The following is a 57,671-nucleotide window of genomic DNA, read 5'->3' on the forward strand; positions in this document are numbered from 1 at the left end:
CCCTAAAGAATATAGAGCTGAAGCCGCTTAGCTGGTTTTTATTATTTTCACTGTCTACTTGACAGGGTGCAGTTCATGTATCCTTGCCTTTTTCATGGTTTAATCTTGCTAACAATTAGGGGTTAAGGTCTTGCATTATAAGTTTCGTGCGTTGAATGATAAAAGTGTATGTATTCCGTAAATCTTTTTATTTTACTGAAAAATATGTATAGCAGGCGGTTGTACAAGCGGATTGAAAACGAACGAATAAGATATGAAAGGCATGTCATGTAAATAGGAAAGGTGATCGTTAAAAATGAGTAAAGCAATAAGTCCTTTTTTCTTTAATTCGTTTCCTAAGAGCGGGACACATCTAATGTTTCAAATATTAACAGGAATTCATCCCATCACATTTGATCAAAAATTACATCTATATGAAGGTATCTCAGCACAATTAGCAGGACATCAGCGCGAGTTAGAGAAACTAAAAGAAAATGAATTTTTGTCAGGACATATTTATTTTTCCCCATCATGGGTGAAGCTTCTTCAAGATCTCGATATGAAACAAATTTTCCTCTATCGCGATTTGCGTGATGTGGTGGTTTCTTATAACTACTATATTGAGAAAGTAAATGCTCCACTTCATCAATATTATCAAAAAAAGCAAATGTCTAAAAAAGAACGATTGTTATCAATCATAAGAGGGATTCCTGAGGCAGGTCATCTGGGTATTCATGATTGGTTCTCGGAATTTAAAGGGTGGTTAACTGCACCTAACGTGCTTTCTGTTAAATTTGAAGATCTAATAAGAAGTGAAGATTCTCTAGACCAATCGGTTCATAAAGTCGTACAGTTTATTACGGAAGGGGAACTTGAAAACCTCGATATCGTTATCAAACGTGCGAAAGAAAACATTTCTACTCAGGATTCAGCTACTTTTAGAAAAGGTAAGATTGGCAACTGGAAAGAAGAGTTCGACGATGAAATTATTACAGCTTTTAAAGAGACTGCTGGACAATTGCTTATCGAGTTAGGATATGAAAAGGATTTACTTTGGTAAAGAAGTATTCCTGCTATAACTTGAAAAAATCGCAACGTAATTTGCTGCGGTTTTTTCTTATCATTTAAATGGAAGAACTTATTTAAGTTAAGAAACAGTTTTAAATACAAAATTTTTTCTTCCATCTTTTTTAAAAGTGGTACAATAGTACAAAAGTAGGTAAAAATTTCAAAAGGGAGTGAACACTATGGGTTTAGTCTTGGAAAAGGATTATATTGAATACTTTACTAATAACAGAGAAGAGTTCCAAGAATCTTTATTAGCTGAAGCCCGAAATGTTCGTGGGAAAATCGAAGAAATATTGGTGGTAGGTAATATTGATTTATTGTCTAATGCTCATAAACTTGTGATGTATACCATCCAAGGTAAAGACCGTGAATTAGAAGAATTCGCAAAATTTGAAGGTGTATCGTGGGCATCCCATAGTCTCACGCTTGCATTTAAACTAGAATGGGTTCAAGCCATTCGAAGAACGGTTTGGAAATTTCTCCAAGAATTTAATAAATTAAATCATATTGACTTAGAGGCTGAGAGTTTTTTTAATACGGAAAGACAAATTAATGACCGCATTGATAAATTTTTAAATGAGCTATTCTTAAGTTATTCAGAGTACAAAGATAAGCTGATCGAGTCTCAGAAAACACTCGTTGAAAATCTTTCTGTTCCAATTATTCCGATCACATCGAAGGTTTGTGTACTTCCACTAATTGGAAATATCGATACATATCGAACAGACACGATTGAAGAGAAAGTTCTTTTGGAAATCAGCAGACTTCGCATTGGAACGTTAATTATCGATTTATCTGGTATTGCCCAAATAGAGACAGATGCGATCGAACGGATCATGAAAGTTATGGAAGGTGCGAACATGATGGGTTGTGAGTGTGTGATTACTGGTCTGCGTCCAGAAGTTGTACGTAAGATAACAAATATCGGATTATCTTTCGAGAGCAAGGCTCAGACAAAAGCTACACTTCAGCAAGCTTTAGAAGATTATTTAAGATAGAGAATTATTAGATATATATAGTTGCAAAGAGTGTACATTACTTTATTAGTGTACACCCTTTTTTTGTATCATCTATTTTGCTAGCGGGGCTAGCTCTTTTCGAAAATGAATGTCAGCAGCATCAGGAGTAGGTAATCCTTCCCAGCGAAACAGTTCTTGGTAGCCGTGACGTTCATAGAAGCCTGGCGCTTGAAAGGTGAAAGAAGTAGTGAAGACATGTGTGCAACCTCGTGTCAGAGCTTCATGTTCAAAATCTTGGAGTAGTTGAGAACCTAGTCCGTCTTTTCTAGCATCTTCACGAACCCATGTCATTGCAATACCAGCGGCTACGCCCCAAGTCCAATCACTCATACCGGCTGCGAGTTCGCGATGTTTATCTAAAATTTGCACCGTCAATTCTCGAGCAGCAGGAGTGCCAATCGTCGCTGCATTGTTCACTTTGTCCAATTCATCAGAAAGCCGCTGATCTAATTCGACATTTCCTTCACCAACTAACACCTCGTAATGATCTTTCATTTGTTTCCTCAACTCCTCGATTCGTTTAATAAAAATGAACGTTTATGTATGTAAACAGTATATCAAATGGATAAATCAAACAGTTGATCAAATAAGTTTTGTGAAAAAGGAGATTGGGTAAGACAGTTTAATCATACTGTTAGCCATATTTCATGCTCATTTTAAGTAAAATGAGCGATCAGCAGTAGTCAGTTTCAAATCTTAGGTGGTGCAACTTCGTTTATCGGTGGAAATTCAGTAAACATAGGTGGTAAACAAATCTTTACAGGTGGAAAACACTTAATTATCGGCGAACGTGTAAGAAATATAAAAACACGTACCGTGAATACACATATCAACTCCAAAAACAATAGCAAAACCCCCGATCACGATGGTCGGGGGTTCATATAAAAAGAGTAATTATTCTTTGAAATTACTTCTTTTTGCTTTTTTTCTTAGATTTTTTGTGCTTTTTATTGCAATCACATTTAGTTGGAGAACCAGGATCGATCACTTCTTTGATTACTTTCTCCTCATACACGTCACGGCGAACATATTTAACGTGTTCACGCTTTACACGAATGATCGGATGAACGAATGTGACTTCTTTCTCTGTGTATGAATCCTCAATGATATATACAGGATCACAACAGATTACTTTTTTCTTCTTTTTCTTACAATGCTTGTCTTTACCCAAGATAGCACCTCCTACATTTCATACTTTAGTAGATGCAGTTGCAGGGTAAAATGATCTAGACAAGTCACTATTTTTATAAATTATAAGGAAAAGTCCTAAGTTTAAACATCCCAAAAATCACTTAGTTTTGCGGTGTCTTCTTTCTTTTTTACGATACTTAATACAATCCTCATTGTCGTTCCATCAGGTTTATAGGAAGGATCACCTAGCAGTTTCTGTACTTGGTAGGAAGGAAACTTACTGGCTTCTTGCAGCCATTGTGGATCTAAATTGTGTTTTTGAATCCACGTATTTAATTTTGTGTTCATCATTTTCCCTCCGATAGAATCTTTCTGTTAATAATATACCATTCCTTTAATTAAACTTATACATATTTTATACATAATTTAAACGATTGATGTTTAACTCTGTCTAAAAAGGTTTTAAACGTATTGAGTTGAATTTCTAATAAGGTATTTACCGAGTATGGAGGACAAGTAACGATGAAAAATATTTATATCAAACTTCTAGATGAAAGTGATCTGCAAGCATTATTTGATATTGAAACAAGAAACAAGGCGTTTTTTCAGCAATATACACCTGACAGAGATTCGGATTTTTATTCTTTAGATGGTCAAGCAAGAAGATTGAAAGAGATAGAAGAGCGAAAAGAAAACGGGTTAGGTTATTCTTTTGGTATTTATCTTCATGACACACATGAATTAATCGGACAGATTTGTCTGTTCAAGATAGAAAGAGGACCTGCACAAAAAGGGATGGTTGGTTATTCTCTTGATAAATTCCATAACGGCAAAGGGTATATGTCGGAAGCTCTTCCACTTATTATAGAGTTTGCGTTCAATGAGCTTAAACTTCATCGAATTGAAGCAGAAGTAATGCCACATAATATCGGATCTATCAAATTATTAATAAAAGCTGGATTTCATAAAGAAGGAATTTTAAAGAAAAATGTGAAAATCAATGGCAGGTGGGAAGATCACCAGATTCTTGCCATTCTTAATGAAGAGGATATAGATATTTAAAATGTAAGAGCAGGCTGTAATCGTCGTTCGTTATAGCCTGCATCATACTTCTTAATAAGATGCTTGAGAATCGTTACGTTTATTCTTTTCAATTTCACCGTTTTCGGCCATCTTTAACTTGTTTACATATGCAGCGAGCGCTAGTTCATATCTTACTCGTTTACTTGCATCCACAAAATGAGCTTCTTTAACGATCCCTGAGAGAGAATACCGGTGACCTTTATAATCGACGTTTAATTCGGTAATTTGATTAAATGTAAACCTTTCCACAGGCTTACCATCCAGATCTGTTAAGAGGTACTCACTATATTTCTCGTTACACGTTCTTGCTACTTCCTCCATAACGTGAAACGCCTCATCTGGGTTTTGTCTGTAGTTAAGGATAAGACTTTCGTTCACCCGCCGCATCCCACGGTTTCCGTTTTGAAGCTCGTTGATACTTCCATAAGAAACAGTGTATAGATAACCGTCGTATTGACGAATTTTAAGGTGACGCACACTTATTTCCTCGATTTTCCCCTGTTTGTTACCGTTGATAATTACATAATCACCGAGGTTGATCTGCCGTTCAAACAAGTAGGCAAGTCCCATAATATAATCTCGAATGATATGTTGGAAAATCAATGCGAGAGCACCGGCTACAACAACTGAACCTGTAACAAGTCTCGGTAAATTGAAGAAATGGCTTAATACGTAAATGAAGAAGAACACCAATCCAAGAACCTTGAGAACTTGATCTGTAAAATGCATCAACGTCTCTTCACGGTTTTCATCTAGAAAACTTGTTTTATCAAAGAAAAGCTGAACAGATCTTCTAATAAAATACGCTGTGACTACGATTATTAAAGCTACGATTAAAATTTTTACAGGTAATTTGTTAAACAACTCTAAGTTAAACATTCTTTCAACTCCCACTCTTACTATACCAATAGAATGCGGATTATAAGCAAAATTATTTTCCCTTGCCCAATGGATTTTATTAGATAATGAGAGAAAGGTCAATAACGCGATTTCCGTAATCATTAGTGATTTCTGATGAGGTGAGGGGAGAATTACAGAATTATGAATCAAAATTAGTTCAAATAAAAAAACGGTTTCAATGAATGAAACCATTTATGTTTTTCTATGAACGGACTTCTCCATGGAAAGTTATGGTTGAAACCATAATTAAGCAGGTATTAAAACAAACTGTTCAGTTTCTTGAATCGCGATTAATTGATACGTATGGCTTTTTAATTCTTTTCTAATTTCAATCGGAATTGTAAGTCTTCCTTTGACACCGATTATTGGAGTGAACCGTCTTGCATCCGCCTTATCAATGATAATTCTTCCGTCTTCTACATCAACGCCTACTTTTTCTCCAATTTGAAACTGAAATTCTTCTCGCCATACAACAGGGAGGTGAAAATATCCTTTCTTGTTGTCGTAAAATTTATTTAGTACAACTGACATCGTGTCACCCCTTAAAAAAATTCCAAATTATGTATACTTATACTTAATTGTTTATTTTTATAAATGTTACCATAATATCTCTATAATGTTCAATATTAATTGATTTTGAAGAAAGTGTGTTAGTAAGGGGAAGAGGAGCATGGTGGCTTATAAAAAGAAAAAAAGTGGATGATTGAAAATTCATCCACTTACTTAAATTACGACTCTATTTCTGGGTAGTAGAGTACCGTTGTATAGGATTAACAAGATTTCCTTGTATCGGTTCATAATAAATTTATATTAACGCTTGAAACTGACGTTACGTCATTTTGTATACTAATAGATAACGACTTACATTAAAAGGATGATGAGATGAAACGTGAAGATGTGATTATCTATGGATGTGTCATTATAGGAGCTGGTGTTGGTTTAATAATAGATCAAGCGTTTGCTGGTGTTCTCATTGGATTAGGAACGGGTTACTTGCTGAACACTTTTATAAAAAAATAATCCTTTAACAATAGATCTTGAAAGGTGTGTTTATCAATTGCTGCACATTCATAAGGTAAGTGAGTTGACAGGTGTTACAGTCAGAACCCTGCGTCACTACGATCAGATAGGCTTATTACAATCAACATCCAAGACGGAAGGTGGACACAGTCTATATAGCAATGGGGATTTAAAGAAGCTACAACAGATTCAATTCATGAAAAAGATTGGATTTCGTTTGAACGAAATAAAGAACATGCTGAATTCGAGTGACTGGGATTGGTCAGATAGTCTAAGAAATCAACTTTCTTATGTAAAACAAGAGCAAGAAAACTTAAACAAAATGGAGAGTGCTCTACGGGAATTAATACATGGAATGGCAATTGAAGATGAGAATAATGAGATTGCCATTCAAAAGGTCATGCAATTAGCCAATAGCAATAAAGTGCTTCAGCAGAAATATAGAAGAACATTGTTTAAAGAAAGAGAATTAAAGCTGTGGAAAAAGGTCCCAAATATGACTAGCGACCATCCAGATACTTTGGAATGGATTGCTCTTATTGGACAGTTGAAGCGGTTTATTAATGAGGATCCAGGTTGTTCGAATGTTCAAAATATCATTAGAAGAATGGATGAAAAAAGAGCAGAAACATTTGGTGGTGAAACAGAGTTTCTAGATAAGCTGTGGGACGTTCGTATGTCTGAAAAAAAATCAGAACAATTAGGATTATATCCCATTGACCAAGATGTACTGGAATATATGAATGCTGCTTATAAAATCTTTATAGGGAAAAAGGGGTAAGCTCATTCTGAAAGAGGGGGAATTCAGTGACTGTAGATCTACTTCTTATAATTGGAGGATTAGCTGTATTGGATATGCTAAGTCCTGCGACAATAGGGGTTACAGTTTATCTCCTGTTAAACGAGAAAGAGAAACAAACCTCTCGTATTTTCTTCTACCTTATAACCGTTGCTGGTTTTTATTTTATAGTGGGTGTTTCTCTTATGTTAGGAATATCAACTTTGCTTGAAAGCGTATCTAACATTTTTCAAAATAAAACCATAAGCTGGATCATCTTTATCATTGGGACGATTTTGTTTATTGCTAGTTTCTATGTTCCTGCAAATAAAAATGTTGATTTGCCTTATATAAAGTCTAAACGATTGACTTCAATCATAATCCTTGGATTGTCAACTTCTCTTATTGAAGTAGGAACCGCTTTTCCTTACTTTGCTGCGATCGGTATTTTATCTACTAGTGATCTTACAAGCATGGAATGGGTTAGTATTTTAGCTGGATACAATTTTATCATGGTCTTGCCACCGCTCTTGTTGTATTTCATTTATCTTTTATTGGGTAGATGGATGGATAAACCTTTAATAAATCTGCGTGAAAGGATGGTTAAGAATTCTGGTTTAGCTCTTTCATGGATCATGTGTATCGTTGGAATCATACTGATTTTTAATAGTTTGGATTATTTATAAGCAGTTAAAGATATCTGGATGTATAAACTCTTGTGTGCAAAATGCTATTAGGGGAGTGTGTCCTACAAATGATAAAAGCTGCTATGTTTGATTTAGATGGTACGCTATTAGATCGGGATGAGTCTGTGAAACTATTTATTGATGAGCAATATAACAGATTTGCAGAGCTAAAGGATTATGTAACGAAGGAGATGTATGTTAAACGATTTATAGAATTAGATAACCGAGGATATGTTTGGAAGGATAAAGTATATCAGCAAATCGTTTATGAATTTTCATTACCTGAACCTGCGTGGGAAGATCTTCTATCTGATTACATGAATGAATTTAAGAACTACTGCGTTCCTTTTCCTCGTCTTATAGAAATGTTAGAGAATTTAAAAAATAATAACTTCAAGCTTGGAATCATTTCAAACGGATTTGGACAATTTCAGAGCGATAATATTAAAGCTTTAGGTATTAAAGAATACTTCGATGTGATATTGATTTCTGAATGGGAAGGAATAAAGAAACCAGATCCTCGAATTTTCAATATAGCATTAGAGCAACTACAAGTATCTCCTAATGAGGCTATTTTTGTAGGTGATCATCCTGAGAATGATGTAAAACCAGCTCAAGATGTTGGAATGAAAGGGATCTGGAAGAGAGATGCTTATGGGGAAGATGTTGAAGCAGATTATATAGTGGATGATTTGTTGGAGGTTCCTTTAGTTATTCAGGAATGTAATCGATTAGGTGAATACCACATTTCATCAGGAAAATAGAACTATAGATAGAATTATTAGCCCTTCGTATACTTAAGAAAAGGAGGAGTCATCACATGTCTGATAACTGGAATTTTTATATCGATGAATTGGATGGAAATCTTGCTTCATTTGTTGTTGATTTGGATGTAACGGAAGAAATTAATATTAAAAAATACAATTGGTTATTTACAGTGAAACTTACTATTAAGTCGCCTACTGAGTTAGGTTTCCCTGAAGAAATAGAAGATGAATTACTTGGTGAGTTAGAATACGACGTGATGGAAAAATTGTATGTTGAAGATATCATTCAAGTTGGACGATTAACTACGAACGGAACACGAGAATTCTTCTATTATGCTAAAAAAGAAAAACAGATCAAAATTATTGATAAACAGGCACTCGCTATTTTTGATAATAATAAATACGAAACGGAAATCTCAAGTATAGAAGAAGAGGAACCGTGGTCATTTTATTACGATTTCCTTTATCCAAATGAATATCATCTTCAACAGATGAATAACCGTGATTTAGTGGAATTGCTTGAACAAGAAAATGACGACTTAGAACACCCCCGTGAGATTCAGCATTGGATTGAGTTTCAAACATTAAAAGATTTAAAAGCATTTGAACAAGACATTATTAAAGAAGGATTCAAAACGCAGGATTTCGAACAGGAAAAGAATGAAGAAGGAACATTTTCTATCACAATCATTAGAGAAGACGGTGTAGATTACGAGATGATTGATGCTGTTACATACCTGATAATTGAAACAGCTCAGAAATATCATGGCGAATATGACGGGTGGGAGTCTCCTGTTGTTCTTAAAAAGTAAGATCTCAAATTATCATAATTGAGGAGCAATCTGATGACAGAATTAGTTAGCGGATACCAATGCACATGTTGTGGCACATATCATGATGAACTTCCTTTGAATTATGGAATAGAAGCACCTGTCTATTATGAAGAGGCAACAAGAAAAGAGAGAAAAAAGCATTTCGAACTTACTGATGACTTTTGTGTAATGGACGGTGAACATTTCTTCATAAGAGGTTGTATTGAAATTCCCATTATTGGATCTAATGAACTCTTTGTATGGGGTGTATGGGTATCACTTAGTAAAGAAAACTTCGAACGGACTTTAGAGCAATGGGATGACCCAAATAGTGAACAACTGAATCCGATGTTTGGGTGGTTATCTACGCATCTTCCCATGTATCCTGAAACGGTAAATTTAAAAACGAATGTACATACCCGCTCACAAAATTTGCGACCTTTTATTAAGCTCGAGCCTACAGATCATCCATTATCTATTGAGCAAGCACAAGGGATTACAATGGATCGTGTTAAAGAAATTGCTCAATTTTTTTGCGAACTTGAAAAATAAGTGTATAGAGAAGTTTATGAAAGAGATCTGATAAATTTATTCATCGGGTCTCTTTTTTGTAATTGGAACTCGTCTTTTTCTATAAAATGGGCTCATTCGTGGACTTGCTACATACTTCCATTATAATAATGCTAACAAGCTTCTTTTTAGGAGGAACAACGATGAGTGCTGAAAAAATTCTAATTGTTGAAGATGAGAAAAAGATAGCCAGGGTTATTCAACTAGAACTTGAACATGAAGGATATGAAACGGAAACTGCTACAACGGGCATGGAAGGATTAGAAAAATTCAAATCAGGAAACTGGGATCTTATTCTGCTCGATGTTATGCTGCCTGAATTAAGCGGGCTAGAGGTGTTAAGACGAATCAGAGCGACAGGTAGTCATATTCCAATCATTTTATTAACGGCCAGAGATGCCTTGCCAGATAAAGTGAGCGGGCTTGATCTTGGCGCAAACGATTATGTGACTAAACCGTTTGAAATTGAAGAATTGTTGGCTAGAATCCGGGCATTTCTTCGCATGAATCAACACTACACCGAAGACCATGAAAGTGAAAAATTTGAGCTCGGTGAACTAACCGTTGATTTAAAAACAAGAGAAGTTAAACGTGACTCTACCTTAATTGAGTTAACACCGAGGGAATTTGATCTTCTTGTTTTCATGATGCGAAACAAAAACCAGGTATTGAACCGTGATCAAATATTATCAAAGGTATGGGGTTACGATTATTATGGCGATACCAATGTTGTGGATGTCTACATACGTTATCTGCGTAAAAAGATAGATTCCACTTTTTCGCTCCCCTATATTCATACGATTCGTGGAGTAGGCTACACGATGAAGGAGTAACCCATGAACATAAAAAATCGGATAACTTTGTTTTCAACGGTATGGCTATTAATTATTTTACTTGTCACGAATAGTGGCATTTACCTATTGTTTCAAAAGAATCTACATGATAATGCTCTTGAAGGTACAGAGATAAGGATGGAAAGTTTAACGGAAGCCGTTAAAACATCTACTGAGACAAAAATGAACATGACACAGCTATTGCGTGCCTACCTTCCAGCAGATTCAATGATTCGTATTATTACTGGTGATAACCGTGTAGCAGCTACTTCGTCGAGAATTACAGATGATGATAAGCTCCAGGATATCAAACCGATCTATAGATCTAATCAATACAGTGATGTTAAGAAATTAGACGGAATGGTTTACACGGTTTCTCAACACCCGGTCATTTGGATGGACGGGGAGGTTGTTTCTTTACAGTTGATCGAAAAAGAATCTTCTATTCAAAACACTTTGCAGATTTTAAGAATCGTCTTAATCATAGCAACATTACTCATTTTAATTCCTTCTTACATAGGAGGGCGATTCTTAAGCCGGTTGATCTTAGTACCGATCAGCAACTTAACGCGAACGATGGAAGAAAACCAGAAACGTGGGACGTATAAGCGGATCACGATCAATAAGAAATCGAATGATGAACTGAATAAGATGGCAAGAACGTTTAACCATATGATGGACCTGCTTGAAAACAACTACAAAAAGCAAGAGCAGTTCGTATCTGATGCTTCACATGAATTGAGAACGCCGCTTACTGTAATCGAAAGCTATGCGAAAATGCTGAAGCGGTGGGGAGGAAGTCGTCCTGAAATTTTAGAAGAAGCTGTAGAAGCGATCCACTCAGAATCTATTCGGATGAAAGAGTTAACCCAACAAATGCTTATTCTTGCAAGGGATGAGTCGCAAGTGGATCTGCAATTAGAACAATCCGATTTGGTTGAAATGGCTAAAAATGCGGCAAAGAATATGAACAAGGCGTACGACCGTGACATTCATGTTCATTCCAACTTAGACGAAATTCATGGTGAGTGTGATTCATTAAAAATTAAGCAAGTTCTAATCATCCTTTTAGATAACGCCATTAAGTATAGTTCGGGAGCTATTAATGTGGAGATAACCAAACAAGGTAACTCTGTCAGGTTCTCCGTAACAGACTATGGAATCGGCATTCCAAAGGAAAATCTAGAAAAAGTCTATGATCGATTCTTTCGTGTAGACCAAGCTAGGAGTCGTGATACAGGCGGAGCGGGGTTAGGCTTGTCCATCGCTAAACAAATCATTTCTGCTCACCAAGGGAACCTTCATCTGCAGAGTGAAGAAGGAAAAGGAACAACCGTTACAATGGAGATTCCTTTAAAACAGAGTTAATTCTCATCATTTTCTCATCTGATTCTTATGGAGCTTTCATTCTTACATGAGAAAATTCATGTAAAGGGGGAATACGTATGAACAAAAAAACAGCTGTGATTTTTGGAATAATAATCGTTATTCTCCTTCTTGTCTTCGGAACAAGAGAGTGGGTGAACGGTAACCAAGGCAGTACACTAGAAAAAGAGAAAATGAACAGAATCATAAGCGCAAAATATCCAGGAGAGATTCTATCTACAGAATTAACGAATAGAGAAGATAACCGTCAATACAAAACAGTGTTGAAAAGTGAACAAGGTGTATATGTGATCTGGTCTGATGCGGTTTCTGGAGAAATTCTCGACATGAATCGAACAGATGATGAAGTATCTCAAGGAAAAAGTATTACAAAGGATGAGGCGGAAAAAATTGCTGCAGAACACGGCGATGTGAAGTCTCTTGAATTTAATGAAGAAAACAAAGTCTATCTTGTTCGTGTCCAGAATGAAGGCAAAATATATCGTTTAGAAATTAACGGGACCACTGGGGATCTCAAGAGTAAAAACGAGGTTGAATCTGGAGATGAACCGGCTCAGCCAAACACAAAAATATCAGAAGAAGAAGCCAAACAAATCGCCCTCAAAGAAGTAAAAGGATCCATCACAGATATTGAGTTAGATGATGAAGACGGTGTGATCGTTTATGAAGTTGAGATTGTAACGAAAACGAAAGAAGCACAAGTAATTATAAATGCGTTTTCGGGCGAGGTAAACTCCATAACGATGGAAACAAAAGATAGTGACTAAGAATGCTCTAATCTAGAGCGTTCTTATTTTTTTAGAAGGCATTTAGGAAGTAGTTGATTTACGTTCCCAGGTGCTCGCTTTCCGCGAGGCAGGCCGTGAGCCACATTCGTACGTTTCCGTATAAGTGTCTCACCTGCCCGCCTGTCCTGCAGGAGTCTCCCACCTTCCACTCCAATCAACTGACAATGAAGACAAAAATTTTAAAGCTACAATTTATTAGGAAACGGGTTTGAGAAAAAACACCACTTATTCTCATCGTTTTCTAATGTTCTCTTCTCTTTGTTCTCATTTTATCTGTCTATTATAAGGATATAGTTAAAAACAAGGAGGAAACAACAAATGAAAAAACTAACAAAAATCTTTGCAGGTACAGTATTAGTCGGTGGTATTGGAGTAGGAACATATACTTATGTAGAAAACACACCTAGCGCGTTTGCAGCTAAGAATGTAATTTCAGAAAAACAAGCAAAAGACATTGCATTGGAAAAAACAAAAGGCGGAACGGTTACTGAGATGGAACTTGATCGCGATGGTCTTAAAGATAAGTATGAGATCGAGGTTCATAACGGAGACAAGGAATACGATCTTGATATAACAGCAGAAACAGGTAAAATCTCTAAAATTGAAGAAGGTTTGAAAGATCAAGATGACAACGACAATGACAACGACGATGATGGAGATGACGATATAAATAGTGATGACGGCAATGAAAGCCCGGATCGCGATGATCAAATAGATCCTGCAAAAATTAAGATCACCTCTGAACAAGCGCAGTCCATTGCACTGAAGAAAGTATCAGGAACAGTAAAAGAAATGAATATTGATGATGATTATGTTTACGAGTTTGAGATTCAAAAAGACGGTAAGGATATTGATGTCAACGTGGATGCTGTAACAGGGGAAGCTGTCGTTGATAAGAATGACAACAATTAATCACCATAGCAAACGAGGCTGCCTAGTTAAGGCGCCTCGTTTTTTAAGTTTGCGAGCACATCATTAGCTGTTTTTCTGTTCATTTTTTTTATTGGATTTTCAAGTAGAATAGTTATTTAGAACACAATGAACTATGAGTGGAAAAACAAGATAAACCCTTCGAATATCTAACTTTGTTAAGTTTTAAATGATATTAAATAAGGTAAAAATCTTAAAAATAATATATAATCTTGTAAGTATAGAGTTGTTCATAGTAGTGCAAGTATTTTCTCAAAGAGTATCTTGTTACTAAAATGGTCATTCTATGGATATTACATATTATTTTTATGAGATGTGAAAGGAGATTCATGGATGGATTCAATTTGGTTAGAGTACGGCTGGGCATTATTGATATTAATTGGACTTGAAGGTTTGTTATCTGCTGACAATGCCCTTGTACTAGCGGTTATCGCAAAACATTTACCTGAGGATCAGAAGAAACGTGCGATTAGTTATGGGATTCTTATGGCGTTCGTTTTCCGATTTGGTGCACTTTTTGCCATTTCCTTCATCGCGAACGTATGGCAGATACAGGCGATCGGTGCAGCTTATCTTTTATACCTAGGATTAAAGCATGTTATTCAAGCTAAATTCGGTAAAGAGAATGAGAAAATCCAAGAAGACGTAGAAGAAGAAGCAAAAGGAAAAGGATTTTGGCCGACAGTTGGTAAGATTGCTATCGCTGACTTAGCGTTTGCGATTGATTCGATTCTAGCTGCAGTTGCTCTTGCTCTAGGTCTTCCAGATTCACCACTTGGTGATTTTGGAGGTATGGATGGTGGACAATTCATCGTCGTTGTTCTTGGAGGAGTTGCGGGTCTGATCTTGATCAAGTTTGCAGCAACTTGGTTTGTTCAGTTGCTAGATCAGCGACCTGCTTTAGAAACAACAGCTTATGCCATCGTTGCTTGGGTAGGTGTGAAGCTTGCGGTTATTACACTTGCTCATAATGATATTGGCGTATTAGATCACGATTTTCCACATAGTACGGTTTGGACAATTATTTTCTATGGCGTGTTAGTCGGTATTGCGTTAATCGGATGGTTTGCACCGGCTAAATCGAAGAAAACTGAAACGTCTTTATAAGATAAACAAAATGGAGTCAGCGGAGAATGATATGCTGACTTTTTTTGTTTTCTTTTTTACTTTAATTACATTGAAGATTTATTCCTATTTTTTAAATTGGTATACAAATGATAAATGGTAAGTATGAAACAAATAATTAAGCCAAATCCAAGTCCGAGAAACCCCTGCATCCTTACCCATCCAATTGTAAAAGACATGAATACCCAAAGGTACCAAAAGCTCCCCAATAGAATGAAAATTGGTCCAGCGAATACCTGCAATCTTTTGTGTAATTTGAAAGCTAAAATGGATGCACTAATCATTAGAAAAGTGAAAATGGGTTGAAAATGTAGTTCAAATCGAGATTGCGCATCTTCTGGTGTCTCATATGGTTGATTTAATTCTATAAACGTAAAAACAATGGTTATTAGTAATAGGATTGCATAGCTCCACATAGCTCCTCTATTTACTGAATACATGTAAAAACTCCTCTCAAATATATGTTTAATCACTAATTCCATTATATGTTAATTTTATCTATAGAAGTTAAAAAAAGTTACTTATAATAATTTTGTGCATTGACATTGATGCTTAAGTCAAGAAGGATTAACGTGATTGAATATGGAAATATTGCTCTTAATCAAAAATTCATTGTCTGCTAATAGTAAAAAATATGTACCTATAAAGGGTGTGGCAGTGGCCATTCGTTGCACTATATGGGTAGAGAAGGTGCTAAAGAATTATGGGGACTAGATCTATGCACGAAGCAGATTGAGACAGCCAGAAACGTTTTACACGATCAACAAGCAGAGGTTACATTAATTGAATCTCCTATGGAGGAGAACCCAGGAATACCAAGCAGTTATTTTGATATTGTTTATTCGATCTATGCTTTGGGTTGGACAACAAATTTAAGTCTTACGTTCTCAAATATATATAGCTATCTCAAACCAGGCGGCGTTTTTATTTTCAGCTGGGAACATCCTCTTCATGATCGGTTGAAATACGAACAAGAACAGTCTACGTTCATATTTAACAAGTCTTATGTGAATGAAGGTCCGGAATATAATGAAGGTTGGCAGAATTTAGCCGTCATTCATCATAGAAAATTAAGCACTTACATAAATGCTTTAATCGAAGCAGGTTTTATGATTGAAAAAGTTATAGATGATGTTTGCTTACCAGATGAACAATCGGAGAATCCCGCGAGATGGTATTCCACTCAAAAAGCAAACCTTGTCCCAGCTACTTTTATAATAAAAGCATCAAAAAGCTAAAAACCGTTACACGAGAGTTCACCAATGAAACCTCTAACTTTAACTACCGTGTCAGTAAAGAGATTTATGTTAAACTTGCCTTATTCTTAAGATTACTAATAAAAGGAACCCGGGAGATGAGACTATGAAACCACGAGTTACGGTCATTACATTAGGCGTTGAAAACTTAGAGAGATCGCTCCAGTTTTATCGGGATGGTTTAGGTCTCCCGACTAAAGGAATTATAGGTAAAGAGTTTGAGCACGGAGCTGTTGCTTTCTTTGATTTGCAACAGGGATTAAAGCTTGCCATTTGGAACCGCAAAGATTTGGCACATGAGGCTAAAGTATCCCAGGAAACTCCGAATCCTACTGAATTTACTCTCGGTCATAATGTAGGAAGTAAAGCAGAGGTTGATAAGATCATGAAAGAAGCGGAACTTGCAGGAGCCTTCATAACAGATCCAGCACACGAAACGTTTTGGGGTGGGTATTCTGGTCACTTTCAAGATCCAGATGGACACTTGTGGGAAGTCGTTTGGAACCCTGATTGGGAAATTTCAGATTAAAAAGTAAATGTTTAAAGATGAAATAAAATGAATGTGACATCTTGGAAAGGAGAACACATATGACCAGTTTTGTAGATAGCCCCGACGGCGTTTTTCCATCAGTTTGTTCTTTAGATTGTCCAGACCAATGTGGGTTGCTCCTCCATAAAGAAAACGGAAAAATTGTAAAAGTGGAAGGTGATCCCGATCATCCGGTCACGAAGGGATTTATTTGTAATAAAGTTCGAAATATGACTGAACGTCTATATGATGAAAAGCGTTTAAAAAATCCGTTGAAACGTGTTGGAGCGAAAGGTGAAGGGCACTTTGAACAAATAAGCTGGGATGAAGCGATTGATACGATTACGACTCGTTGGAAAGAATTAATTCAAAACGACGGTACAGAAAGTATTCTACCTTATAGCTTTTATGGAAATATGGGTAATCTTGCAGCTGAAGGAATGGACCGTCGTTTTTTTCATAGACTAGGAGCTTCTGAGCTGGATCGAAGCATCTGTAACTCAGCAGGTGCAGCGGGCTACAAATATACGATGGGTGGCAGCTATGGTATTGATCCTGAAGATACGATTCATTCCAAACTGCTCATTTTCTGGGGTATTAACGCCGTTAGTACGAATATGCATCAAGTATCACTTGCACAACAAGCACGTAAACAAAATGGAGCGAAGATCGTCGTCATTGACGTCCATAAAAATCAGACTGCAAGATTTGCAGATTGGTTCATCCCGATCTTACCGGGAACAGATACGGCTCTTGCATTAGGATTGATGCATATTCTATTTGCTGAGAACCTGGTGGATCATTTATTTTTGGAACAGTACACCGTTGGATCTGAACAGCTCCGTGAACATGTTGAACAATATGACCCGATTACAGTTTCAAGCATTACGGGAATACCCGTGGAGGATATCTTAAAGCTTGCTCGGATGTATGGCCAAACCTCTCCTGCGTTTCTTCGCATTGGAAACGGACCGCAACATCATGATAATGGCGGTATGTTTGTGAGAACGGTATCTTGTTTGCCAGCATTAACAGGACAATGGCTTGTAAAAGGTGGAGGGGCGATCAAAGGGAATTCGGCTTATCTTGCGTTCAACACTGCTAACTTACAACGGCCGGATCTGCAGCAAAATAAGAACACACGTATGATAAACATGAATTTGCTTGGAGAGACATTGCTCACATTAGATCCTCCTATCAAATCTCTTTTTGTATATGGAACGAATCCAGCTGTTGTAGCACCTGCAGGGAATAAGGTTCGTAAAGGATTAGAGCGAGAAGACCTATTTACGGTCGTTCATGATTTATTTTTAACAGAGACGGCAATGTATGCAGATATTGTATTACCAGCTACATCTTCTTTTGAGAACACAGATTTTTATACGTCGTACTGGCACCATTATATTCAGCTTCAACAGCCTGTGATCGAATCTTACGGAGAATCGAAGTCTAATGTAGAGGTGTTTCGATTACTTGCTAAAGGCATGAATTTTCCAGAGACGGCATTTGATGATACAGAAGAAGAACTAATTGATCAAGCACTAGATACTCCAACAAATCCATATATTCATGAGATTAATTTTGACGTATTGATTAAAAAACAATATGTAAAGGCAGAGGTGGAATTTCCAACTAGGCTCCCAACACCGAGCGGGAAAATAGAATTGTATTCTGAGAAGATGAAACAAGACGGCTATCCAGCACTGCCGACATACATCCCTTTGATTAATGATTCTGACCATCCTCTTAGGTTTATCGCAGCACCGAACCATAACTTTCTTAACTCAACGTTTGCAAATCAAAACAAACATATAGGACTTGAAAAAGAACCGGTAATTGTTTTGAATCAGTTTGACGCTGACCTGGCAGGAGTGAAGGATGGCGAAAAGGTACGGGTGTGGAATGAGCAAGGAGAATGTGTACTAAAAGCGAGCGTTGGTGAGAATGTTCTACGTGGTGTAGCCGTTACTCAAGGGCTATGGAGTGCAGATGATGATACAAAACATCTCGTCAATTCTCTTACACCCGATCGCATAGCAGATATGGGTGGGGGCGCAACCTTCTTTTCTGGAAGAGTTAGCGTAGATAAGATTTAATTCTCAAATAAATAGATTTAAAGAAGCTCTCCTTCAACTATAAGGAGAGCTTTCATTTTTATTCATGGTAGTTGTATACAACATATTCTTCAACCTTACCGTCGAGATACCAAGCTGTAAAAATCGTACTAAATGAATAGCCGACTAAGTCAGTATTCCCAAATAAATAATACATTTTTATAAAAGTTGGGAAATAAACAAAAATACACCTATGGTTATAAGGTCTAAATGACTATCATTTTCCCAAGTTCATTAGCTGGTTTTATAGGTATAATTAACTACAAAAGAACAAATTATATAGTTCTTTTTTATTATGATGATGGTATTGAAATTGAAAGGGTTGAAGATGTTGAAGCAAACGTTACTTCCGGATAAACTTCTATCACAATGGCATCCTACAAAGAATCAAGGCATAGATCCAGGTGAGACGAGTTTTGGCAGCTATGAATACATATGGTGGATCTGTTCAAAAGGTCATGAATGGGGAGCGACTATTCGTGAACGATATAAAAAGAATTTGGAGTGCTCGGATTGTGTAAGAGAAGAAAGAGCACTGAAAAGGTCGTATCAGTTCGAAGAAATTTCGAAAGAAACTTTAAAAGACGCAGATCCTGAGCTATGTCAGCAGTGGCATCCGACTCTGAACAAAAATCTTACCAGTGCGGATGTTGACAGCAAGGAAGATTGGCCACGTAGGTGGTGGATTTGTAAAAGAGGACATGAGTGGGAAGAAACCGTGATTGATCGAGTACATAATCCTAAAAGTGTATGTGTGTATTGTTCAGACAAAAAGGCGTATGAAAAGAACTGTTTGGCGACGATTTACCCCGAACTTGTAGAAGAATGGTCTACAGTAAACAATGGGAAAAGTCCACATGATGTCGTGTATAACTCTAACGAGGAAGTGGCTTGGGTATGCGAAAAAGGACATGTTTGGCGAGAGAGAATTCGTAAAAGGATTAAAAATAAGTCGCGATGTCCAGAGTGTGTGAAAATCGAGCAATCACTATTCAGTATGTATCCTGAGATTGCAGCAGAATGGCATCCAGATCGTAATGGTACAATGTTTGGCGTTCAAAAAACAGCCAAAGATGTATCTGTAACATCCTACAATAATGTTTGGTGGCGCTGTAAGAATTGTGGTGAAGAATACACGGCAAGGGTGAAAGATCGTGTGAAGGGAGTAGGGTGTAATTCGTGTTCTTCTTAATGATTAAAAAATTTTAACAATTGTGAGTAGCTGTCCTACATATCAAAAAATAAAAAAGCAATATAGAATATCAACACCATGCTTCTTGTCACTTGAGTGTTACAGATAACGAATAGGTACAGCGTTTTACTATCAAGGTATCTTCATATAAACTGATAAGTAATGAAACTCTGTAAATTTTATCTGTGCTAAGGAGATATGATATGGAAATCTTTTCGCAATACCTAGCTGGAATTGATAACCCCGATCACAGACACCGAATGGAGGAGGTTTTGGAGTGGGTCTCTCAAAAATTTCCTACATTGGAACCGCAATTCAAGTGGAACACACCGATGTATACCGATCATGGCACATTTATCATCGGTATCTCAATGGCAAAGCAACACATGAGTATTGCTCCTGAAGAAATTACCATGGTGCGGTTTGCCGAGAGTATCAAAGAGTCAGGTTATAGCTCAACTAAGGGCTTGTTTCGAATTCGCTGGAAAGATGAAGTGGATTATGAGCTGCTTGAGAATATAATAGCGTTTAATATAAAGGACAAAGCAGAATACACGAAATTTTGGCGTGAGTAACGAACGAAAGCATGATGTCAGAGTCATGCTTTTTTTATTTTCAGAAATCGCTTTGGAGTTTATTTTTATCCGTTGCAAACCAGAAGAATACTTCAACGTTTCAATTGATTACATGACTAATGATTATACTGGCTCGGTGCTACCCCATCCATTTTTAAACATCCTATTAAAATACGATTGGTCACAGTACCCAAGATATTCAGCGATCTTAGGGATGCTACATTTGATTTAGGAGCGGCAAATTATAGATGGCATCCACTTCAAGAGAACCCGGATGCCTATGCCTCCTCACACAATCATTGGATCTCTGCGCTTCAAGGTAGAGCGGAACTGCTGCAACCGCTGAGATTGCTCTTCAAACGATGTTAATCTACTTATCAGATTCATTAAAGCGAGAAGTAACGGCTGATAAAGTCATTAAAATGTCTAAATCAACTAGCCTTAAGCCTATACCTAAAACTGAAAATGCCGGTGACAACAGATCAAGATGTGCTGGATGCATATTTTGAACTACAAGACCTTGTTGGCGTTCGTTCAGCGTTCGATAACTTGGATAACGCTATTGTTGAACCGGTAAAAGCTGTACCTGGTTACGTTCAGTTTCGGTGGGAAGCTCCAACGGGGGTAAGTATTTCAGCAACCAAACGCAAATATTCATAGTCTTCTAGAAGCTTCAATTAAAGGTGAAATCAAATTAGAAGATTATCTTTCACAGATTAATAACCTAGCAAATACAAAGTATCAAGAAGCTAAGAAGGCGATTGAATAAGGAAGAATACTTTTATTTTTGCTTTGATGCATTTCATGTAGCAGGGAAATGCATCTTTTTTGTTGAAATTAAGCTGTTCATAAAGTAATTAAATGATGATCAACGGAAAGGTGGTTAATTTTATGGAAACAAGTAATAAAGTAATCATCACGGTGGAAACAACCGTAAACAAACCGATTAAAGAAGTTTGGAAATGTTGGACGGAACCACAGCATATTACAGGATGGAGTTTTGCTTCTGATGAGTGGAATGCTCCAAAAGCAGAGAACGATTTAATAGATGGCGGAAGGTTTCTTACTAGGATGGAAGCGAAAGATGGCAGCTTTGGATTTGATTTTAGCGGAACGTATTAAAACAAATGAATACATTGCTTATACGTTAGATGATGGAAGAAAAGTAACGATTACGTTCGTCAGCTTAGAAAATGAAACGAGAATCGTTGAAACATTTGAAGCAGAAGAATCGAATCCGGTTGAAATGCAAGAAGCGGGTTGGCAAGCGTTCATGGATAATTTTAAAAGGTACTGTGAATCTCAAAACTAATACTGTTTTAAAAGAGAGTACATTTCTTTAAATAGAAATGTGCTTTTTTGTTTGCCTATATTTTAAGGTATAACTAGTTGCGAAACTTAAGAAAGTCTTAAGATTTTTGCTAACTAAATGTAAAGGATTGCTGTGTAGAATAAAGATAATTTCAAATATATGCCATGCTATAATGCAGAAGGGAGTGTGAGGACATGAATCATTTTAATGTGCTAGTTGTAGACGATGAAAAAGAAATTCGTGATGCGATAGAGATCTATTTAAAGAACGAAGGAATAACCGTTGTTCAGGCTAGAGATGGAATTGAAGCAATAGAGAAATTAGATGAACACTCTATACATCTTATTGTAATGGACATTATGATGCCAAAGTTAGATGGAATCTCGACCACCTTTAAAATTCGAGAACAAAAAAACATACCGATTATTATCTTAAGTGCAAAGAGTGAAGATACAGATAAAGTACTAGGACTGCAGATCGGTGCGGATGATTATGTGACAAAGCCGTTCAATCCTTTGGAGTTAATCGCTCGTGTTAAATCACAGCTAAGGCGTTACGTGACTCTAGGTACATATGAGGGGAAGACAAATCTAATCAATTTGAACGGTCTGACACTTGATAAGGAAGCAAAGGAAGTCGCCATAAACGGAGACTCTGTAAAATTAACGCCTATAGAATACAAGATTGTGGAGTTGCTAATGTCTTACCCTGGAAGAGTTTTTTCCATCAATGACATATATGAGCGAGTTTGGAAAGAACCAAGTTACAATGCTGAAAACACTGTGGCCGTTCATATCCGAAAGATTAGAGAAAAGATTGAGATCGATCCGAAAAATCCTAGATATTTAAAGGTGGTATGGGGAATTGGATACAAAATGGAAAAATAGAACCAAGTGGGTTGTTTGGATCATGCTGTTGACCTTTGGGTTAAGTGGAATAATTTCGATACTAGAAAATGGTCATTGGTATTTTAAAAAGGATTATTTTCATACTGAGGAATTTAACTCAGAGTTTGAGGGATTTATCAACTATATTAATACTTCTGAAATTAACTATTTATCTAAAGATGAGCTTAAAAACAATATTAAAGTCTCAAAAGAAGAAATCGAAGAGCATCGTACGCGCTATGGAAGTTTGTCAGAGCAGATAGCCGATATCAAAAGCCAGTATGAATACCAGATTGACGAAGCGAAGGCTGCTAAGAACGACGATGTTGTTAAGCTTTATGAAGAACAAAGAGATTCAAAAGTTAAAGATATCATGGAGAATTTTAAAAGCGATGAGCATATCAAAGCTAAGATCGTGAAGGAAAAAGAAAAAGAAGTAGAGGCACTTGTTAAAGAAAGACAAAATTACATTTCTGATTATGATCCGAACATTTTGGGTTTCAACTACTACCTGGTAGATATGAACTCTAAAGAGGTATATACAAATCTTTCTTCAGCAGAAGGTCCTGAAGATCTTAAGAATAAAACAAATTTGTTCACAAGAGAGTATTCATCATCATCTGAAAACGGCAACTTACGTATTAGTGGACCAAATCCTTTCATAGAATATCATTACGAATATTTTCCTCAAAAGTCAAAAACACTTCAGGGAATAATTACTCTTCCTGAACAAGGAAGTTGGTTGCAAAAACAAGTAGATGATTTTGAGAAGAGACAAACGGTGTTTTATATTATTTCAATCTGCAGTATTGTGATTCTATTCATTGTGTTTTTATGGGGAAGAAGACTTCATCCACTACAGATGATATCTTCTTCAGACAAAGTAAAGATCTATCGTAAAGTACCTATTGATATTCGGTTGGGATTCTTATTGATCAGCTTGTTTTTTGCAATCATGGCAATTGTTATGAACGCACAAAACTACGATAATTTGGTATTCTCATTCATGTATAATGATGGTCTATTCGAATTTCTGATCACAGTGCTTATGGTGAGTATTACTCTTATCCAAACCACTTGGATCTACCGTGATGTGAGAAACAGACAGTTATATCGAGATGCGTTTATCTCTAAGTCAGCCCAATGGTTTTACCGGTTAGTTTCTGATGCATTCTACAATAGAAGTGTTGGCATACAAATCATGCTGCTTCTTATCGTTATTTTCTTATCAGGTTTCGGTGCTGCAGTCGTATTCTTTCATCCAATGGCTTTCGTCGTTTATTTCATTCTGTTTTTATTCTTTACTGTACCGGTATTAATCTACCTTTTAAAAAGAATTGGGTACTTTAATAGAATTATTCAGCATACGAATGAACTTGCATCGGGACAGATGGAGCAAGACCTTCCTAATAAAGGTAAATCAGCACTAGCCATGTTAGCTGGAAACCTGAACATATTAAAACATGGTGTGAAAACGTCAAAGCGTGCTGAAGCAAAAAGTGAGAGGCTTAAAACGGAGCTGATCACCAATGTTAGTCATGATTTACGAACTCCTTTGACATCGATTATTACGTATACAGAACTCTTAAAGTCACAAGAGGTAACAAAAGAGGACCAGAATGCTTATTTAGAAATTATAGATCGCAAGTCGAAGCGTCTAAAGGTTCTGATTGACGATCTGTTCGAAGTATCTAAGATGGCAAGCGGGAATCTGGAGCTGATTAAACATGATGTCGATATCGTCCAGTTGCTTCAACAAGCCATGGCTGAATACAATGAAACCATCAAAGAATCGTCACTTACTTTCAGGCTAGCAACGCCTAATGTTCCGGTCCATGCTCATGTGGACGGACAAAAGATGTGGCGCGTCTTTGATAACCTGATCGGCAATGCATTAAAGTATTCTATGGAGAATACTAGAGTATATGTGTCCGTAACAGAGGAAAATCGAAAGGTCATCGTTTCTTTTAAAAATGTCTCGAAGTATGAACTAGGCGGAAACTTTGAAGAACTATTTGAACGGTTTAAACGCGGAGATACATCACGTCATACTGATGGTTCAGGCCTTGGTCTCGCCATCGCAAAATCCATTGTAGATCTTCATGAGGGCAGCATGGACATCGATGTTGACGGTGATCTGTTTAAAGCTACAATTGAACTGGACGCGGTGAAATGATGAAGATAAACAAGAAATTCTTAATTGGTATGACCATTGTGTTGTTTAGTATTTTCGGTTTTGCGGATAACGCGGGTAGTCCTAAATTGAAAGAATCGGTTAAAGTTACTGAGATACTTCAAACAAGTGAATAGGTTGTGTGGAGCACTTCTTCTATTGGGAGAAGTGCTTTTTATTTTGTTTGTTCGCATATTGGTGTGAGGGTATTTTAGAGGTATGTTGTTGTCAGAATATGTCGACTCGCCGATATATGTTAAAAACTCGCTGGATTATGGCTATTACTCGCCGGATTATATCCGAAATTTCTAGAATTATTTCCAAAACTTCTAGAATTAATTGCAATCATACCCCGTGTGGTATGGATTAAGAATTCGATATTCACCTCATTTTGGCCCAAAACGGGGAGATTCAGCTATGCAACTAGGGGTTGCGCCTCATAGCAACTAAAGTTATCTTTACTTTTTGACCATAAATTCACAATAATGAGCTTATACATACAAAAAGGTGGCTACAATAGATGGTTTTTGGTGAGAAATTAAAAAGTGTTAGAAAGACGAGAGGCTGGTCTCAGGAAGAATTGGCTGAAAAACTTTTTGTTAGCAGACAATCTGTTTCTAAATGGGAGAACGGACAAAATTATCCGAGCATCGAAGTAATCATTAAGCTAAGTGATCTGTTTGAAGTAACGATTGACGAATTACTCAGAACAGATGAAGACTTAAAAGAAAAAGTAATAAAAGATAGCAAACAACTTGCTCATCCTAAATTAAAGTTTTTGTTTGATGTTGTGTTCTTACTCGGAGTGACCTTGTTAATCATTAAACTAGGATTTCTAGGGCTTAATAAATTTGCAAATTTAGACTCTTCATTGCCTGGAGGAAAGTTTCTGTGGAACTTTGGACCTTTACTATTCATGGTTGGTGGAGGAATTGGAGCGGGAATCGTTAAAGAAAGATATAAGGTGGAATAAACATTAGAAAGTAGGATTAGGAAAAATGAATCCACATATCCAACCTAAAATGGAAAAAAAGAGAGCAGTCTCCTTGGATGTAGCAAGAGGAATTATGCTTTTATTGATCGTGTTGGCTCATGCACCTTTATTTTTATATGAATCGAATCCAGGAGTCATGAGTCGTCCAGAAAGTCTGAGTACTCTTGAGAGAATTTTTAATTCAATGGGTGAGCTTTTTATTGATAATCGTGCACGGCCATTATTTGCTGTGTTATTTGGTTACGGGATGGTCATGATGTTCGAAAGTCAGTTATCGAAGGGGAATTCGCCAAACGTAGCAAGGAAGACGATTAAAAGACGCTCGTTACATTTAATTTTGTTCGGAATCGTATTAGCTGTAGTTGTAGGTGGTCAAGATATTTTGATGGCTTATGGAATTGCAGGTCTACTCGTTAGTAAGTTACTTTTGCTTAATAACAAGGTCTTAATAAAGGTTACTGTTTCTTTGACCATAGTCTATATGATTTTTATACCAGTCATTTGGGGCTTGTTCCTAAAGGAAATTGGTGGTTACGGATTCGGCACTGAATTTTCTTCAGATCAGTCGTATAGTCAGTTGTTTATGGAAACCATGATCTATTTTCCGACTATCCCAGTCTTTATACATTTCCTTTTCCCAATCCTTCCTTCTGTACTTTTAGGAATATGGATGGGAAGAAAGAGACTTCTAACAGAGTCACATAAATACATGCGTGAATTAAAAATCCTTGCAACTGCGGGTATTGCCATTTCGTTAGTAGGATCGATTCCATTAGTATTATTAGGTGAAGTATGGGAACCTAGTTTATTTACAGCAGGAAACATTTACGGAGTTCAAATTCTTACAGGTATTGCTGGTGGTATTGGATATGCAGCCTTTTTTGGACTGATTGGGTGTCTCATCAAAAAGCCAGGTCCTATTGCAAGATCACTCATTGCTCTAGGAAAACGCTCCCTAACATTTTATATCTTGAATGAAATGATATTAGTGATTTTACTTTCACCTGTAGCTTTTGGTTTAGGAGGAGAGTTGAGTATCATTAGTGTGACAGGGATTGCCTTCTTAATATGGGTAACTGGTATATTCATGGCATCTCTATTGGAAAAATTTAAGCTGAATGGACCATTTGAAACTCTTATCCGCTACCTGGTTTATAGATAATGACTAGATATTATGATGAATAAACCAAAACCAACGCCGGCCAGATTGATTCTGGTCGGCGTTATGTAAACAGGTTTTTACTGATCTATTTCAAACATATAACGATTTGTCTGCACACTAACTCCGAGTACGATTCCCATTAACATCATATTGGACAAAAGAGAGCTTCCTCCATAGCTTAAGAACGGAAGTGTGACCCCTGTTACCGGTAATAAACCAATATTCATGCCCACATTCTGAAAGATCTGGAACGAAAGAAGTCCGATAATCCCTGAACACATATATCCGCCGAATGAGTAGTTTGATTTCACACCTAGTATCACAATTTTATAGATTAATAAGAAGAATAGACTCACTACGATGGATGTACCGAGAAAGCCTGTGTCTTCACCAATAATGGAAAAGATAAAGTCAGTGTGAGCCTCAGGTACATACATGATCCCCTCCATCCATCCCTTACCAGAATACCAACCTGAACCGATCGCAGTAATGGCTTGTTTCGTTTGATAACCTTGGTCTGTGTATTCAAACGGATTTAACCAGCCGTTTATCCTACTTCGTTGGTGAGGAAGAAGTAAGATGAGCAGTTTCGTCTGAAAAAAGTTATTAAATTTAAAATAGATGACGATTAATGCTGTCAAGACGATAGATGGCAGTGAGATTACAGCCAAAATGATCTTCCAGCTTACTCCTGATATAAATATGATGGACAGAATGATGGAAAGGTAGAGCATGATCATTCCTGAATCTGGCTATATGGCCACAAAGATAATAGGAGCTAAACTAGCTATTCCCATTTTGTAGATGAGATAGAGATCCGATCGTATCGTTCGCTGAATATATTGGTAATTGTGAGATTCAACGATATTACTAAGTACTAAGATCAAAGCGATCTTCATAAATTCGGAAGGCTGAAACGAGCCAAGGAAAGGTAATTGATACCATGCTTTAGATCCGTTGATGGGCTTTGCGATACTCTCTGGCGCAAAAATGAGCATCACAATAAAAAATAAAACAAAACCATAAAAATACCAAGACATTCTTTTCAGCTGCTCAAAATCCAGGCGCGCAATGGCAAGCATTAAAATGGTACTTAAGGTGTACCAGAAAATCTGTTTAGGAACAAAATTACCGTTATATTGGCCAGACTGTTGGCCGCTAAATATGAACATGAAACTAATAATTGCTAGTAAGAAGAGTATAAATAGAATTCCATAATCCAATTTATCTATAAATGTTTTACTATTTGGAGTCTCCATGTACCGCACTTCTTCCTGTTTTCATTATTTTACCAAAAATAATGATACCACATTTTGGATGGATTCATACAAGTTTAATCCATTACGATATGTTGACTTCAAAAAATAGTGTGATAAGATTACCTTACGACCGTTCGGAAGGTGGCTTGTAAATGACATATGATCAACTAAAACAAACAGCACTCATCCAGTTTGCCCAACTAGGGTTTGAGGGTGCTTCTTTGTCTGTAATCGCAAATGAGGTAGGGATAAAAAAGCAATCGATCTATACTCACTTTAAGAGTAAAGATGATCTCTATATACAAACGTTCCATGATGCAACGGACTATGAAATCGATTTTGTTAAACAATTTATTGAAGATCAGGGATCTCTTAAATTAAGAGAAGTTTTGTCCAAATTTTTAACGGAGTATTTAGAGCGATTTGAGAAAAACAATAATATGAAATTTTTTATGCGAACGTCTTTTTATCCGCCAGTGAAGCATGAAGAAGTTATTAAAATGGGAAGCAACAAATTTGTCGATCGTTTGGAGAGTTTGTTTACAGCACTTTTTGAACAGAATTCGGACCTGTTGAAAGCGAATATTACTCCCGAAACAGCGGCTCTTGCGTTTTTAACCATGTTAGATGGACTTCTCGTTGAGTTGATCTATGGAATTCCAGAACGTCTGCAAAAAAGATCAAAACAATCGTGGTCCGTGTTCTGGCGGGGTATTAGTAATGAAAGTGGTGAATTGTAATGAATCGTTCATGGGGTTATGTACTTTTAGGTTCAGTGTTTGAAGTGTGTTGGGTAATCGGTTTAAAGCATTCTTATAATTTCTTGACGTGGACGGGAACAACTGTAGCCATCATCTTTTCCTTTGCGCTTCTTATTTTAGCTACGAAACAACTTCCTGTTGGTACGGTTTATGCCGTATTTACTGGATTAGGAGCAAGTGGGACAGTTTTGATGGAAATGCTTGTTTTTGGAGAGCCTTTTAAAATGTTAAAAATTATACTCATTCTTGTTCTTCTTGCTGGAGTTATGGGACTTAAATTAGTAACCGGAAAATCAAAATCAGAAGGAGGGGTTCAATAATGGGCTGGATCTTTCTGGTGTTTGCCGGTCTTTTTGAAGTAGTAGGAGTAACAGGAATGAACCTTGTTGCAAAGAAAAGGAATAGTGTTTCATTCCTCGTCCTAGTTATAGGGTTTAGCAGCAGTTTTCTTTTGTTGAGTCTCGCCATGCAATCTTTGCCTATGGGGACTGCGTATGCGATCTGGACGGGAATCGGTACAGTGGGCTCAGGACTAGTCGGAATCTTATTTTATGGTGAATCAAAAAATGGACTAAGAATTCTGTTCATGGCAATGGTACTCAGTGCCGCAGTTGGACTTAAACTCATTAGTTAAGGAAGGATTTCTATGTTGTTAAGTAGAATGTAACTCGCTATACATTTTAAGTAGAAGAGGGATCTCCTTGGGAATTCATGATACGTTTCGATTTGGTTCTCATGCCATGATATTTAATGCAGAGAATAAGCCTTGTTTCGTGAGTGTAGAGAAGAGCTTGGGATTGATGTGATTGAACCTGATTTAACAGGGTTGTATTATCACAGTTCAATTAACACTCACGCAGCAATATTCCGATGCAGGATCTCAGAAGATGCTGAAATTGTTCTAAGCTCAGAACACTCTGACTTTAAATGGGTCGATATAGCAGAATTGAGTGAGAGTCAGCGAATTCGAGCTCAGGATGCTTTGAATTTTCAGGGGCAAGTTTTTAGTAGAGCTTTTTAATCAATTGATTTACGTGAAAAGCGTGCATTTCTTCCTAGGTGGAGAAGTGCTTTTTTTTATTGTGATTTATAGATAGTAATACCTATAAAATTGGTCTTATTCACAAGGATATGGCAAGAAGTTGTCGAAAATCATGTTAGTCAGGTAAATTTAGGAAGTAGGGAACAGAATGTTAGAGTCTATACAAAGCATGTGCTTACACGTGGTCTTCATACTTTTTACCATCCTTATTTATCAAGTATTTTTTAATGAAAGAGATGATGAACGAAAACGAATTACTTCGAAGTTCTTTCTGGTCATGCTGATCATTTTAATTTTCACGATGAGCCAGCCCGTCGTTTATTCTGAAATCTATAAGTACGACTTTAAATCGGTTGCTATTATTTTGTCTTTCTTATACGGTGGAAAAAGGGTAGGTTTTTCGAGTCTTTTAGCACTTCTTATGGTGGGTTACTTCACTGATCAGAATTTAGTTGTTTTGCTAGGAAATTACATGGTGCTCTGCTTATTGTTATTGCCCATTACAAAGCTCTTTCATCGCTACGGTATCAAAGGCAAGGTTACTGTTATCAGCTTGTTCTATTCTTTGATCCCAATAACAAGAGGAATCTCACTACTAATAAAAGGGGACGAGCAGGAACTCTTTTTCGAGTTAAGTTCTTCGCTTATCGTATTGGCAACGTTAATTGCAGTTGTGCACTTAATTGAGAATATGAAAGAGCAGATGGAAATGAGACAAGAGCTCGTTCGTACGGAAAAAATGAATGTCGTCAGTCAGCTTGCTGCTTCAGTTGCTCACGAAATTCGAAACCCCATGACTTCCGTACGAGGGTTTATGCAACTCATGCAAAAAGAAGATTTAACGAAGGAACAGCAGATGTACATAAGTATCTCGATTGAAGAATTGGATCGGGCACAGGAAATTATCAATCAGTATTTGGCGTTAGCTAAACCGCAAACAGATCAATATGAAACCATCGATCTCACATCAACTATTCAACAATCAATAGATGTGATGCACTCTTATGCCATTTTGAACAGTATACATATTGCACAACACGTAGAATCCTCTCTTGAAATCGAAGGACTTAAATTGGAGATTCAGCAAGTCTTGATCAACATCATCAAGAATGCTATTGAAGCAATTAAGTCGAAAGGTGAAATCAGGATATTGGCCTATAAAGATATAAACGATTTCGTTTGTATCGAAATTAAAGATAACGGTGTTGGCATGTCTAAAGAACAATTAAAAAAACTAGGCAGTCCATATTATTCTACTAAAGAAAAAGGAACAGGACTTGGTTTAACCGTATGCCACCAAATTGTAAAACAGATGGGTGGACGCATTACAATTACTAGCGAGTTAACAAAAGGAACAATATTTACGATTAAATTGCCTTCTAAGTGATGTTGCGCAGTAAAGTTTTTGAATGAATAGAAGAGGAGAGAAGAGTTATTTTTCAAAGAAAATTAGTAGCGGCTTCTTTATCAGGTAAGATTTATGCCATCATTTTAGGGTTCTCTATACCTAATCCCTTTGGAGATGAATCATTCAATTCAGTTCTAAGTTATGTATTTGCTTGTATTGGAATAATCCCTGTTTATATGATGTATAGTTTTCCTGCGATATTAATCTATGGTGTTTTAACTTCTGTAATTAGTGATAAAGTTGGTGAATTTATTTCAATTAAATCTGAAAATAAAAACGCAGAACTCATTATTTCTGGCTCATTGCATATGGTTTTCGGTTTAATCTTGCTTTTGTTTAGTCTAGGGGCCGCTGTCTTGTACTTTATTACTGATAGGATATTGAAAAGAAGAAATAAAAAAATTAAGTGGTATGATGCGCTAATAAGTCTATCCATACCTTGCCTCACATGGATCGTCACTATGGGAACAGTTTGGATTAAGGAATTGTGAATAAAGGGATAACGGTTACCCAACAGAGGTGTGTAGATGAAAGTGAAAATTGTAAAGTACAAGGAAACTGATACAGAGGAGATTATCAATCTGTTTTATGAATCTGTACATACCGTAAATGCCAAAGATTATTCATTACTAGAGTTGGATGCTTGGGTTTCCTATTATGAATTACAATCTATGGTGGAATCGTGGAAGGAATCCTTGAGTCAAAACATAACTTTTGTAGCTAAGAATAAGGATGAAATTGTTGGCTTTTGTGATTTAACTAATAGTGGACATTTAGATAGACTGTATGTTCATAAGCATTACCAGCGACAAGGTATAGCTTCGGCATTAGCTAATTTGATTGAATCTGAAGCAAGGAAACTAGATGTATTGAGTATTGATACTGATGCAAGTATTACGGCTAAACCTTTCTTTGAACAGCGAGGCTACCGAGTAGTTTGTCCTCAAAGTGTAGTCCGCCATGGTGTTACCTTGATTAATTTTAAAATGACTAAAAATCTAAAGTGATTAGACAATTCTAGGACCATGAAATAAAATAAGATGCTCTCTATTCCAGCAACACCAAAAAAAACGATCAGAGAACCTCTGATCGTTTTTTGTGTTAACAGCTTGTCTTATAATTTTTGAGAAAGGGAGAACGTTCTGCCATGCTCAGCTTGCTCAACTGAATTTGTGGATAGTCCAACAAATACAGCAGTTAGTGCTAGTGAAGTGATGATAATACCTGCAGCGAATTTTTTCATTTTAGTGCCTCCTTTTTTTGTAAAGCGCGTTTTGCTTCGTAAGACTCTTTAAAATAGTAACTAGCTTTATTGTGGTTCTCTTTGTTGAAGAAGACCTGTGCAAGTTCTCCAGCATAATCTTCTACGAAACCAAAGAGTTCGTGTTGTTTAAAATAGTCATTTCCTTCTTTAACAATACGTTCAAGCTCGTTTATATCTGTTGCCTGATTTAAGGCGTTCAGAATTTTGAAGTGATGCAAATATTCTTCATTCGCGAGCTCGATTCCTTTATTGTAGAAAGGTATTGCTTTTTCTTCATTATTCAATCGATAGAATTCTCGAGACAATAAGAAGTGTGTCTTATAAAAGGCTTCTTCTTCCTCAAATACCTCTAACAAATAGCGTACTGCCAGTTCGGACATGTTTTGTTCAGCATACAGATAACCAATGTTGTATTTGATCAGTGAGGTATATGACTGGTCAACGCGTTTAGCGAGATCAAGTGCGCACAGAAAATGTTCTTCTGCTTTCCCGTATTGTTTCAAAGATAGAGAAGCAAGACCCAGAATATTTTCACAACCGGATTGAAGCAGTTCGAAATCTTCCGCTTCTGATAACGTTTTCAAAGCTTCGTTCGCATAATCAAGTGCTGTGAGTGGCTGACGGATGTGATAATACAGAACGGCAGCTTTATGATAAAAGTCTGCTCGCACGATATCATCCGTCATGCTGCTCAATACATTTAATAAGTTAAATGCTCTGATAAAGCGCAATTCTGCTACTTCATAATTTCCTTCAGCTGTTAATAGCATGCCGGTAATTAAGTTCATATAGTACCCAAAAATATCTGTTCGATTTAAATGAACATCATTTAGCGTATCTAAAATGGCGTGAGCAGAAGCTAGCTCTTTTTTCAAAATCAAGTAACGGCTGTTTAACAATTGATAATACAACTGTGTAGACGGGTCTTTGATCTGTGTGATCTCACTCTTAATCTCGTTATGTATACTCTCTGATTGTTGTATGTGATTTGTCCGGATGGCCGTATGCCAGCGCTCGAGGGACTGTGTGATGGGCTCTCTAGTTCCGACGTTCATGGAAAACTCCTTTCTATAAGACTTGTAATTTAAATCTAACATAAAATGGAAAAATAAAACTTGGGAAAATTCCATGCTAGAGGGTAGCATAAAGTGACAGTATTCTCTTTAATTTTCCCAATAATCTGACACTGAGTGGCTATCTTATTGTTTCGTTTAATGAAAACATGATTATGAGGGTGGAAGGAGTAGAACGGCATTTATGGAATTAAAGTTCATAGGGTCTAAATAGTAATGAGAGAAAAAGAGAGAAGTGGGGAGTGGGAACCTATGTTTTTGAAAAAATCATCTCAATCTGGAGAAATACACAATGTTTCTTATCTAAATGGACAGGTACGTTTTCAAGGTGTCTCTCTGAATGTATATAGTTTTCTTGTTGATGGTGTATTAATCGATACTGGCGCGCAATCTTTACATCAACACTTCAAACCTTTTATTGATCAAGCTGATTTCGATCACGTATTCATAACGCACTTTCACGAAGATCATACAGGCTGTGCTAGTTATATTGAAAAAACAAAAAAAGTTCCAATCTATTTAGATGAAAAAACGATTGATTATTGCGGTAAACGAGCACATTACCCTATGTATAGGCAGTTCTTTTGGGGAAGAAGAAAACCATTTCATGCGCAAATAATGCCAAGTGGATTTCAATCTAGAAATGCAAGTTGGGATGTAATACCTACTCCTGGCCATGCACAGGATCATCATGCATTCCTTAGTCGAGAGACAGGACAACTTTTCACAGGTGACCTATATGTAATGGAAAGGACTAAAGTGGTTCTCGAGGAAGAAAGCATTCCCTCCATTATTCAGTCTTTGCAACGAGTTTTAACATATGATTTTCAGGAAGTGTTTTGTAATCATGCAGGTTTTATTCAAGACGGAAGAATGGCACTACAACGAAAACTCGACTATCTATTAGGTATACAGCATGAAGTTTTAACATTACACCAAAAAGGCGACAGCCCTGAAGAAATTCGTCAAAAGCTGTTTCCTAGAAGATTCCCCATAATCAAATTTTCTCGCGGTGAGTGGGATTCTATCCATATTGTTCATTCCATCATGAAAGAAAATCATATTATCAGCTCATAATTTTAGAAGAAGAGGTTAACATTATGTCGATTAAACAAGAGAAGAAAGCGATCGTTCGAACAGTCCGTGTTGAGGATGCTGAAGCTATTCTTCTGATTCAGCGTGAAGTGATTTCTGAACACGATTATTTTATTGCGGTATCAAAAGAATTTAATAAGAAGATAGAAGATCATGAAGAATGGATAAGAAACATTCTCGAGCATGAACGTGAGACGATGCTTTCGCAGAATATGAAAATAATGTGGTTGGATGGATCGTTTTTCGGTCACAAGAAAGAATGAGAATGCACCACACTGGTTCATTTGCCATCATGCTTCGTAAAGAATTTAGGAATAAAGGGATTGGCAAGCTATTGATTCACGAGCTATTATCTTGGGCCGAAAAACATCCGGTCATTGAAAAGGTTACTTTAGGAACGTTCTCTACTAATTCTAGAGCAATAGAATTGTATAAAAAACTAGGATTTATAGAAGAAGGGCGAAAAGTAAGAGAGTTCAAGTTTAGCAATGACGAGTATGTGGATGATGTGTTGATGTATAAATGGGTAAAGTAAAAGTCTGTGATTAGCGGGAACTTCATTAAAAAGAAGTTCCCATTTCTTTACTTATCTTTCCTTCACAACCTTCTTTCTTGCTAGCGATAAAAGAAATAAAACGCCTACAAATAGAGATGTATAGACTAAAAGCTCAACATTTGTTACAGAAAATTCTTTTGCGAGTATAGTAGAATACGCAAAAATTGTGGTTGTAAACAGTTTGGATACAGCAGCTACAATTAAGAATTTGCTGAATCTGAATCCACTTAATCCTGCTCCTATACAAATGATCTCATCAGGTAGGATAGGAATGACAAACATGATGACTACAAAGAGCATTTCGTTTCTTTGTACATATTTTTGGTACTTCACGAGTTGTTTCTTTTTAACGAATCGCGAGACAATTCGTTGTCCGCCTATTCGTGCAATAAAGTACATAACAACAATTCCTGATAGTGTTCCTATAAATCCTAAATAAATAGCGGTTACAGGTCCGAAAACGCTACTGGCCCCACCAGTTGTTATCACTTCAGGAAGAGGAAGAATGATCGGCTGCGCAAAACAGATAGCTAAATAAATCCATTTTGCTGTAGATTCATGAAGCTGTAGCAATTGTTCAAAGCCATACATATCTGTTAGTACCAATAGCTTGGTTAGATAGAAGGTTGCGATTATTAACATGCATACGGCAACTAGATAGATGAGTAATCGTCTGGTGATTTTTAAGAATTGCCTATTCATTTTAATTAAGAAAAAACAGTCTGTTATGGCAATGAATAATATAAGTATGAATCCTATCCATTGAAAAACTGGTGTAATGGTTGGCAGCAACTTAAAGAGTATGACAAGTGTTAATGACATTAATAGGACGTGCGAAGTAATTTCAAGAGTTACTTGTTTTTTTGAAAGACTGTCAGTCATGCTTGGTCTCCATTTCTATGTATTCTAGAGTTAGTTTAAACATTTGGGAAATGACGTGACAGTTGCTACAGATGTAAGTTAATTAAGCCTTAAGACGTATCCGGTATGAAAAAACAAAATATTTTGACAAAATTCGCTAAAAGTATAGATGGCTTGATTTTTAAATGGTAAAATATTACTATGCAGAACAAGTGCTAGGGACATTTGTACTGTATGGATTATCATGGGGTTAATAAATTTTAAGGAGGTATTTAATGAAGCGTAGAATTGTGCACGAGAAAGTGGAAAAGTATTTAATTACGAATAGGACCATTGCTATTCATCCATTTATTAATCAATGGGGAAGGGTTTGCGCAGAAATTTATGAAGAAGATGCCGTCTTCCTTGTAGAGAAGAAGCCTTTTCGAATCATTAAAGATTCTTGTCCTTATTATGGAAGTACATATGATGGCAAGAAAGATGCAACTCAGATTATATTAGGAAGGATGTGTTTTCCTCCTATCATGATTGACACGAAGCTTGACATATTCTTCTTTCCCACGAAATCACCACGAAAAGACTCCTGTATCTGGCTCTCACAGCCACACATCGATGATATTGAATCCATTGACCGTAAAAAAGTTAGAGTGCTCTTCTTAAACGGAATGGATCTACCTATTGAAAGTACCTCTCGTGCCCTTAAAGCAAAACTCCATCGAGCAGCTCATTACAGAAATGTACTAATAAATCGAACAAATCGAAGCCTAGATAAGGATAGTGAAAAAGGTTTAAAGAATAGTGATTTGATCTTAACGTAAATAATTTTGAACGTGAGCGCCTGATGATGAATTTCAGGCGTTTTTAATATGCGAAAAAGTGAAAGTTACATATATTAGTATGTGATCTTTTGTTAGAAACTTTCCTGAAATCCTTTGTAAATACTGAAGATTAGAGAGTTTGGGCACACTATTCATATAATTATCACTATTTATCGGCTTTCAAATAATTTATAATTATCATATAATAAAGATATTAAAGACTTAAATATTAGCAATACTAGTTGATATAGTTTTCATAGAAACAGGAAAAGCTGTAATCAAGTTGTCTCTTCTTATATGTGAGACGACGGCTTTTTTCTGTAAATTTTAGGTGAAAAGGTTGATAATGATGAGCAACAGAGAAACGAACACAGACGTCCTTTTAATTGGCGCTGGAATCATGAGTGCTACATTAGGAACGATCTTAAAAGAAATAGCTCCAGAAATGAAAATTAAAGTATTTGAAAAACTTGATAAAGCAGGAGAGGAAAGTTCAAACGAGTGGAACAATGCGGGAACTGGGCATGCTGCACTTTGTGAACTAAATTACACATCGGAAAAACCAGATGGATCGATCGACATTTCAAAAGCCATTGAAATCAATGAACAGTTTCAAGTATCTATGCAGTTCTGGTCCTACCTTGTTGAACAAAAATTGATTCGTAATCCAGAAGATTTCATTATGTCATTGCCGCACATGAGTATGGTTCAAGGAGAAAACAACGTTCAGTTTTTAAAGAAACGTATGGAAGCGCTAACAGAGAATCCTCTCTTTAAAGGGATGGAATTCTCAGATTCTCCAGAGAAATTGATGGAATGGATTCCATTGATCATGGAAGGACGTTCGTTAGACGAGAGTATCGCTGCTACGAAGATCGATTCAGGAACAGATGTTAATTTTGGTTCTCTCACTCGCATGTTATTTAGTCATCTTCAGAAGCAGAATGTTGATGTTAAATACAAACATAGCGTGGAAAATCTAAAGCGTACAAGTGATGGCTCTTGGGAACTGAAAGTCAAAAATCTAAACTCAGGTTCTGTTGAGAGACACACAGCGAAATTTGTTTTTATCGGTGGTGGAGGGGGAAGTCTTCATCTTCTTCAAAAATCCGGTATTCCTGAAGGAAAGCACATTGGTGGATTTCCAGTAAGTGGGATCTTCATGGTATGTAAGAATCCAGAAGTGATTGAGCAACAGCACGCGAAAGTATACGGAAAAGCTAAAGTCGGAGCACCACCAATGTCTGTTCCTCATTTGGATACACGATATATTGACAACAAGAAATCGTTATTGTTTGGACCATTCGCTGGATTCTCACCAAAGTTCTTGAAAACAGGGTCTATGCTTGATCTCGTGACATCTGTAAAACCTAATAACGTATTAACGATGTTAGCTGCGGGTGCTAAAGAAATGTCATTAACGAAATACTTGATTCAACAAGTGTTGTTGTCAAAAGAACAGCGAATGGAAGAACTACGAGAGTTTATCCCGACTGCCAAGAGTGAAGATTGGGATCTTGTCGTAGCTGGGCAACGTGTTCAGGTCATCAAGGATACAGAAACAGGTGGAAAAGGAACGCTTCAATTCGGTACCGAAGTGATTACTTCCGCTGATGGTTCGATTGCTGCCTTGCTTGGCGCATCACCTGGTGCGTCCACTGCTGTTCACGTTATGCTTGAAGTTTTGAATAAATGCTTCCCACAAGAGATCGGAAAATGGGAACCAAAGATCAAAGAGATGATTCCTTCCTATGGTCAGCGATTGATGAACAACCCTGATTTATTAAAGAAAGTACACGCATCTACAGCTCGTACTCTAAAACTTGATGCGAATGAACCTACTTTAGCTGATTTTTCTGAAATAGATTATACCGTTTTACATGAAAAGATTTAGAATTATTGTTCAAAAGAGCCTTACTTAAGGCTCTTTTTTGCTGTTCTTATTCTATTATGAAGGGGTTAACTACTTTTTTATGGATTGTAAATAAGATTAAATAATGACTAGGAGTTTTAGAGATGAATACAGTTAAACACAATAGTAAGGCTTGGGACAAAAAGGTTGAAGATGGTGTGAGCTATACGAAGGCTGTATCGAAAGATGTAATTGAAAGAAGTAAATTAGGAGATTGGCGTATTACCGTTACAACAGAAAAACCAGTTCCTAGAGGTTGGTTTCCAGAGTTGTTAAGTGGGGTGAAGATTCTTTGTCTTGCTTCTGGAGGAGGTCAACAAGGTCCTGTGTTAGCTGCTGCCGGCGCAGAAGTTACTGTTATCGATATATCAAAGAAACAATTAGAAAATGATCAATTGGTAGCAGAAGCAAACAATTTATGCCTAAGAGTCATACAAGGAGATATGTGTGATCTCTCCATGTTTGATGATGGGGAATTCGACTTGATCGTTCATCCTGTGGCAAATGTATTTGTGGAGGATATTTCTCCCGTATGGAAAGAAGCATCACGTGTTTTAAAAGACAGAGGCGTACTCATCTCTGGTTTTACGAATCCATTGTTGTTTATTTTTGATGATGAAGAAGATCAAAAGGGAAATTTAGTGGTAAGTAACAGAATTCCTTATTCCACTCTCGATTCTATGACTGAAGAAGAGAAGTCTGTGTATCTTAAGGCTGATGAAACGATAGAATTCGGGCATACGTTAGAGGACCAAATACAAGGACAGATTGATGCAGGTTTTGTGATTACTGGATTATATGAAGATGATTTTGGTGGAAGAAGACCGATCGATACCTATATTAAAAGTTTTGTAGCAACACGCGCGGTTAAAATGAAAATTAAGTAAAGAGGGGAGAACTAGCTTAGAGGTATACTCAACTAAGCTAGTTTTCTTTATTTTAGGATAGATAATTCTTAGCTAAAAAGTAAGCACTTACCGTAAACAATTGTGTAATTTTTTTATCTTCTATGAGTTCTTCCATAGCATCAAAAGGGAAAGTCTTAACTTTTACGTCTTCGTTATCATCTAAGTTTTGAGACGATGTTTCGAAGGCATCTAAGATTAGAAATGTTATAACCTTGTTCGTTTGGGTAGCAGGGTTTACCATGAATTCTCCAAGTAAGATTGGTTTTTTAAGAGAAGTGTAGCCTGTTTCCTCTTGAACCTCTCTTATGATCCCCTCCTCATAGGATTCACCTTGTTCAACTTTTCCAGCCGGAACTTCTAAAAAGAAGTCGTTGCCAGGATGCCGGTATTGTTCAACAAGTAAAATCTGTTTATCCTTTGTTAGAACGACTGCATTCACCCAATCAGGATATTCATGAACATAATAGTAAATCGTTTCCTCTTTATTTTGCAGCTCGAAGCTGTCTTTTCTTAAATGACCGAAGGAAGTTTTGTAAATATATTCTGATGATATGGTGCTTCGTCTTGCCAAATGTTCATTCCTCCTCATGCTTTACTGATTGTTTACGTAACAGTTCTAACTCGTTTTTTATTGTAGATAGTTCATTCTTTATATGTGTAAGATTCTTAGAGTCATTAATTCCGGTTCTCACCGCTAGATATATTACGAAGAATAAAATAAAACAACCTGACAATGCTAATAGAATCTCCTTGCTCTTATCCTCCTAATGAGGATGATTCCCACTCTTCTCGAAGGATGCCCATCCGGATGGAATCATAATAAACTCCGTTGTAATAGCGGCATTTTCTCATTCTGCCTTCCATTTTCATGCCGAGTTTTTCGCCAACCTTAATCATCCGTTCATTTCCTGACCATGTGGTATACCCAACACGGACGAGTGGAAGCGTGTTGAACAAGTGATTGATCCACAGAATAAAAGCTCTAGTTCCATATCCACCGCTCCAATACTTGGGATTGTAGATTCCAATTCCCATCTCTAACCATCGAGAAGGCTCGTGCTCCCAATAATAGCTCACGGTTCCAACCAACTCACCAGCGACTTCTATTGCCCACCGTTGATCATGATTCACATAGTGATCTTTGTTCCACATAAATTCTTCAAAAGGAATTTGTTTGTGATCAAAATATGGAGCATCCCATTGTTTCCATTCTGGTTCATTCTCTTTATAAATGAGTTCCCAAAGCTTGGGGAGGTCTCCTTCTATGATGGGTCTAATACGTAATTCGTTATCGTGATATGACATTCCATTCCTCCGTATTTTTTGAACATTTACATTTTGTTTTATGATACCATTATTTGTAAAGGCAATCTTATATAATTTTGGGGGAATTATGAAAATAAAAATCATACATACGAACGATCTTCACAGTCATTTTAATAACTTTGCGAAAGCAGTAACCTTAATTAATCAGCATAAAGACGATAACACTATACTGGTGGATGCAGGTGATTTTGCTGATTTCAAAAGCATCGAACTACAAGGAACGAGAGGATTGGCTGCGGTTGAGCTTCTCGGTGCCGCTGGTTATGATGCATTAACGGTCGGCAACAATGAGATGTTTAATGGGGCAGAGACTTTAGAACATATGGCTACTCAAAGTTCAGTTCCGTTTATCAGCAACAACCTCTTTAAGAAAGATAAGAAAACGATTCCTGGCGTTCATTCGAGTGTGCTCATCACTAAAAATGGACTTCGTATTTTCGTAACTGGCGCTTCACCTGACTTAGGAGCTTTTAATGAGGGATTAGGATTTCATGGTGAAAACTACATTATCGCTATAGCTGAAGAACTGGAGCGTCATCGTGGGAAATATGATCTTTGCATCCTTCTGAACCATGTTGGAACGCTAGCGGATACTGAATTAGCTAAAGAGATTTCTGGGATCGATGTGATCGTTTCTTCGCATGATCACGTTCTATATAATGAAGCACAAGTAGTCAATGATACGTTCATCATAAGTGCCGGGAACTTTGGCGAACATATTGGTGTATTAGAACTTGAAATAAACGGGACACATAAAACCGTTTTACAATCTGCGGTTTATTGTACAAAAGATTCGAAACCAGACGAAGAGATCTTATCCATTCTTAAACGAAGTAAAGAAACCGCCATTGAGATTTTAGGGAAACCTTTGTATAGAATTGATGAACCGATATGGCACGATGTAATTGGTGAAAATCCGATTACAAATCTTATCGCAGATGGTTTAAAGGATATGCTCAATACCGATATAGGCTTGATAAACAGTGGGATTGTTAACGCCGGAATCTTTTCTTATCTTTCTAATAAAAAATTGATAGAGATCTGCCCATCTCCTTTGAATCCAACATCCTTCGAGATTCAGGGTAAATACATTATGGAAGCTGTTCAACAATCCCTTGATGTCCAACATTGCTTACAAGATGGAAGAGGACCGGGTTTCAGAGGGAAGTATGTTGGGAGACTGCACATTTCAGGCGCAGAAGTTGTTTTTGATGGATTAAATGTGGTTGAAATGAGGATAGGCGGTGAACTAATTGATGAAGAGAAATGGTATTCCGTTGCATCATCAGATTATCTTCACCGAGGGTCAGGCTATCCTTCACTTGCTAACAATCGAAACGAGTATTACCGACCAGAAGAGATCAAAGAAATAATCAAGATTTATGCCGACAAAACAGAGTTTGTAAGAAGAGCTTTTGATACAAGATTTATTGAACTACAGAAGATTAAGGGGTGAACACGGTGGAATGGTTAACTTTTTTTATGGCTGCAACAGCCTTCATTTTTGTGTTCCAAGAAATAGAAAAGCGAAAGAAAATTGAAAAACGACTTCAGCAGTTAGAGGAACAACAGAAATAAGTTCAATCTTGGACTAGGAGGGTGGCTATCATGGAGAATTGCGTGTATTTTAAAGATACCTTCTTCTCATCAGGCAAAACTGACTAACTCAAATCATTTATTCACAGATGAGCTCACAGATGAGCTGATTGCAGTTGTTATGGGGGTAAATGCAATTGAAAAACGCAACTCATCATCTGCAGGTGCTGGTGCTTGAGGCTCTGGCAGCAGAAATTAATCTATAAAAAGAAGCTTTTTACTCAACCGGAGGAGAACGTTGAGGGAAAGCTTCTTTTTTATTTGAGTGATGTCTATTTGAGATTGATATTATAATTGAATGTGTGCACGAAACATACAAGTGAAATTGTTAAACCATATATCCACGGTAATTCCAAATAATTTCACGGTAAATGGAAATATATTCACGTATATGCTTGATAATTTCACGGATAAAATTATTTATCCAATTTTCGACAAAGCTACATTCGCCAAACACTACACTACCGCCATATATATACCTAGATACCACACTACTCCGTAATCCCTGCCTGCGTGATTTCCACATTCACTTTAACGTTGATTGGAATATCTGGATACTGATCGTCCCACTGTTTAAAATCAAATCCTCGTGTTCTGCTTCTTGCCAGATCGCCTAATCCAATCGTATCTACCTTTGCTTTTTGTAACTTCTTGACGATCATATTGGTCCGTTTATTCATTGCTTTTTCTGCAGCACGCTCAAGCTGCTCGACAAGAGATGGATCACTAACAGGGATTTTGGGTGCTTCACTTACGCGTCCTCTAACATTAACAAAAATGTCTACTGATGGCGATCGTTTTACGTCTTTAAATTCATATTCTACTTTAGACTTCAGGTTTTGAATGGTGAAGAATTGATCTTTTTTAAATTTCACTTCATAGATGCCTTTCTCAAAGGGTTCAATGAGAAGCTTTAAAAGAAAGGAATCTTCAAGTTTTAGCTGTCCAACCATTTTATCGTCTTTTAAGAGAGCTGTTCCTACTACTCTAATTCGATCTCCTTGCTTCTCTAAGAGTGGCAAGTTTGGATCCATCCCTTTTCCGTAATATCTATACAAAAAATCATGTATGTTTGACTTTGGTATGTTTGCGTTCATATTTTGATCTAGAAGATGGAGCAGATACTTAGATGGCGTTTCACTAAGAGGATACTGCTGCTTTAATAATGTTTTTGTACTTCCATAAACGATGGCCATATAAAGATCCCGACCTAAGGAAGGATCACGCTGAAGTGTGTCGACTAGATCATAAATTCCTTTTTCAGCTAAGCGGTCATTATAAAGAGCAATTTCTAACCTTCCGATTTCAAAAGGTTTAGGTGATTCTGCTTGTTCTAATGCCCTTGCCATCTTGCTCGTATTCGTAGTAGCCGTGAATACTTGTGAGATCGGAGGGACATCTTCACCTCGCTGGGGAATGGCTACCATCCCGTTTAACTCTACTTGGTTGTTCGACTTATAATCATAACCAACTGCAGAAACGAGCTGAACGTCTTCGAGGATTTTTTTGCTCGGAAAACAGCCTGTTAACAGGAATAAAGTGAAAACGATAATAAGATGTTTTTTAACCATTTTTTGTTTTCCTTCCTTTTCCTAAAATTAGTTGGATAACAAATAGAAAAGGAATATAGGCATATAGAATATAAAAACCAATCTGAGAAACTTTCGTATTCAGTATATCTATTTGCTGCCGATCAATAATTAAGACGCTACATATGAAAATAACGAGAATCATGATACGAAGTGCGCTCTTTTGTTTGATTTTATACAACCGATGAATACCACGGCTGACTGACCATAAGCCGATACAGATATTAGGCAGAATAACGAAAAGCCAGAGTGCGATACCAGCATACTCAAATCGTTGTGCAAAAGGGAGGTCAACAATTTTCCAGAGTGTTAATGTCGCCCAAATCGTATGTTGAAGTTGCTCTTGATTGAAATAAACAAAAGAAACAAACACCGTGATTAGGTAAGTAAACATCGTAAATAAGTTTCCAAAATGAGCCCACTTTTGAGACTTTTCTGGCTGTTTTAAAAAAGGCATGTATAACAAAATAAGTTCAAGTCCTAAATAATCCAGAGTAACTCCTTTTGTTGCAGCCATTAGATCACTAAACGAATGATCAAGAATGGGTAAAAGATTCGTATAATGTGCGTTTTTCAGTGCGTAATATTTTAATGAAAATAAAGGAAGTGAGATGAAAAAACCTAATACGGAAAGCCCTGCTACAACCCGGATTCCTCCTATGACGTATGAATAGGCTAGTCCTAATAAGATCAGAGCAATGATCGGTGTACCCAGCTCAGGAAACACCCAGATCTGAATGACTTCGATATACGTTCTAAGTACGGTTAGGATCGTAGAACTAAAATAGATCAACAGCAGAAAGCTTAGGGTACCACCGATCCATCTGCCGAACAAGTTTCGATGTACGCCGATAATATCAGCGTTCTCTCTTGACAGAACACGATAGATCATCCAGATCAACACGTTAAATGATAGACCTCCGACGATTACAGAAATCCATGCATCATGTCCTGCTGTCTTGGCTATATAACGCTCGAAGCCAAGAATACCAACTCCAATCTGCATGGTGGTAACCATATAAAAAGCCATATAAGGTGATATCTGCTTGTTTTCACTGATCTGAGACATACATACCCCTCGCTTTTTAGTCTTCTATGTCATGTTTTTCTTTTGCGCGTTTTTTATTCATTTTAGCTTTATCTTGTGGTCGAACTGATGATGGCCGTCTGTTTTGTACACTGAACGGCAAACGGATAAGGGCATCTTTTAAATCATTTACACGAAGCGGGTATAGGGGTGCGATGTAAGGTCTTCCGAGAGAAGTAAGTTTTAATAGATGTGAAACAATAAATGCAAAGCAGATCGCAACACCAAGTACACCTAAGAACTGTGCAAATAATAAAAAGGGAAAACGAAGCAAACGAATCGTGTTACTCATTTGATACACAGGTGTTGTAAAAGAAGCGAGTGCGGCTAGAGCTACGATGATCAACAGAACGTTACTCGTTAAACCAGCTTGAACCGCTGCCGTTCCGATAACGATACCTCCAACGATACCGATCGTTTGACCGACTTTAGATGGTAGTCTCGCACCAGCTTCACGAAGCAACTCAATCGAAAGCTCTAGTACAATAGCTTCCAATATAGGCGGGAACGGGATATCGTTACGTGAAGCCACAAGTGTAGCTAGAAGGTTTTCTGGAATCATCTCATAATGAAACGTTAAAACAGCTACATAAAGCGGCGAAGATAACACAGAGAACATAACCGCCATCAATCGGATCAATCGAAAAACAGAAGCGAGCGTCCAATTGAGAAAATAATCTTCAAATGCAGAAAAGAACTCTACGATCGTAGTTGGACCAGTCAATGCATGTGGTGATCCGTCAGCCATAATGGCCACTTTACCTTCAGATAAAACACTCGCTACTCGATCTGGTCGTTCTGTATCGATGAGCTGTGGAAAAGGAGAGTTCTCGTTGTCTGAAATCATTTGATTGATATAAGAACTATCTACGACATGGTCGTATTCGATATCGGTAATACGCTGAATGGCGGTATTCACATTTTCTTCATCAGCGATTCCATCGATATAGATAATTGCAACTCTCGTTTTTGAAAGTTTTCCTACCCTAACTTCTTTTACTGTAAATTCTGGAATAGGAAGTCGTTTACGTATCAAGTTTAAATTGGTGTCGAGTGATTCAACGAATGCTTCCTTTGGACCAACAACGCTAAATTCGGTTTCAGGAATTGAGATCTGTCTGTTTTCAGTTGATAGACTGGGAACGAGCAAACCCTCTGGGTCGTCCTTGTTCATTTGAATGAGAATGAAACCTGCTGTTACTTTGTTCGCGATATCATGAACATCATCCGTTTTGACCATTCCATCTAATGGTAGATGCTTCTGGATATCGTCTAAGTTTTTAAGAGGGATTTCTGTTATATACGGTAATAAATCACGATGAACAAATTCTGGATTTACAAGAGTTTTATAATAAGAGATGTAGAAAGTGCTGAGAGATGATTGCTTCACAGTAGAGAAATCAGCTGAAGCCTTCAGCTTTTTCATGAGTTCTGGAAATGTCAATGTACCTTTTGTAGAGTTGGAATTTGATTCTTGTTGTTGTTTCTTCTTTTTCTTCTTAAAAAATATCATTGAAATCACCCGTTCGTTAATACGTCGTAAACTACTACATTTGTTTATCATTTCCTAGGTACATAAATATATTCTGTAAGATGGAATGTGCCGTTATGGTATATAACATTGACAACCATTGGCAAGTAGCCTAAGATTATCATTAAATTAATATTCAAACTCTTATTAAGAGCAGGCGGAGGGAATTAGCCCTATGAAGCCCGGCAACCATCGGAAGAACTTTGTTTTGACCGAAACGGTGCTAAATCTAACAGCAGTTACTGCTGAGAGATGAGAGAACGAACGGATACTATGTATGAAGCCGTGTTCTCTAAATGAACACGGTTTTTTGTGTTTATTAATCGGGTTTATGAATTGGGTTTAAACGTATTCTTAGAGAGAAAAGGAGTGGGTGATGTGGTGACATCGGATTGTATTTTGTGGAAGGGAAGAATACTGGCTCACACCTTAAATTTACCTCATGGGAATGAAGAAGGTGAGAATAAGTTTCCGTTGATTATAATCTGCCACGGTTTTACAAGTACGCGAATTGGAGTTGATCGTTTATTTGTTAAAACGGCTCAAGCACTCGTTAAACTTGGGTTTGCTGTATTGCGATTTGATTATGCTGGGTGCGGTGAGAGTGAAGGGGAATATGGAGATAATGAATTTGCTTGTTTTATTGATCAGACGAAGGAAGCGATTTCCTTTGGAAGCAAACTGACAAATATTGATAAGCATGCCATAACACTAATCGGACATAGTTTAGGTGGGGCTGTTGCGGTTTGCACGGCAGCGGATGATGAAAGAATTAGTAACGTGATCACTTGGTCCGCTGTAAGTAAACCTTTCGCTGATATCAAAGAAATCGTTGGTTACAACGGTGAACATCTAGATGAAATGATCGGCTCATCTAGGCAGCTTTTCTTATGAATAGAGGGTTTTGTAAAAAGTTCTGGGGGTCTCTTTTTAGTAATTAAGTCTAAATTTGAAAAATTAAGTCTTACGCAAGAACATTAGGTCGTACTGTACACTAATTAAGTCGAACTAGACATGAATTAAGTCTAAATTCAAAAATAAAGGCCGTTCGACAAATCCGACTTCAACCAAACCCAACAAAGCGCGGTATGATATGATGAAGTCGGACAAATTCAGCTTAACCAACATTTTATTAAGCGGGTGGAAAAGGAAATGGCAATTGATTTTTGGTCACCTGTCAAATTATCACTCGGCATAGCGGTGACAGCTTCATTGATCGTGATTCTTGCAGGAATTTTCTTTGGGAGGATCATGGCTCATAAAAAATTTAAAGGCAGGACCTTCGTTGAAACAATATTCCTACTTCCGCTCGTACTACCCCCAACGGTTGTAGGTTTCTTGTTAATCGTTTTGTTCGGTCGTAACGGTCCAGGTGGACAGCTAGTAGAGTGGCTTTTTAATCAACCGATCATGTTTACATGGTGGGCAGCCGTTATTGCGTCTGCGGTTGTGGCGTTTCCACTCATGTATCAATCCGCAAAAGCGGGGTTCGAATCGATTGACGCAGACATCGAGAACGCAGCGCGAGTTGATGGGGCAAACGAGTGGGATGTATTGCGGAAAATTTCTGTACCACTTTCTGTTAGGGCCATCACATCTGGTGCTATTCTAAGTTTTGCTCGAGCATTAGGTGAGTTTGGTGCAACGCTGATGTTCGCCGGAAACATACCTGGAAAAACGCAGACAATATCCACTGCAATCTATATTGCGATAGAGTCAGGAAATATGGAGCTTGCTTGGATGTGGGTGGGAAGTGTTATCGGTATTTCATTTTTAATGCTAGCCGCTGTGAATCGCCTAAGAACTTAGCAGGAAAAAGAATCTGCAATGGTTCTATTTTGAAACTACAAACATTGGTATGGCAGGCGGTTAGGCTTCGGTATTAAACCATTCTCCTCACTGTGTGTGTATGAATAAAACACAGCTTCTCTATAGAGGGCTGTGTTTTTTTACGGCTGGAATCCCATGTGAAATACTTATTCGCTTTTTCCTATACTTACCGCGAACTTACTATGAGAAAGGTATTTCAATCGAATGGATTTGTCTTTGAAATGATCATTGTAAGACTTAGCTGTTATATTCAAATGTGCCACTTTAATTTTTTTTTTGATAAATCGTTATAGAAGAAACATAGTCAGGACCATTTTTCGAACCATACGTTAAGGATGAAGGGATGCCTTCTACCAAGTTGAAGTTTCTAGCTTCATAATCACTTATGTCTTCGTAGAGTTGAAACATGGTGTGTGCGAAAATAATCGCAACTGCAATGGAACCAGTGATTACAACTGAAATAAGAAGGCGTTCTATCCAGCAGATTAATCTTGAATAACTGGCAACAAAGCCAATAAATAACGATAGCAGCGACTTGGCTAAAAAAAGGAAAAGCTCCGTCAAAACAAGGTGATCTTGAAATACTGTCGAAGATAAAAATAAACTCAAAGCAGAGAATAGCAGAATCACCAAAAGTAAGATGAGAGGAAATATACTCGGAGTCCTAAAGCTTCGAGATCCTGTGATTCTTTTCTTTTTTCGATAACCCATAAATATCCTCTCCTTTATAAAATATATTCAATAAAGCTAAACCACTATTCAAGAGTGAAGATTCACCTCACTGGTTCCCGAATAACATTATTTGCCGACGGAGAAGGAGAGTATTACATGAAATTAACTCAAGCGCAACAACTCGCGATTGAATACGTTGAACGTTATGCTGCACAACATAAAGAAGATGCTCAAGCAACGATTCAACATCTATTAAGAATGTCCAACATAACAAATGATGAATATCAAAAGGCAGTCCATAAACTTAAAGAGCATGCCCGAATCGCTCTTCACTTTCATCCGGATCGGCCAAACTCTTCAATGAATTGTATTGCAGAAGCATTGCTTAATGATGGGATATATAAAAGTCAGTTTGAAACGCTGCTTTCAAACGGAAGTGTATCTGCCTATCCCGGAGGCTTGCGTGATCGGTGGGAAAATCAATTATTTGGAGGAGCTTACCAGACAAAGGGTACGACCCTTAATGAACGAGCAAAATATGGTGCGTTAAACATTATGAAGCATTCAGATGGGCCAGCGCCACGGTTTGGTTCGTGTTACTTCTTACTCAAGCCTGAAGTTTCAAAACGAGCTACTTTTACATACCTTGATTCTCATCAAAATCCTAGAGAAAAAGGGACATTTGGTGAGTTCGATATGATAATTTCCGCATTGTTTGAAGAAATCTTTACGAGAGATTATGCGTTAGGAGAGCCTAATCTTATGGTGAGTTCTTTGATCCAGCACCTTGTTCAACAAATAGAAATGCCGTTTGAAGATCCAGCTGAAAAACAAGTGTATCGAAATCTAAATCATTATATTGAGGCACAAGTTCACGGTGATCTTTTATTAAAGAAAGATGCTGAAATACTTGTTGCAGACCCTTCATTTATTGGAACGAAGGTTGGAGATACGCTTACAAGTCTTTGTGCAAAATATGATATTAAGCTTTATTATCATTCTGGATTTCAATTGTCTGTACATCAAGTTCCTTCAGATTTTAGAGGACGGGAAATGCCGTCATTAGCAAAAAGAATCGCTAAAAATCAATTGATCGATGCACATCTTATAGGTGAAGCTGTAATGGATTTAACGAGAAATCCAGTGGCTTGGAGCGACAGAGGTACGCAGAAAGAAATATTACAAGAGTTGAAACTTCTATGGCATGTGTTAGTGAAGTATGGAAAACCATATAGTAAAAGAAGATAAGTAAGAACGGAATAACATCTTGCATTTATTGTATTTATCTGTTACTATCGTTTCAATGCTAACGATTATGAAAATTGATAAGGAGTGGATCATATCTATTCTTTTGATGAGTACGGTGAATTGCTGCCGGAAGAGAAGGACACCATCAATCAATTGACTAAAGCACCGATCGAATCACTCAATCTGCATTCTATTACAGTGGTTACAAATCTGTATCGAGCTGCTCAAGGATTGCGTAATAAGATGGAGCGGGAAGTATTAGCAAAGCATGGGTTATCTTGGACGTCTTTTTCTATTCTATATGATCTGTGGATATGGGAATCCGTCGAAACAAAGAAGCTAGCATTATCCGCTGGTGTTTCAAAAGCAACCATAAGTAACATCACGAATACATTGGAAAGAAAAGAATTATGTTATCGTAAGGTGGATAATCGTGATCGGCGCATCACGTGTGTTGTTCTGACCGATAAAGGCAGAAAAGTGATGGAGGAACTGTATCCGAGGTTTCATGAAGGTGAGGTTGAAGTCGTTTCTTCCTTGTCCGTTGAAGAGCAGACATTAATATCAAATTTACTTAGAAGAGTTATTCGAGAGAACGACTTTTAAATTTTATATAAAAAATGCGATGACAGGAAACGCAGTAGCAATGATCTCCCTGTTTTAGAGAGCTGGTGGTTGGTGTGAATCAGTACAAAGATCATGTGAATTACATTTCCAAGAGCTTTCTTCGTTACTTTTATAAGAAACAGACGAAGAACGGGAAAACCGTTATTTAACTTGAGTGGAAGAATATTTGTTCTTCAATTAGGGTGGTACCGCGTGTAAATTTAGACCACGTCCCTTGTGTTATAGGGATGTGGTCTTTTTATCGTTTCTTGAGAATTGAGTATTACAATAAATAGAGGAGGAAAAAGGATGATTCCGGTTATAGAACAACTAACAGAGAAACAGAGAAATGAAGTTAAGAGGCAGATGGAAATCTATAAGCAAGGCGTTCAGGATATAATTCCTACAGAAGAGTTAGAAACCAAAGTGGCGAAGTCTATTTTAGAGAACCGCCCACTGAAAATTAAACTCGGGCTAGATCCTTCAGCACCAGATGTACATCTTGGTCACACAGTGGTGTTGAATAAATTAAGACAGTTTCAAAAAAATGGTCATGTCATTCAATTGATCATTGGAGATTTTACAGGAAAGATCGGAGACCCTACAGGAAAGTCTGTCGCGAGAAAACAATTAACAACAGAAGAAGTGGAGCACAACGCGAAAACGTACTTCGAACAGTTTGGAAAAATAATAGATATGGAAAAAGTAGAGCTACACTACAATTCTAAATGGCTTTCTAAGCTGAATTTTGAAGATGTTATAAACCTTGCTGGTAAAATTACAGTGGCAAGATTGTTGGAGCGGGATGATTTTGATGAGCGGATCTCAACAGGAAAGCCGATCTCGCTGCACGAATTCTTCTACCCGCTCATGCAAGGTTACGACTCTGTTATGTTAGAGTGTGATATTGAATTAGGCGGAACGGATCAACACTTTAACATTTTAATGGGAAGACACTACCAAGAGAAGTTTGGAAAAGAAAAACAGGTTGCTATGCTTATGCCCCTCTTAGAAGGTTTAGATGGCGTTGAAAAAATGTCTAAATCCAAGAGAAACTATATTGGTATTGATGAAGCTCCCAATGAAATGTACGGAAAGTCAATGTCCATTCCAGATACGCTGATGATCAAATACTTCGAACTCGTAACGGATTTAAAAAAAGAAGAGATTGATACAATTAAGACAGATGTTGCGACTGGGAAGCTTCATCCACGTGATGCAAAGATGCTTCTTGCTCGAACGATCGTCCATATGTACCATGGTGAAAATGCAGCCAGCGCAGCTGAACAAAATTTCATTACTGTTTTTCAGCAAGGAACGCTGCCTGATGAGATTCCGGTTGTGATATGGACAGGAGCTGATAAGATCTCTGTAATTGATTTAATCGTGGAATTAAAACTACTTTCATCAAAAAGTGAAGCTCGTCGAATGGTTGCCAATCATGGGGTTAAGATTAATCGTGTAAAGGTGGAGGACTCTACTTTAATCGTCGCTATATCGGATGATTTAATTGTTCAAGTTGGAAAGCGTAAGTTTGTACAGATTAAAAGAGGTTAAATAAAAGGGCAACATAAAGTTGTCCTTTTTCACTAATTACAGATATAGCAGCTATAATGTAACTGCTTACAATTCTTTTTTAAAGTAGTTGCTTTATTAATGATCTCATCTACAGATCTAAAAACTTCTTTTTCGTTTGAGATAACAGCAATTGAAAGTGAGACAAGTGGAATATTCTCTTTTACTCCGTTTCGATTTTCGGCAAAGACAAAACCAGAGTCCCAATCTATTTTATTGTAAAAAGATTGCAGTGTGCCGTTAAAAGCTGTTATGAGTTCTTCACAAGCCATGATGTATGCATGGTGAGGGAGCGTCGCAATAAAGTCATCTCCCCCAATATGTCCTACAAATGCGTTTTCTTTTGATAATATCTTTTTAATGATCGATGCAGTCTTTTGAATCATTCTGTCTCCTTCTTGGAACCCGTACGTATCATTAAAAGCTTTAAAAAAATCCAGATCAATATACAATAATGTAAATGCTTCTGCTTCTATAAGTTCAGCAAGTTTCTCATCAATAAGTTTGTTTCCAGGCAAACCAGTTAATGGGTTTAAATATGTTGCGATCTTTGCTTGAATATCAGCTAATTGCGTGAGCAAATGTCGAATGCTTACTATGCCCAGTAGTTCGCTGTCTTGAGTGACGATCACGTTATCGTATAATTGTTCTTGATTTCGTTGCATGGCTAAACTGCTAACTTCAGTGAGAGGTGTAAAAAAATCAACGATTAAAGGATTAGGATTCATGATCAGCTTGATAGGTCTACCCATATATACATTAAATCCGTAGAGCGTGCCTAACTTTTGGTAGAATTGTGAACGGGTGACTAAGCCAATTGGAACTTTTTGATCTGAAACAACAATTCCGTCATAGTTTGGATGTTCTTTAAAAAGTTGATCAATCTCAGAGCTTTTTGTCTCAGGATTAACAATCGGTGCGTTTTCTATAATGTTCCCAATATAGGTAATCATCTGCTATCTCCTATTAACGGTTTTTAACTTTGTTTTTAAAAGGCTAACATTTTGTAATCCATATTGCGGAAGAGAACCATTCAGTAAAGTCGGTAAAGGTTTTCCAAGGTGATATCCTTGTCCAATATGTACGCCTGCCTTTTGTAAATAGATTAGTTCGTCATTAGTCTCGATTCCCTCGGCGATCACTTTTGTTCCTGAGTTGTGCGCATAATCGAGCAGAAGCCTTACAAGATGCTGTTGTGTAATCTGGGAATGAATACCTCTAATAAGAGATTTATCAAGTTTAATAAAGTCAGGTTTCACATACAGAATGGTCTTTAAGCTGTTATAGCCTGTACCAGCATCATCAAGTGCTATACGAAACCCTTGCTGTTTATAATGTTGAATAACCTTTACGAACTGAGCATAGTCCGTAACAGCTTCTTTTTCCGTTAATTCAAGTACGATTTGTTCAGGTTTAAAGTTATAATTCGTTAATATTTCTAATGTTTCTCCTGTCCGATAAGAAGGGTCAGCTAATACTTGGGGATGAACATTAATAAATATCATTTTTTGATTGTAGAACGGTTCAGCGTTAGCTTGATCTGCAATACGTTTAAATGATAGTCGTCTAATAAACGTTTCAATCGAAAACACTTCACCGCTCTTTCCGACAAAATCATAAAATTCTTCGGTATTTGTAAACGCATTTATATTTACAGGACGATTAAGAATTTCAAAACCTAATGTTTGTCCTGTTCTCAAACATAGGATAGGCTGAAAATACGTTTCAATCGAATGTTCGTCTAATGCATTTCTTAATGCCCAATATTTATTAGACTCATTATATAGTTTTTTTCGGTGCTTTTTTAAAAATGTTAAGTAATGCAATAATTTCGATAGGCTATTAGACATGTTTATTCACCTTGTTGTGCTTTAATTTTTGTGTCATTTGTACTAGTTCATTATAGTATGAAAAAAGCAGATAGTTTATAAAGGTATTGTAAATTCTTGACTTGTAAACATGTAAAACATCTCAACGATGTACTTTTTGTAAAATATTGAGAAAAAGTAAATAAGTCAAATAAAGGCGGTTGTTTAAAATAGAGATTAAGTGGCATGAAATCACAAATCAAACGATGAAAGAATTAAAAGATGCTCTTTCTTTTTATAATTATTCATTTCCGATAGAAGTTAGGGAAACTGAATCAGTCTTTTTGCAAAGTTTAAGATATGCTGAAACACAAAAACTCAATAACTATCATTTTATAGCCGGATATCAAAATGAAGAATTAATCAGTATTGTTACGGCTCACTATTTAGCTGACGTAAATGCAGGATTTATCGTGTATCTAGTAACAAATCCTAAAATAAGGAGTAAAGGGTTAGGGGCAAAATCTCTTCAAAAGATTGAAGAAGTTCTTCAACAAGATAGTATTCATGCAGGTTATGATTCATTAAAAACGATCGTTCTTGAGACTGAGACAGAAGAGATGGTACACAGCGAAAAAGAAAAGGAAGATTGCGTAAAGCGAACGAACTTTTTTATGAAAAACGGCTTTTATAAAGTGGAGGATTTTCTCTATTTCCAGCCACCTATACATGATGATGGCGTAGATGTACCTCTTCATTTATTCATGAAACAACGAACAGAACAAGAAATATCGAAGTCTGAAGTGAAACGAATAGTTAAAGCTATGTATGTTGAAAAGTATCATCATGGTAATGGTATTGAAAAAGAGGTATTAAATACTTCATATAGGAAGATGAATTTGGAGAAACATGATTTGTTTTGTGATTAAAAGAGAGGTGTCCTGTCATAAAAAGAAATCTAATCATTATAATGGTTTGCGTTATGTTCTTATCTGCTTGTCAAAAAGAAGAAAACAGAAAGTATGTTCATTGGGGAGAAACAACGGAGAATGACATAAAACGATTAACCGAAAACGGAATCGATTTTAAAGTGAAAAACGAAAATCTTTACATCCTTGAAGATCAAATGAAAAAGGCGGTAGCTTGTTGTACTTAGTTAAACAGTATTAACAGTTACAAGTAAAAAACACAAGGTACTTCCGATTGGGGAGTTACCTTGTGTTTTTTGGTTAAGCTAAATCATTCCGTTATCTAAATGTATGATGATATTTACTTCCTTGTACTATTTTGGTCAAACAACTTACTAATAATAAAGAAATGAAAAGTAGAAAAATTGTTTGATATTCTGTTTTCATTTATCCAAATCCCCTATAAATAAATTACCTTAATAATACCATAAATATGAAATTTGCAGAGAGAAAAAAACGACCGAATTTGGTCGTTATGGAAAAAGAATAATACGCATTTAAATGCTAACCGTCGGCTCCATAACATTCAAAGTACGATTCATCGTGTTCATGTTCACATTTACACCTAGTGGAATCGCCGCTTTATAATAGCCGTGAGCACTTGTTAAATTCGTCATGAGAGGTTTGCCGAGTGGAACAAGAAATTCATCGATTACATTTTCAAATGTTTTTCCATATGCAGTTTCACATTTTGTACATTCTCCTATGATGATTCCGATACAATCTTCAAATTTACCAGCGAGCTTTAAGTTGTTCAAATATCTATAAACGGTGTTTACGGGCTCGTGAGTCTCTTCAAGAAATAATATTTTCCCCTTTGTGTCAATTTCATAAGGAGTTCCTAAACAATCTACGAACGATGTTAGGTTTCCACCTACAATAACTCCTGTAACGTTGCCTGTAACTTTACTTACAAGCGGAATATTTGGTGGATTCATGATCTGCCATGGTGCAGTTGTTCGGGTGATGCTATTAAAGAATTGATTGAAATTATAAGAAGGAGTACCCGACCGAAAATCCAAGAGCATCAAACTTTGAAACGTAACGAGATCCGATAGTTGATACAGCACATTTATTAAAATGGTTATATCACTGTAACCTGAGATGATCTTGGGATTAGTTCTGATAATATTGTAATCAAGATAGGGTAGAATGCTGGCTACTCCCACACCACCTCGAGTTGGAAGAATCATTTTCACCTGATCGTTTTGAAACATCTTCATCAAATCCGAAGCACGTTGCTGTGGGGTTCCTGACAAAAAACCGTTCGTCGCGTATACATAGTCTCCCACAATCACCTGAAAACCCATGTTTTTTAACATTGTGATTCCTTGATTAATTATGTTCGCTTCGAGCGGGCTACCCAATGTAACAATTCCAATGGTGTCGCCTTCCTTTAATTGCTGCGGTTTGATTGACATCCTAACAGCTCCTTTCGGAGAACCGAAATCCTATACGCTATTATATTGGGTATTAGAGAATCGTATGAAAAAACGTCCAGAAAACACGTTCTGGACGTTTTGTTATATAGTCTATTTTTCATTAGAATATGGTTTAGGCTGGTAAAAATAATTGGGTTTTACGGTATCATTTTTGTAAGGTTTATGAAAAATGTGTGTTGTTGCAGGACTCATAGGTGGAATAAGCCACGCCCAGTTACCCATTACATTTCTGCCACTTTCTGACTCTTTTTCTTCGAATTTTTTGAACTGTTGAGCAGCCGTATGATGATCTACGATAGTAACACCGTCATCTCGGAATGAATGGAGCACTGCGATGTTTAACTCAACAAGCGCTTTATCTTTCCAT

The 57,671-nt window shown here is 37.0% G+C and carries 62 protein-coding genes, 2 pseudogenes, 1 riboswitch and 1 other annotated feature (1 of these 66 running past the window's edge); of the genes and pseudogenes, 45 read left to right on the plus strand and 19 right to left on the minus strand.

The genetic code is table 11. The features are described from left to right. The first annotated feature begins 295 nt into the window (after positions 1–295). On the plus strand, positions 296–1,039 hold the full coding sequence (locus tag H9648_RS07280) for a sulfotransferase domain-containing protein (RefSeq protein WP_191753260.1): 744 nt from the start codon (positions 296–298) through the stop codon (positions 1,037–1,039). 187 nt (positions 1,040–1,226) lie between these two features. Next, a complete protein-coding gene (locus H9648_RS07285; RefSeq protein WP_191753261.1) occupies positions 1,227–2,045 on the plus strand; it encodes an STAS domain-containing protein in 819 nt (272 codons plus the stop codon). 72 nt (positions 2,046–2,117) lie between these two features. Here H9648_RS07285 and H9648_RS07290 read toward each other — a convergent pair whose 3' ends face one another. The 3 genes from H9648_RS07290 to H9648_RS07300 all read right to left on the minus strand — a co-directional run bounded on the left by H9648_RS07290 (position 2,118) and on the right by H9648_RS07300 (position 3,545). Continuing rightward, positions 2,118–2,561, minus strand: a complete 444-nt coding sequence (locus H9648_RS07290; RefSeq protein ID WP_191753262.1) for a GNAT family N-acetyltransferase — start codon at positions 2,559–2,561, stop codon at positions 2,118–2,120. 412 nt (positions 2,562–2,973) lie between these two features. Further along, positions 2,974–3,237, minus strand: coding sequence for a hypothetical protein (locus H9648_RS07295; protein ID WP_191753263.1), 264 nt, complete (start codon positions 3,235–3,237; stop codon positions 2,974–2,976). A 101-nt stretch (positions 3,238–3,338) separates the two neighbouring features. Next, positions 3,339–3,545, minus strand: a complete 207-nt coding sequence (locus H9648_RS07300; protein ID WP_191753264.1) for a hypothetical protein — start codon at positions 3,543–3,545, stop codon at positions 3,339–3,341. A gap of 174 nt (positions 3,546–3,719) precedes the next feature. On the opposite strand from H9648_RS07300, the gene H9648_RS07305 reads away from it, so the two are divergent. After that, complete coding sequence (locus H9648_RS07305; protein ID WP_191753265.1) at positions 3,720–4,259, plus strand: GNAT family N-acetyltransferase; 540 nt, start codon at positions 3,720–3,722, stop codon at positions 4,257–4,259. A 51-nt stretch (positions 4,260–4,310) separates the two neighbouring features. On the opposite strand, the gene H9648_RS07310 is transcribed toward H9648_RS07305, so the two are convergent. After that, on the minus strand, positions 4,311–5,159 hold the full coding sequence (locus tag H9648_RS07310) for a mechanosensitive ion channel family protein (protein WP_191753266.1): 849 nt from the start codon (positions 5,157–5,159) through the stop codon (positions 4,311–4,313). Between the two features lie 267 nt (positions 5,160–5,426). Further along, complete coding sequence (locus tag H9648_RS07315; protein WP_191753267.1) at positions 5,427–5,711, minus strand: AbrB/MazE/SpoVT family DNA-binding domain-containing protein; 285 nt, start codon at positions 5,709–5,711, stop codon at positions 5,427–5,429. A 351-nt stretch (positions 5,712–6,062) separates the two neighbouring features. On the opposite strand from H9648_RS07315, the gene H9648_RS07320 reads away from it, so the two are divergent. The 23 genes and pseudogenes from H9648_RS07320 (at position 6,063) to H9648_RS07430 (ending at position 27,069) form a co-directional block, all read left to right on the plus strand. Next, positions 6,063–6,200, plus strand: a complete 138-nt coding sequence (locus H9648_RS07320; RefSeq protein ID WP_191753268.1) for a hypothetical protein — start codon at positions 6,063–6,065, stop codon at positions 6,198–6,200. A 37-nt stretch (positions 6,201–6,237) separates the two neighbouring features. Further along, positions 6,238–6,981, plus strand: coding sequence for a MerR family transcriptional regulator (locus H9648_RS07325; protein ID WP_191753269.1), 744 nt, complete (start codon positions 6,238–6,240; stop codon positions 6,979–6,981). A 26-nt stretch (positions 6,982–7,007) separates the two neighbouring features. Then, positions 7,008–7,664, plus strand: a complete 657-nt coding sequence (locus H9648_RS07330; RefSeq protein WP_191753270.1) for a GAP family protein — start codon at positions 7,008–7,010, stop codon at positions 7,662–7,664. A 68-nt stretch (positions 7,665–7,732) separates the two neighbouring features. Then, a complete protein-coding gene (locus H9648_RS07335; RefSeq protein WP_191753271.1) occupies positions 7,733–8,428 on the plus strand; it encodes an HAD family hydrolase in 696 nt (231 codons plus the stop codon). Positions 8,429–8,484: 56 nt separating this feature from the next. Further along, on the plus strand, positions 8,485–9,243 hold the full coding sequence (locus tag H9648_RS07340) for a DUF695 domain-containing protein (RefSeq protein WP_191753272.1): 759 nt from the start codon (positions 8,485–8,487) through the stop codon (positions 9,241–9,243). 33 nt (positions 9,244–9,276) lie between these two features. Further along, positions 9,277–9,795 carry a DUF2199 domain-containing protein gene (locus H9648_RS07345; RefSeq protein WP_191753273.1) on the plus strand — a complete coding sequence of 173 codons (519 nt, stop codon included), beginning with the start codon at positions 9,277–9,279 and terminating at the stop codon, positions 9,793–9,795. 161 nt (positions 9,796–9,956) lie between these two features. Further along, a complete protein-coding gene (locus H9648_RS07350) occupies positions 9,957–10,646 on the plus strand; it encodes a response regulator transcription factor (RefSeq protein WP_191753274.1) in 690 nt (229 codons plus the stop codon). Between the two features lie 3 nt (positions 10,647–10,649). Continuing rightward, the gene (locus H9648_RS07355) at positions 10,650–12,014 is read left to right on the plus strand and encodes a sensor histidine kinase (protein WP_191753275.1); all 1,365 of its coding nucleotides are present in this window, start codon (positions 10,650–10,652) and stop codon (positions 12,012–12,014) included. A gap of 77 nt (positions 12,015–12,091) precedes the next feature. Beyond that, a complete protein-coding gene (locus H9648_RS07360) occupies positions 12,092–12,799 on the plus strand; it encodes a PepSY domain-containing protein (RefSeq protein ID WP_191753276.1) in 708 nt (235 codons plus the stop codon). A 339-nt stretch (positions 12,800–13,138) separates the two neighbouring features. Further along, positions 13,139–13,732, plus strand: a complete 594-nt coding sequence (locus H9648_RS07365) for a PepSY domain-containing protein (RefSeq protein ID WP_191753277.1) — start codon at positions 13,139–13,141, stop codon at positions 13,730–13,732. A gap of 351 nt (positions 13,733–14,083) precedes the next feature. After that, on the plus strand, positions 14,084–14,857 hold the full coding sequence (locus tag H9648_RS07370; protein WP_191753278.1) for a TerC family protein: 774 nt from the start codon (positions 14,084–14,086) through the stop codon (positions 14,855–14,857). 650 nt (positions 14,858–15,507) lie between these two features. Continuing rightward, positions 15,508–16,113, plus strand: coding sequence for a class I SAM-dependent methyltransferase (locus tag H9648_RS07375; RefSeq protein WP_318243509.1), 606 nt, complete (start codon positions 15,508–15,510; stop codon positions 16,111–16,113). A gap of 124 nt (positions 16,114–16,237) precedes the next feature. Then, the gene (locus H9648_RS07380) at positions 16,238–16,660 is read left to right on the plus strand and encodes a VOC family protein (protein WP_191753279.1); all 423 of its coding nucleotides are present in this window, start codon (positions 16,238–16,240) and stop codon (positions 16,658–16,660) included. A gap of 59 nt (positions 16,661–16,719) precedes the next feature. Continuing rightward, entirely contained in the window at positions 16,720–18,756 is a 2,037-nt protein-coding gene (locus H9648_RS07385) for a molybdopterin-dependent oxidoreductase (protein WP_191753280.1), read from the plus strand. Positions 18,757–19,102: 346 nt separating this feature from the next. Further along, positions 19,103–19,966 (plus strand): zinc-ribbon domain-containing protein, encoded by an 864-nt coding sequence (locus H9648_RS07390; protein WP_191753281.1) that lies wholly within the window; start codon positions 19,103–19,105, stop codon positions 19,964–19,966. Positions 19,967–20,169: 203 nt separating this feature from the next. Continuing rightward, positions 20,170–20,541: an iron chaperone gene (locus H9648_RS07395; protein WP_191753282.1), complete on the plus strand. Its 372-nt coding sequence runs from the start codon at positions 20,170–20,172 to the stop codon at positions 20,539–20,541. A gap of 471 nt (positions 20,542–21,012) precedes the next feature. Then, a complete protein-coding gene (locus tag H9648_RS07400) occupies positions 21,013–21,201 on the plus strand; it encodes a hypothetical protein (protein ID WP_191753283.1) in 189 nt (62 codons plus the stop codon). Between the two features lie 231 nt (positions 21,202–21,432). Continuing rightward, positions 21,433–21,853 (plus strand): annotated as a pseudogene (locus H9648_RS07405) (SRPBCC domain-containing protein). Positions 21,854–22,047: 194 nt separating this feature from the next. Beyond that, entirely contained in the window at positions 22,048–22,740 is a 693-nt protein-coding gene (locus H9648_RS07410) for a response regulator transcription factor (RefSeq protein WP_191753284.1), read from the plus strand. Next, entirely contained in the window at positions 22,718–24,916 is a 2,199-nt protein-coding gene (locus tag H9648_RS07415) for a histidine kinase dimerization/phospho-acceptor domain-containing protein (RefSeq protein WP_191753285.1), read from the plus strand. The genes H9648_RS07410 and H9648_RS07415 overlap by 23 nt, the downstream gene beginning before the upstream one ends. Beyond that, positions 24,913–25,050, plus strand: a complete 138-nt coding sequence (locus tag H9648_RS07420) for a hypothetical protein (RefSeq protein ID WP_191753286.1) — start codon at positions 24,913–24,915, stop codon at positions 25,048–25,050. The genes H9648_RS07415 and H9648_RS07420 overlap by 4 nt, the downstream gene beginning before the upstream one ends. Before the next feature lie 383 nt (positions 25,051–25,433). After that, a complete protein-coding gene (locus H9648_RS07425) occupies positions 25,434–25,886 on the plus strand; it encodes a helix-turn-helix domain-containing protein (RefSeq protein ID WP_191753287.1) in 453 nt (150 codons plus the stop codon). A 25-nt stretch (positions 25,887–25,911) separates the two neighbouring features. Beyond that, positions 25,912–27,069 carry a DUF418 domain-containing protein gene (locus H9648_RS07430; protein ID WP_191753288.1) on the plus strand — a complete coding sequence of 386 codons (1,158 nt, stop codon included), beginning with the start codon at positions 25,912–25,914 and terminating at the stop codon, positions 27,067–27,069. Positions 27,070–27,146: 77 nt separating this feature from the next. Here the strand turns inward: H9648_RS07430 and H9648_RS20665 are convergent. After that, positions 27,147–28,328: pseudogene (locus H9648_RS20665) on the minus strand (FtsW/RodA/SpoVE family cell cycle protein). Positions 28,329–28,480: 152 nt separating this feature from the next. Between H9648_RS20665 and H9648_RS07445 the strand changes: the two are divergent. The 6 genes from H9648_RS07445 (at position 28,481) to H9648_RS07470 (ending at position 32,546) form a co-directional block, all read left to right on the plus strand. Next, positions 28,481–29,068 (plus strand): TetR/AcrR family transcriptional regulator, encoded by a 588-nt coding sequence (locus H9648_RS07445; protein ID WP_191753291.1) that lies wholly within the window; start codon positions 28,481–28,483, stop codon positions 29,066–29,068. Beyond that, complete coding sequence (locus tag H9648_RS07450) at positions 29,068–29,409, plus strand: DMT family transporter (protein WP_191753292.1); 342 nt, start codon at positions 29,068–29,070, stop codon at positions 29,407–29,409. The genes H9648_RS07445 and H9648_RS07450 overlap by 1 nt, the downstream gene beginning before the upstream one ends. Then, positions 29,409–29,723, plus strand: a complete 315-nt coding sequence (locus H9648_RS07455) for a DMT family transporter (protein ID WP_225218793.1) — start codon at positions 29,409–29,411, stop codon at positions 29,721–29,723. The genes H9648_RS07450 and H9648_RS07455 overlap by 1 nt, the downstream gene beginning before the upstream one ends. 168 nt (positions 29,724–29,891) lie before the next feature. Beyond that, positions 29,892–30,110, plus strand: a complete 219-nt coding sequence (locus H9648_RS07460; protein ID WP_318243510.1) for an NUDIX hydrolase — start codon at positions 29,892–29,894, stop codon at positions 30,108–30,110. Positions 30,111–30,279: 169 nt separating this feature from the next. Beyond that, positions 30,280–31,518, plus strand: a complete 1,239-nt coding sequence (locus H9648_RS07465; RefSeq protein ID WP_191753293.1) for an ATP-binding protein — start codon at positions 30,280–30,282, stop codon at positions 31,516–31,518. A 554-nt stretch (positions 31,519–32,072) separates the two neighbouring features. Beyond that, a complete protein-coding gene (locus tag H9648_RS07470) occupies positions 32,073–32,546 on the plus strand; it encodes a GNAT family N-acetyltransferase (RefSeq protein WP_191753711.1) in 474 nt (157 codons plus the stop codon). 107 nt (positions 32,547–32,653) lie between these two features. Here the strand turns inward: H9648_RS07470 and H9648_RS20855 are convergent, their stop codons facing one another. Together H9648_RS20855 and H9648_RS07475 are read right to left on the minus strand one after the other, a co-directional pair. After that, positions 32,654–32,782, minus strand: a complete 129-nt coding sequence (locus H9648_RS20855) for a hypothetical protein (RefSeq protein WP_255520074.1) — start codon at positions 32,780–32,782, stop codon at positions 32,654–32,656. After that, positions 32,779–33,858, minus strand: a complete 1,080-nt coding sequence (locus H9648_RS07475) for a response regulator aspartate phosphatase (protein WP_191753294.1) — start codon at positions 33,856–33,858, stop codon at positions 32,779–32,781. Before H9648_RS07475 ends, H9648_RS20855 begins: the two co-directional genes overlap by 4 nt. Positions 33,859–34,092: 234 nt before the next feature. Here H9648_RS07475 and H9648_RS07480 point away from each other — a divergent pair, with 234 nt between their 5' ends. Genes H9648_RS07480 through H9648_RS20985 form a run of 3 tightly spaced genes read left to right on the plus strand, consistent with a single transcriptional unit; the run spans position 34,093 to position 35,506 of the window. Further along, positions 34,093–34,953, plus strand: a complete 861-nt coding sequence (locus tag H9648_RS07480; protein ID WP_225218796.1) for an MBL fold metallo-hydrolase — start codon at positions 34,093–34,095, stop codon at positions 34,951–34,953. 23 nt (positions 34,954–34,976) lie between these two features. Next, on the plus strand, positions 34,977–35,234 hold the full coding sequence (locus H9648_RS20980; RefSeq protein WP_318243497.1) for a hypothetical protein: 258 nt from the start codon (positions 34,977–34,979) through the stop codon (positions 35,232–35,234). Further along, positions 35,231–35,506 carry a GNAT family N-acetyltransferase gene (locus tag H9648_RS20985; protein WP_318243498.1) on the plus strand — a complete coding sequence of 92 codons (276 nt, stop codon included), beginning with the start codon at positions 35,231–35,233 and terminating at the stop codon, positions 35,504–35,506. Before H9648_RS20980 ends, H9648_RS20985 begins: the two co-directional genes overlap by 4 nt. A 51-nt stretch (positions 35,507–35,557) precedes the next feature. Here H9648_RS20985 and H9648_RS07490 read toward each other — a convergent pair whose 3' ends face one another. Next, entirely contained in the window at positions 35,558–36,409 is an 852-nt protein-coding gene (locus H9648_RS07490) for a TVP38/TMEM64 family protein (RefSeq protein ID WP_191753295.1), read from the minus strand. Positions 36,410–36,663: 254 nt separating this feature from the next. Here H9648_RS07490 and H9648_RS07495 point away from each other — a divergent pair, with 254 nt between their 5' ends. The 3 genes from H9648_RS07495 (at position 36,664) to H9648_RS07505 (ending at position 40,005) form a co-directional block, all read left to right on the plus strand. After that, a complete protein-coding gene (locus H9648_RS07495) occupies positions 36,664–37,206 on the plus strand; it encodes a competence protein ComK (protein ID WP_191753296.1) in 543 nt (180 codons plus the stop codon). 349 nt (positions 37,207–37,555) lie between these two features. Then, positions 37,556–39,100 (plus strand): malate:quinone oxidoreductase, encoded by a 1,545-nt coding sequence (locus tag H9648_RS07500; protein WP_191753713.1) that lies wholly within the window; start codon positions 37,556–37,558, stop codon positions 39,098–39,100. Positions 39,101–39,222: 122 nt separating this feature from the next. Further along, positions 39,223–40,005 carry a class I SAM-dependent methyltransferase gene (locus H9648_RS07505; RefSeq protein WP_191753297.1) on the plus strand — a complete coding sequence of 261 codons (783 nt, stop codon included), beginning with the start codon at positions 39,223–39,225 and terminating at the stop codon, positions 40,003–40,005. 52 nt (positions 40,006–40,057) lie between these two features. Here the strand turns inward: H9648_RS07505 and H9648_RS07510 are convergent, their stop codons facing one another. Both H9648_RS07510 and H9648_RS07515 read right to left on the minus strand, forming a co-directional pair. Further along, positions 40,058–40,597 (minus strand): NUDIX hydrolase, encoded by a 540-nt coding sequence (locus H9648_RS07510; RefSeq protein ID WP_225218797.1) that lies wholly within the window; start codon positions 40,595–40,597, stop codon positions 40,058–40,060. 185 nt (positions 40,598–40,782) lie between these two features. Next, positions 40,783–41,331, minus strand: a complete 549-nt coding sequence (locus tag H9648_RS07515; protein WP_191753299.1) for a GNAT family N-acetyltransferase — start codon at positions 41,329–41,331, stop codon at positions 40,783–40,785. An 88-nt stretch (positions 41,332–41,419) separates the two neighbouring features. Here H9648_RS07515 and H9648_RS07520 point away from each other — a divergent pair, with 88 nt between their 5' ends. Then, complete coding sequence (locus H9648_RS07520) at positions 41,420–42,808, plus strand: bifunctional metallophosphatase/5'-nucleotidase (protein ID WP_191753300.1); 1,389 nt, start codon at positions 41,420–41,422, stop codon at positions 42,806–42,808. 631 nt (positions 42,809–43,439) lie between these two features. Here H9648_RS07520 and H9648_RS07525 read toward each other — a convergent pair. Genes H9648_RS07525 through H9648_RS07535 form a run of 3 tightly spaced genes read right to left on the minus strand, consistent with a single transcriptional unit; the run spans position 43,440 to position 47,137 of the window. Next, positions 43,440–44,519 carry a Ger(x)C family spore germination protein gene (locus tag H9648_RS07525; RefSeq protein WP_191753301.1) on the minus strand — a complete coding sequence of 360 codons (1,080 nt, stop codon included), beginning with the start codon at positions 44,517–44,519 and terminating at the stop codon, positions 43,440–43,442. Continuing rightward, positions 44,512–45,606 carry a GerAB/ArcD/ProY family transporter gene (locus H9648_RS07530; RefSeq protein ID WP_191753302.1) on the minus strand — a complete coding sequence of 365 codons (1,095 nt, stop codon included), beginning with the start codon at positions 45,604–45,606 and terminating at the stop codon, positions 44,512–44,514. Before H9648_RS07530 ends, H9648_RS07525 begins: the two co-directional genes overlap by 8 nt. 16 nt (positions 45,607–45,622) lie before the next feature. Further along, entirely contained in the window at positions 45,623–47,137 is a 1,515-nt protein-coding gene (locus H9648_RS07535) for a spore germination protein (protein WP_191753303.1), read from the minus strand. Positions 47,138–47,296: 159 nt separating this feature from the next. Then, positions 47,297–47,414, plus strand: a riboswitch (SAM riboswitch). A 119-nt stretch (positions 47,415–47,533) separates the two neighbouring features. Between H9648_RS07535 and H9648_RS07540 the strand changes: the two genes are divergently transcribed. Both H9648_RS07540 and modB read left to right on the plus strand, forming a co-directional pair. Continuing rightward, complete coding sequence (locus H9648_RS07540; protein ID WP_191753304.1) at positions 47,534–48,049, plus strand: alpha/beta hydrolase; 516 nt, start codon at positions 47,534–47,536, stop codon at positions 48,047–48,049. Between the two features lie 258 nt (positions 48,050–48,307). Continuing rightward, positions 48,308–48,964: a molybdate ABC transporter permease subunit gene (gene modB / locus H9648_RS07545; protein ID WP_191753305.1), complete on the plus strand. Its 657-nt coding sequence runs from the start codon at positions 48,308–48,310 to the stop codon at positions 48,962–48,964. Positions 48,965–49,249: 285 nt separating this feature from the next. On the opposite strand, the gene H9648_RS07550 is transcribed toward modB, so the two are convergent. Beyond that, a complete protein-coding gene (locus H9648_RS07550; RefSeq protein WP_191753306.1) occupies positions 49,250–49,696 on the minus strand; it encodes a hypothetical protein in 447 nt (148 codons plus the stop codon). Between the two features lie 117 nt (positions 49,697–49,813). Here H9648_RS07550 and H9648_RS07555 point away from each other — a divergent pair, with 117 nt between their 5' ends. From H9648_RS07555 to tyrS, 3 genes are all read left to right on the plus strand, one after another. Further along, positions 49,814–50,905 carry a DUF3626 domain-containing protein gene (locus tag H9648_RS07555; RefSeq protein ID WP_191753307.1) on the plus strand — a complete coding sequence of 364 codons (1,092 nt, stop codon included), beginning with the start codon at positions 49,814–49,816 and terminating at the stop codon, positions 50,903–50,905. Positions 50,906–50,989: 84 nt separating this feature from the next. Further along, positions 50,990–51,511 carry a MarR family transcriptional regulator gene (locus H9648_RS07560; protein WP_318243499.1) on the plus strand — a complete coding sequence of 174 codons (522 nt, stop codon included), beginning with the start codon at positions 50,990–50,992 and terminating at the stop codon, positions 51,509–51,511. 10 nt (positions 51,512–51,521) lie between these two features. Further along, positions 51,522–51,750 (plus strand) — a binding site (T-box leader). A gap of 70 nt (positions 51,751–51,820) precedes the next feature. Further along, positions 51,821–53,068 carry a tyrosine--tRNA ligase gene (tyrS, locus tag H9648_RS07565; protein WP_191753308.1) on the plus strand — a complete coding sequence of 416 codons (1,248 nt, stop codon included), beginning with the start codon at positions 51,821–51,823 and terminating at the stop codon, positions 53,066–53,068. 32 nt (positions 53,069–53,100) lie between these two features. On the opposite strand, the gene H9648_RS07570 is transcribed toward tyrS, so the two are convergent. Both H9648_RS07570 and H9648_RS07575 read right to left on the minus strand, forming a co-directional pair. Further along, positions 53,101–54,039, minus strand: a complete 939-nt coding sequence (locus H9648_RS07570) for a GGDEF domain-containing protein (protein ID WP_191753309.1) — start codon at positions 54,037–54,039, stop codon at positions 53,101–53,103. A gap of 3 nt (positions 54,040–54,042) precedes the next feature. Then, entirely contained in the window at positions 54,043–54,936 is an 894-nt protein-coding gene (locus H9648_RS07575; protein WP_191753310.1) for an EAL domain-containing protein, read from the minus strand. 179 nt (positions 54,937–55,115) lie between these two features. On the opposite strand from H9648_RS07575, the gene H9648_RS07580 reads away from it, so the two are divergent. Next, complete coding sequence (locus tag H9648_RS07580; protein WP_191753311.1) at positions 55,116–55,823, plus strand: GNAT family N-acetyltransferase; 708 nt, start codon at positions 55,116–55,118, stop codon at positions 55,821–55,823. A 536-nt stretch (positions 55,824–56,359) separates the two neighbouring features. Here the strand turns inward: H9648_RS07580 and H9648_RS07585 are convergent. Both H9648_RS07585 and H9648_RS07590 read right to left on the minus strand, forming a co-directional pair. After that, positions 56,360–57,283, minus strand: coding sequence for a S66 peptidase family protein (locus tag H9648_RS07585; RefSeq protein ID WP_191753312.1), 924 nt, complete (start codon positions 57,281–57,283; stop codon positions 56,360–56,362). 111 nt (positions 57,284–57,394) lie between these two features. Further along, positions 57,395–57,671, minus strand: partial view of a nitric oxide synthase oxygenase gene (locus H9648_RS07590; RefSeq protein WP_191753715.1) — the final stretch only. 809 nt of this gene lie beyond the right edge of the window; 277 of the gene's 1,086 nt are visible here — the last part of the coding sequence; its start codon lies beyond the right edge, outside the window; the stop codon is at positions 57,395–57,397.

The organism is Fictibacillus norfolkensis (assembly GCF_014836645.1).
GTDB lineage: Bacteria > Bacillota > Bacilli > Bacillales > Fictibacillaceae > Fictibacillus > Fictibacillus norfolkensis.

Excerpts from the sequence above, each read along its gene's own strand:
- H9648_RS07490 (WP_191753295.1), bottom strand. The coding sequence starts at position 36,409 with ATGACTGACAGTCTTTCAAAAAAACAAGTAACTCTTGAAATTACTTCG.
- H9648_RS07570 (WP_191753309.1), bottom strand. The coding sequence starts at position 54,039 with ATGATTACCTATATTGGGAACATTATAGAAAACGCACCGATTGTTAAT.
- H9648_RS07360 (WP_191753276.1), top strand. The coding sequence starts at position 12,092 with ATGAACAAAAAAACAGCTGTGATTTTTGGAATAATAATCGTTATTCTC.
- H9648_RS07525 (WP_191753301.1), bottom strand. The coding sequence starts at position 44,519 with ATGGTTAAAAAACATCTTATTATCGTTTTCACTTTATTCCTGTTAACA.
- H9648_RS07515 (WP_191753299.1), bottom strand. The coding sequence starts at position 41,331 with ATGTCATATCACGATAACGAATTACGTATTAGACCCATCATAGAAGGA.
- H9648_RS07365 (WP_191753277.1), top strand. The coding sequence starts at position 13,139 with ATGAAAAAACTAACAAAAATCTTTGCAGGTACAGTATTAGTCGGTGGT.
- H9648_RS07430 (WP_191753288.1), top strand. The coding sequence starts at position 25,912 with ATGAATCCACATATCCAACCTAAAATGGAAAAAAAGAGAGCAGTCTCC.
- H9648_RS07505 (WP_191753297.1), top strand. The coding sequence starts at position 39,223 with ATGAATACAGTTAAACACAATAGTAAGGCTTGGGACAAAAAGGTTGAA.
- H9648_RS20855 (WP_255520074.1), bottom strand. The coding sequence starts at position 32,782 with ATGAAAAAATTCGCTGCAGGTATTATCATCACTTCACTAGCACTAACT.
- H9648_RS07370 (WP_191753278.1), top strand. The coding sequence starts at position 14,084 with ATGGATTCAATTTGGTTAGAGTACGGCTGGGCATTATTGATATTAATT.
- H9648_RS07350 (WP_191753274.1), top strand. The coding sequence starts at position 9,957 with ATGAGTGCTGAAAAAATTCTAATTGTTGAAGATGAGAAAAAGATAGCC.
- H9648_RS07500 (WP_191753713.1), top strand. The coding sequence starts at position 37,556 with ATGAGCAACAGAGAAACGAACACAGACGTCCTTTTAATTGGCGCTGGA.
- H9648_RS07495 (WP_191753296.1), top strand. The coding sequence starts at position 36,664 with ATGAAGCGTAGAATTGTGCACGAGAAAGTGGAAAAGTATTTAATTACG.
- H9648_RS07420 (WP_191753286.1), top strand. The coding sequence starts at position 24,913 with ATGATGAAGATAAACAAGAAATTCTTAATTGGTATGACCATTGTGTTG.
- H9648_RS07520 (WP_191753300.1), top strand. The coding sequence starts at position 41,420 with ATGAAAATAAAAATCATACATACGAACGATCTTCACAGTCATTTTAAT.
- H9648_RS07450 (WP_191753292.1), top strand. The coding sequence starts at position 29,068 with ATGAATCGTTCATGGGGTTATGTACTTTTAGGTTCAGTGTTTGAAGTG.
- H9648_RS07305 (WP_191753265.1), top strand. The coding sequence starts at position 3,720 with ATGAAAAATATTTATATCAAACTTCTAGATGAAAGTGATCTGCAAGCA.
- H9648_RS07480 (WP_225218796.1), top strand. The coding sequence starts at position 34,093 with ATGAGAGAAAAAGAGAGAAGTGGGGAGTGGGAACCTATGTTTTTGAAA.
- H9648_RS07280 (WP_191753260.1), top strand. The coding sequence starts at position 296 with ATGAGTAAAGCAATAAGTCCTTTTTTCTTTAATTCGTTTCCTAAGAGC.
- H9648_RS07550 (WP_191753306.1), bottom strand. The coding sequence starts at position 49,696 with ATGGGTTATCGAAAAAAGAAAAGAATCACAGGATCTCGAAGCTTTAGG.
- H9648_RS07355 (WP_191753275.1), top strand. The coding sequence starts at position 10,650 with ATGAACATAAAAAATCGGATAACTTTGTTTTCAACGGTATGGCTATTA.
- H9648_RS07335 (WP_191753271.1), top strand. The coding sequence starts at position 7,733 with ATGATAAAAGCTGCTATGTTTGATTTAGATGGTACGCTATTAGATCGG.
- H9648_RS07290 (WP_191753262.1), bottom strand. The coding sequence starts at position 2,561 with ATGAAAGATCATTACGAGGTGTTAGTTGGTGAAGGAAATGTCGAATTA.
- H9648_RS07455 (WP_225218793.1), top strand. The coding sequence starts at position 29,409 with ATGGGCTGGATCTTTCTGGTGTTTGCCGGTCTTTTTGAAGTAGTAGGA.
- H9648_RS07475 (WP_191753294.1), bottom strand. The coding sequence starts at position 33,858 with ATGAACGTCGGAACTAGAGAGCCCATCACACAGTCCCTCGAGCGCTGG.
- H9648_RS07535 (WP_191753303.1), bottom strand. The coding sequence starts at position 47,137 with ATGATATTTTTTAAGAAGAAAAAGAAGAAACAACAACAAGAATCAAAT.
- H9648_RS07300 (WP_191753264.1), bottom strand. The coding sequence starts at position 3,545 with ATGAACACAAAATTAAATACGTGGATTCAAAAACACAATTTAGATCCA.
- H9648_RS20985 (WP_318243498.1), top strand. The coding sequence starts at position 35,231 with ATGAGAATGCACCACACTGGTTCATTTGCCATCATGCTTCGTAAAGAA.
- H9648_RS07575 (WP_191753310.1), bottom strand. The coding sequence starts at position 54,936 with ATGTCTAATAGCCTATCGAAATTATTGCATTACTTAACATTTTTAAAA.
- tyrS (WP_191753308.1), top strand. The coding sequence starts at position 51,821 with ATGATTCCGGTTATAGAACAACTAACAGAGAAACAGAGAAATGAAGTT.
- H9648_RS07530 (WP_191753302.1), bottom strand. The coding sequence starts at position 45,606 with ATGTCTCAGATCAGTGAAAACAAGCAGATATCACCTTATATGGCTTTT.
- H9648_RS07315 (WP_191753267.1), bottom strand. The coding sequence starts at position 5,711 with ATGTCAGTTGTACTAAATAAATTTTACGACAACAAGAAAGGATATTTT.
- H9648_RS07585 (WP_191753312.1), bottom strand. The coding sequence starts at position 57,283 with ATGTCAATCAAACCGCAGCAATTAAAGGAAGGCGACACCATTGGAATT.
- H9648_RS07425 (WP_191753287.1), top strand. The coding sequence starts at position 25,434 with ATGGTTTTTGGTGAGAAATTAAAAAGTGTTAGAAAGACGAGAGGCTGG.
- H9648_RS07555 (WP_191753307.1), top strand. The coding sequence starts at position 49,814 with ATGAAATTAACTCAAGCGCAACAACTCGCGATTGAATACGTTGAACGT.
- H9648_RS07410 (WP_191753284.1), top strand. The coding sequence starts at position 22,048 with ATGAATCATTTTAATGTGCTAGTTGTAGACGATGAAAAAGAAATTCGT.
- H9648_RS07340 (WP_191753272.1), top strand. The coding sequence starts at position 8,485 with ATGTCTGATAACTGGAATTTTTATATCGATGAATTGGATGGAAATCTT.
- H9648_RS20980 (WP_318243497.1), top strand. The coding sequence starts at position 34,977 with ATGTCGATTAAACAAGAGAAGAAAGCGATCGTTCGAACAGTCCGTGTT.
- H9648_RS07465 (WP_191753293.1), top strand. The coding sequence starts at position 30,280 with ATGTTAGAGTCTATACAAAGCATGTGCTTACACGTGGTCTTCATACTT.
- H9648_RS07385 (WP_191753280.1), top strand. The coding sequence starts at position 16,720 with ATGACCAGTTTTGTAGATAGCCCCGACGGCGTTTTTCCATCAGTTTGT.
- H9648_RS07285 (WP_191753261.1), top strand. The coding sequence starts at position 1,227 with ATGGGTTTAGTCTTGGAAAAGGATTATATTGAATACTTTACTAATAAC.
- H9648_RS07345 (WP_191753273.1), top strand. The coding sequence starts at position 9,277 with ATGACAGAATTAGTTAGCGGATACCAATGCACATGTTGTGGCACATAT.
- H9648_RS07390 (WP_191753281.1), top strand. The coding sequence starts at position 19,103 with ATGTTGAAGCAAACGTTACTTCCGGATAAACTTCTATCACAATGGCAT.
- H9648_RS07445 (WP_191753291.1), top strand. The coding sequence starts at position 28,481 with ATGACATATGATCAACTAAAACAAACAGCACTCATCCAGTTTGCCCAA.
- H9648_RS07395 (WP_191753282.1), top strand. The coding sequence starts at position 20,170 with ATGGAAATCTTTTCGCAATACCTAGCTGGAATTGATAACCCCGATCAC.
- H9648_RS07380 (WP_191753279.1), top strand. The coding sequence starts at position 16,238 with ATGAAACCACGAGTTACGGTCATTACATTAGGCGTTGAAAACTTAGAG.
- H9648_RS07310 (WP_191753266.1), bottom strand. The coding sequence starts at position 5,159 with ATGTTTAACTTAGAGTTGTTTAACAAATTACCTGTAAAAATTTTAATC.
- H9648_RS07320 (WP_191753268.1), top strand. The coding sequence starts at position 6,063 with ATGAAACGTGAAGATGTGATTATCTATGGATGTGTCATTATAGGAGCT.
- modB (WP_191753305.1), top strand. The coding sequence starts at position 48,308 with ATGGCAATTGATTTTTGGTCACCTGTCAAATTATCACTCGGCATAGCG.